46 protein-coding genes and 2 pseudogenes (1 of these 48 only partly in view) are annotated in these 57,311 nt (G+C 65.0%); 27 read left to right on the top strand and 21 right to left on the bottom strand.

Features of this window, described 5'->3' with window-relative positions:
• Positions 1-506, bottom strand: the 5' portion of a protein-coding gene (gene xthA, locus E8F20_RS07295) for an exodeoxyribonuclease III (RefSeq protein WP_280283169.1). The gene continues 307 nt to the left of window position 1, outside the view; only the first 506 of its 813 coding nucleotides appear in the window; its start codon is at positions 504-506; the stop codon falls past the left edge of the window.
• A 133-nt stretch (positions 507-639) separates the two neighbouring features.
• Between xthA and E8F20_RS07300 the strand changes: the two genes are divergently transcribed.
• The 5 genes from E8F20_RS07300 (at position 640) to tpx (ending at position 8,891) form a co-directional block, all read left to right on the top strand.
• Positions 640-1,293 carry a GNAT family N-acetyltransferase gene (locus E8F20_RS07300; RefSeq protein ID WP_280283170.1) on the top strand — a complete coding sequence of 218 codons (654 nt, stop codon included), beginning with the start codon at positions 640-642 and terminating at the stop codon, positions 1,291-1,293.
• Between the two features lie 48 nt (positions 1,294-1,341).
• A complete protein-coding gene (locus E8F20_RS07305) occupies positions 1,342-3,072 on the top strand; it encodes an autotransporter assembly complex family protein (protein ID WP_280283171.1) in 1,731 nt (576 codons plus the stop codon).
• Positions 3,069-6,716, top strand: coding sequence for a translocation/assembly module TamB domain-containing protein (locus E8F20_RS07310; protein ID WP_280283172.1), 3,648 nt, complete (start codon positions 3,069-3,071; stop codon positions 6,714-6,716). Before E8F20_RS07305 ends, E8F20_RS07310 begins: the two co-directional genes overlap by 4 nt.
• 231 nt (positions 6,717-6,947) lie before the next feature.
• On the top strand, positions 6,948-8,312 hold the full coding sequence (locus E8F20_RS07315; protein ID WP_280283173.1) for a sodium:alanine symporter family protein: 1,365 nt from the start codon (positions 6,948-6,950) through the stop codon (positions 8,310-8,312).
• Positions 8,313-8,393: 81 nt separating this feature from the next.
• A complete protein-coding gene (gene tpx / locus E8F20_RS07320; RefSeq protein WP_280283174.1) occupies positions 8,394-8,891 on the top strand; it encodes a thiol peroxidase in 498 nt (165 codons plus the stop codon).
• A gap of 158 nt (positions 8,892-9,049) precedes the next feature.
• Here tpx and E8F20_RS07325 read toward each other — a convergent pair whose 3' ends face one another.
• A complete protein-coding gene (locus tag E8F20_RS07325) occupies positions 9,050-10,378 on the bottom strand; it encodes a TldD/PmbA family protein (protein WP_280283175.1) in 1,329 nt (442 codons plus the stop codon).
• Positions 10,378-11,811 (bottom strand): TldD/PmbA family protein, encoded by a 1,434-nt coding sequence (locus tag E8F20_RS07330; protein ID WP_280283176.1) that lies wholly within the window; start codon positions 11,809-11,811, stop codon positions 10,378-10,380. Before E8F20_RS07330 ends, E8F20_RS07325 begins: the two co-directional genes overlap by 1 nt.
• 171 nt (positions 11,812-11,982) lie before the next feature.
• Between E8F20_RS07330 and E8F20_RS07335 the strand changes: the two genes are divergently transcribed.
• From E8F20_RS07335 to E8F20_RS07400, 14 genes are all read left to right on the top strand, one after another.
• Positions 11,983-13,251: an MdtA/MuxA family multidrug efflux RND transporter periplasmic adaptor subunit gene (locus E8F20_RS07335; RefSeq protein ID WP_280283177.1), complete on the top strand. Its 1,269-nt coding sequence runs from the start codon at positions 11,983-11,985 to the stop codon at positions 13,249-13,251.
• The gene (locus E8F20_RS07340) at positions 13,248-16,340 is read left to right on the top strand and encodes an MdtB/MuxB family multidrug efflux RND transporter permease subunit (RefSeq protein ID WP_280283178.1); all 3,093 of its coding nucleotides are present in this window, start codon (positions 13,248-13,250) and stop codon (positions 16,338-16,340) included. Before E8F20_RS07335 ends, E8F20_RS07340 begins: the two co-directional genes overlap by 4 nt.
• 76 nt (positions 16,341-16,416) lie before the next feature.
• The gene (locus E8F20_RS07345; RefSeq protein WP_280283179.1) at positions 16,417-19,524 is read left to right on the top strand and encodes a multidrug efflux RND transporter permease subunit; all 3,108 of its coding nucleotides are present in this window, start codon (positions 16,417-16,419) and stop codon (positions 19,522-19,524) included.
• Positions 19,521-21,020 (top strand): efflux transporter outer membrane subunit, encoded by a 1,500-nt coding sequence (locus E8F20_RS07350; protein ID WP_280283180.1) that lies wholly within the window; start codon positions 19,521-19,523, stop codon positions 21,018-21,020. Before E8F20_RS07345 ends, E8F20_RS07350 begins: the two co-directional genes overlap by 4 nt.
• A 182-nt stretch (positions 21,021-21,202) precedes the next feature.
• The gene (locus E8F20_RS07355) at positions 21,203-21,946 is read left to right on the top strand and encodes an SDR family oxidoreductase (protein WP_280283181.1); all 744 of its coding nucleotides are present in this window, start codon (positions 21,203-21,205) and stop codon (positions 21,944-21,946) included.
• Between the two features lie 16 nt (positions 21,947-21,962).
• Positions 21,963-22,289 (top strand): DUF190 domain-containing protein, encoded by a 327-nt coding sequence (locus E8F20_RS07360; RefSeq protein WP_280283182.1) that lies wholly within the window; start codon positions 21,963-21,965, stop codon positions 22,287-22,289.
• Between the two features lie 49 nt (positions 22,290-22,338).
• A complete protein-coding gene (locus tag E8F20_RS07365; RefSeq protein WP_280283183.1) occupies positions 22,339-22,554 on the top strand; it encodes a DUF3820 family protein in 216 nt (71 codons plus the stop codon).
• Between the two features lie 418 nt (positions 22,555-22,972).
• The gene (locus E8F20_RS07370; protein ID WP_280283184.1) at positions 22,973-24,322 is read left to right on the top strand and encodes an outer membrane beta-barrel protein; all 1,350 of its coding nucleotides are present in this window, start codon (positions 22,973-22,975) and stop codon (positions 24,320-24,322) included.
• 82 nt (positions 24,323-24,404) lie between these two features.
• Complete coding sequence (locus tag E8F20_RS07375) at positions 24,405-25,715, top strand: ABC transporter substrate-binding protein (protein WP_280283185.1); 1,311 nt, start codon at positions 24,405-24,407, stop codon at positions 25,713-25,715.
• Between the two features lie 145 nt (positions 25,716-25,860).
• Positions 25,861-26,583 (top strand): ABC transporter ATP-binding protein, encoded by a 723-nt coding sequence (locus E8F20_RS07380; protein WP_280283186.1) that lies wholly within the window; start codon positions 25,861-25,863, stop codon positions 26,581-26,583.
• A 4-nt stretch (positions 26,584-26,587) separates the two neighbouring features.
• Positions 26,588-27,292: an ABC transporter ATP-binding protein gene (locus tag E8F20_RS07385; RefSeq protein WP_280283187.1), complete on the top strand. Its 705-nt coding sequence runs from the start codon at positions 26,588-26,590 to the stop codon at positions 27,290-27,292.
• Complete coding sequence (locus E8F20_RS07390) at positions 27,289-28,155, top strand: branched-chain amino acid ABC transporter permease (RefSeq protein WP_280283188.1); 867 nt, start codon at positions 27,289-27,291, stop codon at positions 28,153-28,155. Before E8F20_RS07385 ends, E8F20_RS07390 begins: the two co-directional genes overlap by 4 nt.
• Positions 28,155-29,171, top strand: coding sequence for a branched-chain amino acid ABC transporter permease (locus E8F20_RS07395; protein WP_280283189.1), 1,017 nt, complete (start codon positions 28,155-28,157; stop codon positions 29,169-29,171). Before E8F20_RS07390 ends, E8F20_RS07395 begins: the two co-directional genes overlap by 1 nt.
• 50 nt (positions 29,172-29,221) lie before the next feature.
• The gene (locus E8F20_RS07400) at positions 29,222-30,151 is read left to right on the top strand and encodes a LysR family transcriptional regulator (protein ID WP_280283190.1); all 930 of its coding nucleotides are present in this window, start codon (positions 29,222-29,224) and stop codon (positions 30,149-30,151) included.
• Here E8F20_RS07400 and E8F20_RS07405 read toward each other — a convergent pair.
• The 9 genes and pseudogenes from E8F20_RS07405 to E8F20_RS07440 all read right to left on the bottom strand — a co-directional run bounded on the left by E8F20_RS07405 (position 30,148) and on the right by E8F20_RS07440 (position 40,114).
• The gene (locus tag E8F20_RS07405; protein WP_280283191.1) at positions 30,148-31,089 is read right to left on the bottom strand and encodes a helix-turn-helix domain-containing protein; all 942 of its coding nucleotides are present in this window, start codon (positions 31,087-31,089) and stop codon (positions 30,148-30,150) included. The two genes, E8F20_RS07400 and E8F20_RS07405, sit on opposite strands and share 4 nt — an antisense overlap.
• A 122-nt stretch (positions 31,090-31,211) precedes the next feature.
• Positions 31,212-32,234 carry a phosphotransferase gene (locus E8F20_RS07410; protein ID WP_280283192.1) on the bottom strand — a complete coding sequence of 341 codons (1,023 nt, stop codon included), beginning with the start codon at positions 32,232-32,234 and terminating at the stop codon, positions 31,212-31,214.
• Between the two features lie 10 nt (positions 32,235-32,244).
• The gene (locus tag E8F20_RS07415) at positions 32,245-33,525 is read right to left on the bottom strand and encodes an aminotransferase class III-fold pyridoxal phosphate-dependent enzyme (protein WP_280283193.1); all 1,281 of its coding nucleotides are present in this window, start codon (positions 33,523-33,525) and stop codon (positions 32,245-32,247) included.
• On the bottom strand, positions 33,518-34,840 hold the full coding sequence (locus E8F20_RS07420) for an amino acid permease (protein WP_280283194.1): 1,323 nt from the start codon (positions 34,838-34,840) through the stop codon (positions 33,518-33,520). Before E8F20_RS07420 ends, E8F20_RS07415 begins: the two co-directional genes overlap by 8 nt.
• A gap of 508 nt (positions 34,841-35,348) precedes the next feature.
• Complete coding sequence (locus E8F20_RS07425; RefSeq protein ID WP_280283195.1) at positions 35,349-36,926, bottom strand: malate:quinone oxidoreductase; 1,578 nt, start codon at positions 36,924-36,926, stop codon at positions 35,349-35,351.
• A gap of 179 nt (positions 36,927-37,105) precedes the next feature.
• Complete coding sequence (locus E8F20_RS07430; RefSeq protein ID WP_280283196.1) at positions 37,106-38,533, bottom strand: mechanosensitive ion channel family protein; 1,428 nt, start codon at positions 38,531-38,533, stop codon at positions 37,106-37,108.
• Between the two features lie 222 nt (positions 38,534-38,755).
• Positions 38,756-39,460 carry a glutathione S-transferase N-terminal domain-containing protein gene (locus E8F20_RS07435; RefSeq protein ID WP_280283197.1) on the bottom strand — a complete coding sequence of 235 codons (705 nt, stop codon included), beginning with the start codon at positions 39,458-39,460 and terminating at the stop codon, positions 38,756-38,758.
• Between the two features lie 70 nt (positions 39,461-39,530).
• Positions 39,531-39,629 (bottom strand): annotated as a pseudogene (locus tag E8F20_RS28395) (glutathione S-transferase family protein); the annotation flags it as partial.
• 143 nt (positions 39,630-39,772) lie between these two features.
• Complete coding sequence (locus E8F20_RS07440; RefSeq protein ID WP_028631248.1) at positions 39,773-40,114, bottom strand: FKBP-type peptidyl-prolyl cis-trans isomerase; 342 nt, start codon at positions 40,112-40,114, stop codon at positions 39,773-39,775.
• Positions 40,115-40,412: 298 nt separating this feature from the next.
• On the opposite strand from E8F20_RS07440, the gene E8F20_RS07445 reads away from it, so the two are divergent.
• Positions 40,413-40,775, top strand: a complete 363-nt coding sequence (locus E8F20_RS07445; protein WP_280283198.1) for a DUF3509 domain-containing protein — start codon at positions 40,413-40,415, stop codon at positions 40,773-40,775.
• 50 nt (positions 40,776-40,825) lie between these two features.
• On the opposite strand, the gene E8F20_RS07450 is transcribed toward E8F20_RS07445, so the two are convergent.
• The 5 genes from E8F20_RS07450 to E8F20_RS07470 all read right to left on the bottom strand — a co-directional run bounded on the left by E8F20_RS07450 (position 40,826) and on the right by E8F20_RS07470 (position 48,268).
• A complete protein-coding gene (locus E8F20_RS07450; RefSeq protein WP_120651351.1) occupies positions 40,826-41,017 on the bottom strand; it encodes a hypothetical protein in 192 nt (63 codons plus the stop codon).
• 216 nt (positions 41,018-41,233) lie between these two features.
• Positions 41,234-42,628, bottom strand: a complete 1,395-nt coding sequence (locus E8F20_RS07455; protein ID WP_280283199.1) for a TolC family protein — start codon at positions 42,626-42,628, stop codon at positions 41,234-41,236.
• Entirely contained in the window at positions 42,625-45,813 is a 3,189-nt protein-coding gene (locus tag E8F20_RS07460; RefSeq protein WP_280283200.1) for an efflux RND transporter permease subunit, read from the bottom strand. Before E8F20_RS07460 ends, E8F20_RS07455 begins: the two co-directional genes overlap by 4 nt.
• 11 nt (positions 45,814-45,824) lie before the next feature.
• Positions 45,825-47,066, bottom strand: a complete 1,242-nt coding sequence (gene mexE, locus E8F20_RS07465; RefSeq protein WP_280283201.1) for a multidrug efflux RND transporter periplasmic adaptor subunit MexE — start codon at positions 47,064-47,066, stop codon at positions 45,825-45,827.
• A 284-nt stretch (positions 47,067-47,350) separates the two neighbouring features.
• Entirely contained in the window at positions 47,351-48,268 is a 918-nt protein-coding gene (locus tag E8F20_RS07470) for a LysR substrate-binding domain-containing protein (RefSeq protein WP_028631254.1), read from the bottom strand.
• Positions 48,269-48,429: 161 nt separating this feature from the next.
• Here E8F20_RS07470 and E8F20_RS07475 point away from each other — a divergent pair, with 161 nt between their 5' ends.
• From E8F20_RS07475 to E8F20_RS07490, 4 genes are all read left to right on the top strand, one after another.
• Positions 48,430-49,452 carry a zinc-dependent alcohol dehydrogenase family protein gene (locus E8F20_RS07475; protein ID WP_028631255.1) on the top strand — a complete coding sequence of 341 codons (1,023 nt, stop codon included), beginning with the start codon at positions 48,430-48,432 and terminating at the stop codon, positions 49,450-49,452.
• 197 nt (positions 49,453-49,649) lie between these two features.
• Entirely contained in the window at positions 49,650-50,579 is a 930-nt protein-coding gene (locus E8F20_RS07480) for an AraC family transcriptional regulator (protein ID WP_280283202.1), read from the top strand.
• A 103-nt stretch (positions 50,580-50,682) separates the two neighbouring features.
• Positions 50,683-51,141 (top strand): 2Fe-2S iron-sulfur cluster-binding protein, encoded by a 459-nt coding sequence (locus E8F20_RS07485; RefSeq protein WP_280283203.1) that lies wholly within the window; start codon positions 50,683-50,685, stop codon positions 51,139-51,141.
• Between the two features lie 11 nt (positions 51,142-51,152).
• Positions 51,153-53,396 carry a xanthine dehydrogenase family protein molybdopterin-binding subunit gene (locus E8F20_RS07490; RefSeq protein ID WP_280283204.1) on the top strand — a complete coding sequence of 748 codons (2,244 nt, stop codon included), beginning with the start codon at positions 51,153-51,155 and terminating at the stop codon, positions 53,394-53,396.
• 1 nt (position 53,397) lies between these two features.
• Here the strand turns inward: E8F20_RS07490 and ptrC are convergent, their stop codons facing one another.
• Both ptrC and E8F20_RS07500 read right to left on the bottom strand, forming a co-directional pair.
• Positions 53,398-53,592, bottom strand: coding sequence for a type III secretion system co-regulatory protein PtrC (ptrC, locus tag E8F20_RS07495; protein WP_280283205.1), 195 nt, complete (start codon positions 53,590-53,592; stop codon positions 53,398-53,400).
• A 226-nt stretch (positions 53,593-53,818) separates the two neighbouring features.
• Positions 53,819-54,730, bottom strand: a complete 912-nt coding sequence (locus tag E8F20_RS07500; RefSeq protein ID WP_280283206.1) for a LysR family transcriptional regulator — start codon at positions 54,728-54,730, stop codon at positions 53,819-53,821.
• 126 nt (positions 54,731-54,856) lie between these two features.
• On the opposite strand from E8F20_RS07500, the gene E8F20_RS07505 reads away from it, so the two are divergent.
• Positions 54,857-55,600, top strand: coding sequence for an SDR family oxidoreductase (locus E8F20_RS07505; RefSeq protein ID WP_028631261.1), 744 nt, complete (start codon positions 54,857-54,859; stop codon positions 55,598-55,600).
• A 53-nt stretch (positions 55,601-55,653) separates the two neighbouring features.
• On the opposite strand, the gene E8F20_RS07510 is transcribed toward E8F20_RS07505, so the two are convergent.
• Positions 55,654-55,884 (bottom strand): DUF2789 domain-containing protein, encoded by a 231-nt coding sequence (locus E8F20_RS07510; RefSeq protein WP_280283207.1) that lies wholly within the window; start codon positions 55,882-55,884, stop codon positions 55,654-55,656.
• Positions 55,885-56,124: 240 nt separating this feature from the next.
• On the opposite strand from E8F20_RS07510, the gene E8F20_RS07515 reads away from it, so the two are divergent.
• Entirely contained in the window at positions 56,125-56,397 is a 273-nt protein-coding gene (locus E8F20_RS07515) for a hypothetical protein (protein ID WP_028631263.1), read from the top strand.
• A gap of 85 nt (positions 56,398-56,482) precedes the next feature.
• Positions 56,483-56,773 carry a hypothetical protein gene (locus tag E8F20_RS07520; protein WP_028631264.1) on the top strand — a complete coding sequence of 97 codons (291 nt, stop codon included), beginning with the start codon at positions 56,483-56,485 and terminating at the stop codon, positions 56,771-56,773.
• A 201-nt stretch (positions 56,774-56,974) separates the two neighbouring features.
• Here E8F20_RS07520 and E8F20_RS07525 read toward each other — a convergent pair.
• Positions 56,975-57,311: pseudogene (locus tag E8F20_RS07525) on the bottom strand (hypothetical protein); the annotation flags it as partial.

The raw sequence follows: 57,311 nt of genomic DNA on the forward strand, positions 1-57,311 counted from the left end.
CGGTTTTCTTCGCCGATGCCGATGTCACAGTCTTCCGGCGAGATGTTGATGTCGCCCATCACCACCAGTTGCTGGCTTGGCTGGAACTGCTGCTCCAGCAAAACCTGCAGGTCGGCGTAAAAGCGCTCCTTGGCCGGGAACTTGACCGGGTGATCGCGGCTTTCGCCCTGGGGGAAGTAACCGTTCATCACGGTCACCGGGTTGCCCTGGGCATCGGCGAAGGTGCCATAGATGAAGCGGCGCTGGGCGTCCTCCGCGTCGCCGGGGAAGCCCTTGGACAGGGACAGCGGTTCCTGGCGGGAGAGCAGGGCGACGCCGTAGTGGCCTTTCTGCCCGTGGTAATGCACGTGGTAGCCGAGCTGGCGGATTTCGGCTTCCGGGAACTGCTCGTCGGAGACCTTGGTTTCCTGCAGGCCGATGACGTCGGGCTGGTGCTTGGCGATCAGCGCTTCAAGCTGGTGAGGACGTGCCCGCAGGCCATTGATATTGAAAGAAACGATCTTCATCGCGAAGGCATCCTGGCAAAAAGGCGATGCTAGCCCAAGGCAACGACCCCGGCCAGTCGCATGGCCGGGCTGGGGAACTGGTGCTAATTTCCCTCATGGCCCGATAGAACCCATAACAAATGAGGTGCCGTGAATGCCCGGTTACATTCCTACTGCGCCGGTCCAAGTGCGCATGCTGGACGGTGGCTATGCCCGCGAGGCTCGCTCCCTGCTGTACCACGCTTATCGTCATGAGCCCACCTTCGCCTATCTGTTCGAGGCGGAGCGCCCGGGCTATGAGCAGCGGGTACGCGCCACGGTGCGGGAACTGGTCCAGCAGCATTTCCTGGAAGACCTGCCAGCCATTGGCTTGTTGATCGAAGAGCGCTTGGTGGGGGTCGCCCTGATCGCACCGCCGCAGCGCCGTCTGGATATCACCGAAAGTTGGGGCTGGCGCCTGCGCATGCTGCTCACCACCGGCTTCCGCTGCACGCGCCGCTACCTCGATTACCACGACGCCGTGCTCGCTTGCCTGCCGCCGGGGCCGTACCACGTGCTGCCGCTGCTGGGTATCCACCCGGAGTTCCAGGGGCGTCATCTGGGTGAGCAGTTGCTGGAGGCCCTGCACAACTGGTGCGCCGAGGACGACGGCTCCCAGGGCGTGGTCCTGGATACCGGCAACGTCCGCTACCTGGAGTTCTACAAACGCCAGGGCTACGAAGAGGTGGGGGAGGTGGCCCTTGGGCCGGTGGTCGAGCATGTGTTCTTCCACCCCAATCCACGACCGTTGATGCGCGCCAACGTCTGACAGAGCTTGAGCACGGAAAGGCCGGATTGCCGTGCTAGCATGCCGCGCATGAATTACCGCCAAGGATTGCGCGGGCCGCTGCTGCTAGGCCTGCTTTGCACAAGTAGTCTGGCGCTGGCCAAGGCCACGCTGGACGTGAAGGTCGAACCTGCCAATGCGGCGCTGAAGGCCAATATCGAGGCCTACATCGGCGCCCTTGGCGATCGCAATGAAGAAGCCCTGCGACGTTTTCGGCGTTCCGCCGAGGAGCAGGCGCACCAGGCCGCCCAGGCGCTTGGCTATTACCAGGCCGAGATCGACAGCCGTGTCGACGGTGGCAAGGACCCTTCTCTGCATGTGCTGGTAGTGCCCGGCGAGCCGGTACGCCTGCGCAACGTCGTGGTGAGGATCGATGGCGAGGCCAGCGCCCTGGTGGCCTTTCGCGTCCCCGAAAGCAAGGCGCTGAAGCAGGGCGCCCAGCTCAATCACGGCGCCTATGAGGACGCCAAGAAACTGATCCAGAACCAGGCCCTGCGCTACGGCTTCTTCGACGGACGCTTCACCCGGCAGCGGCTGGACATCGACCCGCGCGCTGGCGTCGCCGATATCGAGCTGGTCTATGAAAGCGGCCCTCGGTACAGCCTGGGCGCGGTCAGTTTCGACGGTGACACGCCTTTCGACCCGGACCTGCTGGCGCGACTGGTGCCGTTTCCGGCCAACACGCCTTACGACTCCGACCAGGTCGCCAAGCTCAGCCAGAACCTCCAGGCCAGCGGCTATTTTGATGAAGTGCGGGTGGATGCCAGCCCGGTGAAGGGCGCCGGCCGGTTGATACCGGTCAAGGTCAAGCTGGCGGCCGTGAAGCCGCGCACCGTGGGGCTGGGGGTCGGCATTTCCACCGACGTGGGACCTCGTGCCCGAGCCAACTGGACTCGCCACTGGATCAACCCCCAAGGCCATCGTCTGGGGGCGGAAACCGAAGTTTCGCCGGTGCGACAGAACGTCGGCACCTGGTACGAGATTCCCCTGGACCCGCCCCTGACCGACACCCTGCGTTTTTCCACCGGTCTGCAGCGGGAGAACCTGGTGGATGTGGATAGCCGTCGCTTCACTCTCGGTGGCCAGTGGCAGTCGAAGTTGCCCAATGACTGGCAGCGGGTGGTGTCCCTGCGCTGGGAGCAGGAGACCTTCGACTTCGGTGATGGCAGCGACGATGGTCGCAGCAGCTTCCTGATCCCCGGCATCAGTTACGGCGTGACCCGCAGCGACAATAAACTCGATCCCAATCGCGGCTATTCGCTGCAATTCGATGTGCGTGGCGCCAAGGAGGGCATCCTCTCCGACACCGATTTCACCTACGCCAGCGCCATGGCCAAGGGACTCTACACCCTGCCTGGCGGCCATCGCGTGCTGGGCCGTGTGCAGGCCGGCGGGATTGCCACGACCGATTTCGATGCCATTCCGCCGTCCCTGCGCTTCTTCGCCGGTGGTGACCAGAGCGTGCGGGGTTACGACTACCAGACCCTCTCGCCGGAAGACAACAATGGCAAGAAGGTGGGCGGCCGCTACCTGCTGGTGGGGAGTGCCGAGTACCAATACCCCCTCACGGAAAAATGGCGTTTGGCAGCCTTCGCCGACCGCGGCAACGCCATGGACTCTCTCAACGCGGCCATGAAGACGGGCGCCGGCCTGGGCGTGCGCTGGGTCTCGCCGGTAGGGCCGATTCGCCTGGACGTGGCGAAGGCGCTGGATGACCCGGGCGGCTATCGCATCCACTTCTCCATGGGGCCGGAACTGTGAGGCGCGCGCTGAGATTTGGCCTCGCAGGGCTGGTCGCCATCCTGGCGGGCATCGTGGCGATTCCGGCCGTGCTGCTGTTCACGGAGGTCGGTGGGCGCTGGTTGCTGGGCCACGTACCCGGGCTCGAGGTGGACGGCTTCAGCGGCACGCTCGGGGGGCGGTGGAGCGCGACGCGCCTGTTCTGGCAGCAAGATGGCACCGTCCTGAAGCTGGATGCGCCACGGCTGGATTGGTCGCCCGCCTGCCTGATGCGTCGCACCCTCTGTATCAACGAACTGGCCAGCGACAGCATCCAGCTCGATCTGCCGCCGTCGCAATCCGACGAAGAGACCGGCCCGATCAGCCTGCCGGAGTTGCGCCTGCCGCTGGCGCTGGAGGTCGCGCAGGTGCGCGTCGGTCGCTTCGTCCTCGATGGCGGCGATCAGTTCCAGCATCTGGACCTGGTGGCGCGCTGGCAGGCTGATGGCCTTCAGTTGGAGCGCCTCAGCGTGCGTCGCGACGAACTCTCGTTGGAACTGCAAGGTTCCCTGCGCCCCGAAGGCGATTGGCCAATGACGGTGCAGGGTAGCCTGCAGTTGCCCGCGCCGGGCGAGGGTCCCTGGAGGCTGGCGCTGAAGGCGAAGGGCGATCTGCAGGGCGTGCTCACGCTCCAGGCCGACAGCAGCGGTTACCTCAATGGGCGCCTGGACGGCGAGCTCCGCCCGCTGGCAGACAACTTGCCGGCCAGCGCTAGGTTGCAGGCCGATGGCTTCAAAGCCAGCGCCGGCTTGCCGAATACCCTGGCCCTCAATCAGGTGGAGCTGACCGCAAAAGGTGACCTCAAGGACGGCTATGCCGTACAGGGTAAGGCCAGCCTGCCGGGTGAAGGCGGCGCGGTGGCACTCGGCCTGGATGGCCGGGTCGATGCCCAGGGTGCCGATATCCGGCAGCTTCTGCTCACGGGCGAACCGGAGCAGACCTTGGCATTGCAAGGGCGGGTCGACTGGCAGCGGGAGCTCGCCATCGACAGCCGCCTGCAATGGCGTGACTTCCCCTGGCAACGTCTGTTCCCCCAGGAGAAGCCGCCACCCGTGGAATTGCACCAGTTGGACGCCGAGGTGCGTTACGCCGGCAGTCGCTATGACGGTAAGTTCGACGCCCGCCTCAAGGGGCCGGCCGGTGACTTCAGCGTCGGCAGCCCGGTGATGGGTGACCTGGCCAGCGTCACCTTGGCCGATCTGCAACTCAAGGCCGGGCAGGGGCGGGCCCAGGGACGGGTGAAAATCGATTTCGCCAGTGGCGTCGGCTGGGACAGCCAGTTGGCCTTGAGCGAGCTCGACCCTTCCTACTGGCTGGCCGAACTGCCGGGCAAGCTGGCCGGCAAACTGCAATCCAGGGGGGCCTGGCGTGACCAACGCCTGGACCTGAATGCCGATCTCGATCTCAAGGGCCAACTGCGGGGCCAGCCTGCACTGCTCCAGGCCAAGGCAGAAGGTGCGGGCGAACGATGGCAGCTCCATGCGCTGCAGGTGCGCCTGGGCGACAACAGGATCGAAGGCCGGGGCCAGTTGGACCAGAAGCTCAGCGGCCGCCTCGACCTGGCCCTGAATCGCCTGGGCCAGCTCTGGCCGAAGCTGTTCGGCCAGGTCCAGGGCCGCCTCGACCTGGCCGGCACGCTGCAGGCACCGCAAGGCAAGCTGGCGCTGACCGGCGAACGCGTGGGGCAGGGCGACAACCGACTCGACAGACTCAAGCTGGATGCCCAGTTGGACGCTGCCCAGCGCGGCCGTGTGCAACTGCGGGCGGACGGGTTGGCCTCTGGCGACAACGAATTCGGGACCCTGACAGCGGAAGGCTCAGGTGATCGTGTTCGTCAGCAACTGGAACTCAACCTCAAGGGGGCCATGCTCGACCTGTTGCTGGCCCTGGACGGCAAGCTGGAGGGCGGCAACTGGCGAGGGCGGCTGGCGCAGGGCGAGGTCCAGGCCAGTGGTCAGGACTGGCGCCTGGAAGCACCGGTGCGGCTGGAACGGCTGGCCGACGGCAAGCTGAACGTCGGCGCACATTGCTGGCGTTCCGGGCCTGCGAGCCTATGCGGCGGCGAGCAGCGCCTGATGCCTGAGCCAAAGCTGGACTACCGCCTGCGCGACTTCCCCCTGGTCAGCCTGGCGCGCTGGCTGCCCGAAGACTTCGCCTGGCAGGGCGAGCTGAATGCCGATCTCAAGCTCGATTTGCCGGCCAGCGGCCCCAGCGGACGCATTACCCTGGATGCCGGCAGCGGGGTGCTGCGACTGAAGGAAGAGGATCGCTGGGTCGACTTCCCCTACCAGCGCCTCCTGCTGGACAGCACCCTGCGCCCGCAACGCATCGACAGTCAGCTGAGCTTCCAGGGCCAGGGCCTCGGTGAATTGCAACTGGACGCACAGATCGATCCGCGGCCGGCGAACAAACCATTGTCCGGTCAGTTTCGCCTGGATGGGCTGGACCTCGCCGTGCTGCGCCCGTTCGTGCCCAAGGTGGAAACGCTGGAGGGCCGTCTGCAAGGTGCCGGCAGCCTGAGCGGAACCCTGCAAGCCCCTTATGTGCTGGGCAATCTGCGTCTAGCCGATGGCCGCATCGGCGGTGGCGACCTGCCCATGAGCTTCGAGTCCCTCGGCCTCGACGCGCGTATCGCAGGCGAAAGCATGGAGCTGAACGGGCAGTGGCGCAGCGGCGAACAGGGGCAGGGCAGCCTGTCGGGCAACCTGGCCTGGGCCCGTGGCCTGGACCTCGACCTGGCGCTACGTGGTTCGCGCCTGCCGCTGGTGGTGGAACCGTACGCGAACCTGGAAGTGGAACCCGACCTTCGCATCGGGCTCGCCAGTGGCCGTCTAGCGCTGACCGGCAAGGTGCTGGTGCCGCGCGGCAAGATCAAGGTGCGCGAGCTGCCGCCCCAGGCAGTCAAGGTCTCACCGGATGCGCGCCTGGTGGACGAGCAAGACGACGAGCAGCAGCCGCTGGAAATGGCCATGAACGTGGACGTGAAAGTCGGCCAGGATCGCCTGCAGTTCTCCGGCTTCGGTCTGACCGCTGACCTCCAGGGCCACCTCAAGGTTGGCGACAATCTCACTGGGAACGGGGAGCTGGTACTGAAGAACGGTCGTTATCGTGCCTATGGCCAACGCCTTGACCTACGCCGTGCGCGCCTTCTGTTCGCCGGTCCGCTGGACCAGCCCTATCTGGACGTTGAAGCCGTCCGCACCGTGGGTGACGTCACCGCCGGCCTGCGCCTGAATGGCCGTGCCGACGAGCCCAGCACCGAAGTCTTCTCCAATCCAGCCATGAGCCAGGAGCAGGCGCTGTCCTACCTGATTCTTGGCCGGCCGTTGAACAGCAGCGAGGGCGACGGTAACGCAGTGGGCCGGGCCGCCCTGGCGATGGGCCTGTCCGGCAGTGCGCCGCTGACCAGCGAACTGGCCCAGCGCCTGGGCCTCAAGGATCTGCAACTCGATGACGACGGCGCCCTGGGACAGATCACCGACCGCCTGAGCATCCGCTACGGCCTCGGCGTGGTGGATTCCACCAGTGTCGTGGCGCTGCGCTACGAACTGACCAAGCGGCTCTACCTGGAAGCCGCCAGTGGTCTGGCCAGCTCGCTTGACCTGTTCTACAAGCGGGATTTCTGAGGTAGGAGATAGCCTTTCTGTCTGGCGGAAATCGCCTGGGATCGTGCTAGCATCCGCGCCGCGGTCTGCCTCAGGCCTTTCCAGTGCCCGTCCCGCAGTCCTTATGTCCTGGTTGGCGACGTCACCCGTTGCCACTGGGTCATGGAATGATCCCGATGCCTACCGGCAATGGGATTCCGAACCTGGAGCCGGCTACAGCCGCTCCTTCGAACAAGAAGAAAGGAGCCCTCTATGGAATCCATCCAAAATCTGGTGAATCAAATCAACGGCCTCGTCTGGGGCCCACCCATGCTGGTGGCCATCCTCGGTACCGGCCTGTTCCTCATGGTTTTCCTGCGTTTCATGCCGTTGTTGCGGATCGGTACCGGTTTCCGCCTGCTGTGGCGAGGACGTGCCAAGAGTGACGACGAAAGCGGTGAGATCAGTCCGTTCCAGGCGCTGATGACCTGCCTGGCCGCCACGGTCGGTACCGGCAACATCGCTGGCGTCGCTACCGCCATCTTCCTTGGCGGGCCGGGTGCGCTGTTCTGGATGTGGTGCACCGCGCTGGTCGGCATGGCCACCAAGTATTCGGAAGTCGTACTGGCGGTGCACTACCGCGAGAAGGACGAGCGCAACGAGCATGTCGGTGGCCCGATGTATGCCATCAAGAATGGCCTGGGCAAGAAGTGGCTCTGGCTGGGCACCGCCTTCGCGATCTTCGGTGGCCTGGCCGGCTTCGGCATCGGCAACATGGTGCAGGTCAACAGCATGGCCCATGCGCTGGAAACCACCTTCGACATCCCGCTCTGGGCTACCGGTGTTGCCACCATGGTGATCACCGGCCTGGTGATCCTGGGCGGCATCCGCCGCATCGGTAAGGTGGCCGAGGCGCTGGTGCCCTTCATGTGCGTCACCTACATCATCGCTTCGCTGGTGGTGCTGGTGATCAATATCGACGCCATTCCCGGCGCCTTCTCGCTGATCTTCACCCATGCCTTCAGCCCGGCCGCAGCCACCGGTGGCTTTGCCGGCGCGGCGGTGATGGCGGCCATTCGTTTCGGTGTCGCCCGGGGCATTTTCTCCAACGAGGCGGGCCTCGGCACCGCCGGTATCGCCCAGGCAGCCGGCACCACCAACAGCCCGGTGCGTTCCGGCCTGATCGGCATGCTCGGTACCTTTATCGACACCCTGATCATCTGCACCATGACCGGCCTGGTGATCATCTGCTCCGGCGTCTGGACCAGTGGGCAGAGCGGTGCGGCCTTGTCCGCGGCGGCCTTCGAATCGGCGCTGCCCGGCTTCGGCGCGATCATTCTGAGCATCGCCCTGGTGATCTTCGCCTATACCACCATCCTGGGCTGGAGTTACTACGGCGAGCGTTGCTGGGAGTTCCTGGTCGGCACCAAGGCGATCCTGCCGTTCCGCATCCTCTGGGTGCTGGCGATTCCCTTCGGCGCTGTGGCGCAGCTGGATTTCGCATGGCTGGTGGCCGATACGCTGAACGGCCTGATGGCCCTGCCGAACCTGCTCTCGCTGCTCCTATTGAGCCCCGTCGTGGTGAAGCTGACCCGTGAGTACTTCGCCAGGGAGCGTCTGGTGGTGAGCGCGTCCTGACTTCAGGGTCAGGACTTTTGCCGCGCGCCGTGCTTAACTTGGCGTCTTCGTACAACCACACCTGAAACAAGGATCCATGCAATGGCTCAAGTAACCCTCAAGGGCAATCCGATCAACGTCGACGGCCAGCTGCCGCAACAAGGCCAGCAAGCCCCGGCCTTCAGCCTGGTCGGCGGCGACCTGTCCGACGTGACCCTGGCCAGCCTGAGCGGCAAGCGCAAGGTGCTGAACATCTTCCCGAGCGTCGACACCCCGACCTGCGCCACTTCCGTGCGCAAGTTCAACGTCGAAGCCAGCAAGCTGGCCAACACCGTGGTGCTGTGCATTTCCGCTGACCTGCCGTTCGCCCAGAAGCGTTTCTGTGGTGCCGAAGGCCTGGACAACGTGATCAACCTGTCCACCATGCGCGGCGCCAACTTCCTCAAGGACTACGGCGTGGCCATCGCAACCGGCCCGCTGGCCGGCATCGCCGCCCGTGCTGTCGTCGTGCTGGATGAGAACGACAAGGTGCTGCACAGCGAACTGGTCGGTGAGATCGCCGATGAGCCGAACTACGCGGCTGCTATCGCTGTCCTGTAAGGCACGATGGAATGAAGAAGGGAGGCCAATGGCCTCCCTTTTTTGTGCCCGGGCACTGGGTTTCTGCAGGTTGCGGCCAAGCGAAGCGCGGCCCAACGTTCGGTGCCATGCCGGCGCGATGTGATGATGGGTTTCGTGCCTCTACCCATCCTAGGGACTTACAAGGTGAGCTTCAGCCGGCTGACCAGCGCCCCCGGGAGCAGCGCCGACCAGGTCTGGCGCTCCCCGTAGGTGCTGCTGGACAGCCTCAGCTGGCGCTCCAGTGTCAGGTCTTCCAGATGCTCGCCGAGCAGGCTGAACAGGCTGTCGTCGAAGCGCATCGTGTCCACCGGGGCCTGGATCTGGCCGTCTTCCACCCAGAAGGTGGCGAAGCGGGTCATACCGGTCATGCGTGCGGCGGGTAGATCCGACCAGTTCAGGTACCAGAGATTGCCGATGTAAAGGCCTGTGCCCAGACGTTCCAGCACGCTGTCCAGAGGCAGGTTGCCGGCGCCCATCACCAGCGACTGGGTGGATTCGTTGGCGTCGGCGCAATTCGCTTCCAGGCCGTATTCGCGGGCGCTGCGGGGGTAGATCAGTTGTCCGGTCATCATCCCGTTGCGGATCAGGGCCACGTCGCTACGTGGCGCCCCTTCCGGGCCGAAAGCCGGGGCAAGGGCGCCGGCTACCTGCTCGTCCAGGTTCAGCAACGGGCTGAAGCGGGCGCTGCCATCCTGCAGGCGTTGCAGGGGGCTTTCCTTGTTGGCCAGGGCGCGGGCGGAGAACCCGGTCCAGGACAGCATGCCCAGTACTTCGTCGAGTGCCGCCGGGGCCAGGTAGGCGCGGTAGTTGCCGGGTTGCAGGTGGCGAACCGGCTTGCCCAGGTGCTCCAGTTGCTGGCGTGCATGGGCGAAGCGGCTGGCGAATTCGGCGCCGTCCCAGTGCGAGCCGGCGTAATCGGCTTTCACGGCCTGGTGGTTGGCGTGGAACAGGCTCCAGTCGAAATTGAAACAGTGCGCAGCGTGCCAGCCGAAGGCGCCAAAACTGTTGGCGAAGCCACGGTACAGCGGGCCGGAGGCGTAGATGCCCACCAGGTCGAGGCCGCTGGCGACGGCGTCGATCTCGGCCAGCACGCTGGCGCAGTCGGGGAGGGCGGTTTCGTCTGTTACACGCCGATGCCAGGCGGAGCGTTCCAGTTGCAGGTAAGGGTCCGGTGGCAACTGTCCGATGACCAGTCGCAGTTGCACCAGCCCCTCGGCCAAGTGTTGGCGGTCGCTTTCCAGGTCACCGCTGAGGGTGACGGCGATCTCCGCGCTGCGGTCGTCACGGATCAGCCGCACGCGCCCGATGGCCTGGGTCACGTGGCCGGCCTGGCGCACCTGGGCCTTGTTGAAACGAATGAACTCGGACTCCTCGGCGCTGTACCAGAGGCTGAAGTCCTCGCCGGCCTGCAGGCTGGCGCCCAGGCTTTCGGCCAGGGCGGTAAAGCGGGATTCTGCGTCGGCCATCACTGGGCTCCTCCAAAGACTTCCACCTGTCTGAAGACGCATGCGGGCGCGGCATGGCCCACGCGCACCACCTGGTTGGGTTCGCCCTTGCCGCAATAGGGCGTGCCATGGACCTCGAAGGTACTGGCGTCACCCACGGCGGCGAGGCTGCGCCAGAAGTGCGCCGACACACCCCGGTAATTGGGATTCTTCACCACACCCTTGAGCTCGCCATTCTCGATCAGGCGGCCCCATTCGCAGCCGAACTGGAACTTGTTGCGGGCATCGTCGATGGACCACGAGCGGTTGGTGCTCATCAGCACGCCGCGTTCGATGCCGCCGATCAGTTGCGCCAGGCTCTGGTCGCCAGGCTCCAGGTTGAGATTCGCCATGCGATCGATAGGGGCACGGTTCCAGTTGCTCGCCCGGCTGTTGGCGACTCCGGGCAGGCCGCTGCGTTGCTGGGAGAGCGCACCGCCCAGGGGGCGTAGCAGGCGTCCGTCCTTGATGAGCATTTCCTTGCAGGCCGGCTGGCCGTCGTCATCGTGGCTGTAGCTGGCCAACTCTTCGGGAATGCCAGGGTCGAAACTGATGTTCAGCAACGCCGAGCCGTACTGGTAGCGACCGAAATCGTCCAGGCCGATGAAGCTGGTGCCGGCATAGTTGCGCTCGTCACCGAGTATGCGGTCCAGCTCCAGCGGGTGGCCGATGGATTCGTGGATCTGCAGCATCATCTGGTCCGGCATCAGCAGCAGGTCGGCGATTGCGCCGGGGGTGTTGGGTGCCAGCAGGAGTTGCAGGGCTTCGTCCGCTACCCGCGCCGCGGCGCCGCCGAAGCCCAGGCGCTGAAGCACTTCGCCACCGCCTTGCTGGCCGCTGCCATAGCCGCCGAAGCTGCGCGTCTGGCTGTCGCTGCCATCGAAGGCGGTAACGCTGATGCCGGGGTAGGTGAAGCGCAGGTCCTGCCATTGTTCGGCGCCGGCGCTGTTGAGGTAGAGCTGCTCGTGCCGCTGGCTGTCCAGGTAGAGGTTCCAGCTGACCAGTCGCGGGTCGTCGGGAATGCGCGCGGACTCCTCGGCCAGCAGCTCGAAACGTTCGGCGAGGCTGGGGAAGGGCTGGTCCAGTCCCGGGGACTGATAGCGGGCACTGGCTTGTGGCGGCTCCAGACGGCTCTGGTCGACCAGGGCGTAGCGGGCAATTTGCCTGGCGAGCGCCTCGGCCTTGTTCAACGCCCGTTGCAGGCCGGCGGGACTGAGGTCGGCGGTGGCCGCATAAGCCTCTACGCCAGCCAGGCGCACGCTGAGCATGGCGCCCAGGTCCTGGCTCAGTGACGGTGGCTCGGCCACGCCACGGCGCAGCATGGCCTGTTCGGCGGTCTGCCGGACGATGCGCAGGGAATGGAACTCGGCGCGGGTGGTAAGGGCGGCGAAATGCCGCCTGAGATTTTCGAACACGGAACACTCCCTGGCCCGGTGAAGTCGATTCTGGCGCTGCCATCGCGTTGCGGTGGCAGGTCAGTAAGCATAGTAAGTGGCGTAAGCACTAGGTAAATAGCCGGTAAATAGACTTTGCCTTCTGCTTTCAACTGCTTATCGTTCACGCTCTCGCAGACTTCGACCTGAATCATGTCCCCGATTACTGACAAGACCCCGAAATCCCGTTCCCTTCGTCACTGGCTGACCATCGCCTTCGCGTTGCTCGCGCTTCTGGTGCTGATCTGGTGGCTCTGGCCGGAAACCGCCGCCAAGCCCAGCGGCGAGGGCGGCCGGGGAGGGCCGGGCCGTCCTGGCTTTGGTGCCTTCTCAGGACCGGTACCGGTGCGCGTGGCAACCATCACCCAGGGCGACTTCCCGGTTTACCTCAGGGCGCTGGGCACGGTGACTGCGCTGAACACGGTGAATGTGCGTGGCCGTGTCGACGGCGAGTTGGTCAAGTTGCAGTTCGAGGAAGGTCAACAGGTCAAGGCCGGCGACCTGCTGGCGGTGATCGACCCGCGTCCTTACCAGGTCGCCTTGCAACAAGCCGAAGGCACCCTGGCGCAGAACCGCGCGCAAATGAAGAACGCCGAGATCGACCTGGCCCGCTACAAGGGCCTCTACGCCGAAGACAGCATCGCCAAGCAGACCCTGGATACACAGGAAGCCCTGGTGGCGCAGTATCGCGGCACCATCAAGACCAACGAGGCCGCGGTGGCCGAGGCCAAGCTCAACCTCGGTTTCACCCAGGTGCGCGCGCCCATCGCTGGCCGCCTTGGCCTGCGCCAGGTGGACCTGGGCAACCTGGTCAGCAGTGGCGACACCACGCCGCTGGTGGTCATTACCCAGACCAAACCCATCAGCGTTGCCTTCACCCTGCCCGAGGGGCAGCTGCCGGCCGTGGTCGGCCCGTTCCGCGCCGGCCGATCCCTGGTGGTCGAAGCCTGGGATCGTGGCGACAAGGTCAAGCAGGCCGAAGGCGTGCTGCAGAGCCTGGACAACCAGATCGACACCACCACCGGCACCCTCAAGCTCAAGGCCCGCTTCGCCAACGAAGATGAAGCCCTCTTCCCCAACCAGTTCGTCAACATTCGCCTGCGTGCCGAGCTGTTGCCGCAGGCGGTGCTCATCCCCTCGGCTGCCGTGCAGTTCGGCAGCCAGGGCACCTTTGCCTACGTGATGGACGGCGAGAAGAAGGTCAAGGTGCGCAAGCTGGAAATCGGCCCGGACGACGGCGAACGCACGGTAGTCAAAAGCGGCCTGCAACCCGGTGAGCGCGTGGTGCTGGAAGGCACCGACCGCCTGCGCGACGGCAGCGACGTGGAAGTGGTACATGACGCGGACGAGGTTCCCGTTCAGCCCTCCGAACAACTCCAGGGCGCCAAGCCTGAAGGCCAGGACGCGAAAGGCGGCGTATGAACCTTTCTCGCCTGTTCATCCTGCGGCCGGTCGCCACCACCCTGAGCATGCTGGCGATCCTCCTCGCCGGCCTGATCGCCTACCGCCTGCTGCCGGTTTCCGCGCTGCCGGAAGTGGACTACCCGACCATCCGTGTCCTCACGCTCTATCCGGGTGCCAGCCCGGACGTGATGACCAGTGCGGTCACCGCACCGCTGGAGCGCCAGTTCGGGCAGATGCCCGGGCTGACCCAGATGTCCTCAACCAGCTCCGGCGGGGCGTCGGTCATCACCCTGCGCTTCAGCCTGGAAGTGAAGCTGGACGTCGCCGAGCAGGAGGTGCAGGCGGCCATCAATGCGGCCACCAACCTGTTGCCCAGCGACCTGCCGGCACCGCCGGTCTACAACAAGGTCAACCCGGCGGATACCCCGGTACTCACCCTGGCCATCAGCTCGAAGACCATGCCGCTGCCCAAGCTGCATACGCTGGTGGACACGCGCATGGCGCAGAAGCTGGCGCAGATCAACGGCGTCGGCATGGTCAGCATCGCCGGGGGCCAGCGCCAGGCCGTGCGAATTCGCGTCAACCCTGAAGCCCTGGCGGCCAATGGCCTGAACCTGTCGGATGTACGCAGCCTGGTTGGTGCCTCCAACGTCAACCAGCCCAAGGGCAACTTCGACGGCCCGACCCGCGTGTCCATGCTGGACGCCAACGACCAACTGAAGTCCGCCGAGGAGTACGCCAATCTCATCCTCGCCTACAACAACGGCGCGGCCCTCCGCTTGAAGGACGTTGCCGAGATAGTCGACGGCGCAGAGAACGAGCGCCTCGCTGCCTGGGCCAACCAGAACGAAGCGGTGCTGCTGAACATCCAGCGCCAGCCGGGCGCCAACGTCATCGACGTGGTGGACCGCATCCAGGCGTTGCTGCCGGCGATCAATGCCAACCTGCCGGCGGGCATCAGTGTCGTGGTGCTTACCGACCGCACCCAGACCATCCGCGCTGCGATCACCGACGTGCAGCACGAACTGTTCCTCGCCATCGCCCTGGTGGTGATGGTGACCTTCCTGTTCTTGCGTCGCATGAGTGCCACCATCATTCCGTCCATCGCCGTGCCGCTGTCCCTGGTGGGCACCTTCGCGGTGATGTACCTGGCCGGCTTCTCCATCAACAACCTGACGCTGATGGCGCTGACCATCGCCACCGGATTCGTGGTGGACGATGCCATCGTCATGCTGGAGAACATCGCCCGTCACCTGGAAGCGGGCGAGACGCCGCTCAATGCCGCGCTCAAGGGCGCCAGGCAGATCGGCTTCACCCTGATTTCCCTGACCTTCTCGCTGATCGCGGTGCTGATCCCGCTGCTGTTCATGGCGGATGTGGTGGGCCGGCTGTTCCGCGAGTTCGCCATCACCCTGGCGGTGGCCATCCTGATCTCGCTGGTGGTCTCCCTGACCCTGACGCCGATGATGTGCGCGCGCCTGCTCAAGCGCGAAAGCAAGGAAGAGGAAGGGGGCTTCTACAAGGCCAGCGGCGACTTCATCGACGGCATGATCAACTACTACGGCAGGGGCCTGACCTGGGTGCTCAAGCACCAGGGCCTGACCCTGCTGGTGGCCGTTGGTACCCTGGCGCTGACCGTGGTGCTCTACCTGGCCGTGCCCAAGGGCTTCTTCCCCGTGCAGGACACTGGCGTGATCCAGGGCATCACCGAAGCGCCGCAGTCGGTCTCGTTCCGCTCCATGAGCGAGCGCCAGCAGAAGGTCGCCGCGCTGATCCTCAAGGACCCGGCCGTGGCCAGCCTGACCTCCTACATTGGCGTCGATGGCGACAACGTCACCCTCAACAGCGGCCGCATGCTGATCAACCTCAAGCCCCACGGCGAGCGTGACGTGACCGCCAGTGAAGTGATCCAGCGGCTGCAGCCGGAACTGGACAAGCAGAGCGACATTCGCCTCTACCTGCAGCCGGTGCAGGACCTGACCATCGAGGACCGGGTCAGCCGCACCCAGTTCCAGTTCAGTATGGAATCCCCCGACGCCGACCTGCTCAACGAGTGGACCGGCAAGCTGGTGGACGCGCTGCGCCAGCAACCGGAACTCTCCGACGTGGCCAGCGACTTGCAGGACAAGGGCCTGCAGGTCTACCTGAACATCGACCGTGACATGGCCGGTCGCCTGGGCGTGGAAATCTCGGCCATCACCGACGCCCTTTACGACGCGTTCGGCCAGCGGCAGATCTCCACCATCTTCACCCAGGCCAGCCAGTACCGCGTGGTGCTGGAGTCCGCCGCAGGCGAGGTCATCGGTCCGCAGGCACTGCAACAGATCCACGTCGCCACCAGCGCCGGCACCCAGGTGCCGCTCTCCGCCCTGGCGAGGGTGGAAGAGCGCCAGGCGCAACTGGCGATCAACCATATTGGCCAGTTCCCGGCGGTGACCCTGTCCTTCAACCTGGCACCGGGCGTTGCCTTGGGCGAGGCGGTGGCGGTGATCGAACGGGTACAGCACGACATCGGCCTGCCCGAAGGCATCCAGACCCGCTTCCAGGGCGCGGCGGCAGCCTTCCAGGCGTCGCTGTCGAGCACGCTGCTGCTGATCCTGGCGGCGGTGGTGACCATGTACATCGTGCTGGGCGTGCTCTACGAGAGCTACATCCACCCGGTGACCATCCTCTCCACGCTGCCGTCGGCGGGCGTCGGCGCCTTGCTGGCACTGTTGCTGACCGGCAATGACCTCGGCCTGATTGCCATCATCGGCATCATCCTGCTGATCGGCATCGTGAAGAAGAACGCCATCATGATGATCGACTTCGCCCTGGAGGCAGAGCGGCACCAGGGCATGTCGCCGGACGCCGCGATCTACCAGGCCGCGCTGCTGCGCTTCCGGCCGATCCTGATGACTACCCTGGCGGCCCTGTTCGGCGCCATCCCACTGATGCTCGCCACCGGTTCCGGCGCCGAACTGCGCCAGCCGCTCGGCCTGGTGATGGTCGGTGGCCTGCTGCTCTCCCAGGTGCTGACCTTGTTCACCACCCCGGTGATCTACCTGGCCTTCGACCGCCTGTCCCGCCGCTTCACCGGCCGCAGCGCGGCGGGGGTGGCGGTATGAGTCGCTTCTGCTCCCTCTCCCGCGTGCGGGAAAGGGCTGGGGTGAGGGCAGCCGCGCTCCGCGCGGAGGTCAGTCGTTGAATCTCTCCGCCCCCTTCATCCACCGCCCGGTGGCCACCATGCTGCTGAGCCTGGCGATCCTGCTGCTGGGCAGCGTCAGCTTCGGCCTGCTGCCGGTATCGCCGTTGCCGCAGATGGATTTCCCGGTGATCACCGTGCAGGCCAGCCTGCCCGGCGCCAGCCCGGAGATCATGGCGTCCAGCGTCACCACGCCGCTGGAACGTTCACTCGGCACCATCGCCGGCATCAACCAGATGACCAGCCGCACCAGCCAGGGCTCGACGCGGATCATCGTGCAGTTCGACCTGGACCGAGACATCAACGGCGCCGCCCGCGATGTGCAGGCGGCCATCAACGCCTCGCGCAACCTGCTGCCCAGCGGCATGCGCAGCATGCCCACCTACAAGAAGGTCAACCCGTCCCAGGCGCCGATCATGGTGCTGTCGCTGACGTCCGACGTACTGGAAAAGGGCCAGCTCTATGACCTGGCGTCCACCATTCTGGCCCAGAGCCTGTCCCAGGTTAAGGGCGTGGGAGAAGTACAGATCGGCGGCAGCTCCCTGCCCGCCGTGCGGGTGGAGCTGGAACCGCAACTGCTGAACCAGTACGGCCTCGCCCTGGACGACGTGCGCAGCACCATCTCTGCCGCCAACCAGCGTCGTCCCAAGGGCGCGGTGGAAGACGCCGGCCGCCACTGGCAGGTGGGCGCCAACGACCAGTTGGAGAAGGCCGCCGACTACGCGCCGCTGATCCTCCGCTACCAGGACGGCGCCGCGCTGCGCCTGGGCGACGTGGCCACGGTCCGCGACGCGGTGGAAGACCGCTACAACAGTGGCTTCTTCAATGACGACTCCGCCGTGCTGCTGGTGATCAACCGCCAGGCCGGCGCCAACATCATCGAGACCATCGAAAGCATCAAGCAGCAGTTGCCGGCGCTACAGGCCGTGCTGCCGGCCAGCGTCAAGCTGGACCTGGCCATGGACCGCTCGCCGGTGATTCGCGCCACCCTGCACGAAGCTGAACGCACCCTGCTGATCGCCGTGGCCCTGGTGATCCTCGTCGTCTACCTGTTCCTGGGTAACCTGCGCGCCTCGTTGATTCCGGCGCTGGCGGTGCCGGTCTCGCTGGTGGGCACCTTCGCCGTGATGTACCTGATGGGCTTCTCGCTCAACGTACTGTCGCTGATGGCGCTGATCCTCGCCGCCGGGCTGGTGGTGGACGACGCCATCGTGGTGCTGGAGAACATTTCGCGGCACATCAATAACGGCATGGCACCCTTCAAGGCCGCGCTGCAGGGCACCCGTGAAGTGGGCTTCACCCTGCTGTCGATGAACCTCTCGCTGGTGGCGGTGTTCGTCTCCATCCTCTTCATGGGCGGGATCATCGACCGGTTGTTCCGCGAGTTCTCCCTGACCTTGGCGGTGGCCATCCTGGTCTCGCTGCTGGTGTCCCTGACGCTGACACCGATGCTTTGCGCGCGCTGGCTGAAGCCCCACGTGCCGGACCAGGACAGCCGTCTGCAGCGCTGGAGCGAGGCGCTGCACACACGCATGGTCGGCACCTATGACCGTACCCTGGGTATCGCCCTGCGTCACCCGCGCCTGACCCTGGCCAGCCTGCTGCTGACCATTGCCTGCAACATCGCCCTTTATGTGCTGGTGCCCAAGACCTTCCTGCCGCAGCAGGACACCGGCCAGTTGATCGGCTTCATCCGTGGCGACGACGGACTGTCCTTCACTGTGATGCAGCCGAAGATGGAAATCTTCCGTCGCGCCGTGCTGCAAGACCCGGCCGTGGAGAGTGTCGCCGGCTTCATCGGCGGTGGCGGCGGAATCAATAACGCCTTCATGATCGTGCGCCTCAAGCCCATTGCCGAACGCAAGGTGTCGGCGCAGAAAGTCATCGAACGGTTGCGCGCCAACCTGCCCAAGGTGCCCGGCGGTCGGCTGATGCTGATGGCCGACCAGGACCTGCAGTTCGGTGGTGGTCGCGAGCAGCGCAGCTCGCAGTACGAGTACGTGCTGCAGACCGGCGAGCTGTCGGACCTGCGTACCTGGCTGCCAAAGGTCACCGCCGCGCTCAAGTCGCTGCCTGAACTCACCGCCATCGACGCCAACGAAGGGGAGGGCGCCCAGCAGATCACCCTGCAGGTGGATCGCGACACGGCCAAGCGCCTTGGCATCGACATGGCCATGGTCAGCTCGGCGCTGAACAACGCCTACAGCCAGCGGCAGATCTCCACCATCTACGACAGCCTCAACCAGTACCAGGTGGTGATGGAGGTCAACCCGAAATATGCCCAGGACCCGGAAACCCTCAAGCAGGTCCAATTGATCACCGCCGACGGCCAGCGCGTGCCGCTGTCCAGCTTCGCCCGCTACGAACGCAGCCTGGAAGAAGACCGGGTCAACCACGAGGGCCAGTTCGCCTCGGAGAGCATTGCCTTCGACCTGGCACCTGGCATCAGCCTCGACCAGGCCACCGTGGCGATCGAGAAAGCGGTGGCCGCCATCGGCCTGCCCAGCTCGGTGATCGCGCGCATGGGCGGCAGTGCCGACGCCTTCCAGAGCACCCAGCAAAACCAGCCGTGGATGATCCTCGCGGCCCTGGTGCTGGTGTACCTGGTACTCGGCATCCTCTACGAGAGCTACATCCATCCGCTGACCATTCTCTCCACGCTGCCGTCGGCCGGTGTCGGCGCGCTGCTGGCGATCCTGCTCACGGGCGGGGAGTTCAGCCTGATCTCGTTGCTGGGGCTGTTCCTGCTGATCGGCGTGGTGAAGAAGAACGCCATCATGATGATCGACCTCGCCCTGCAACTGGAGCGCCAGGAGGGCATGTCCCCGGACGAGTCCATCCGCCAGGCCTGCTTGCTGCGCCTGCGGCCGATCCTGATGACCACCATTGCCGCTATCCTCGGCGCCGTCCCGCTGCTGATCGGCGGCACCGAGGGCGCGGAGATGCGCCAGCCACTGGGCGTGGCCATCATCGGCGGCCTGGTGCTGAGCCAGTTGCTGACCCTCTATACGACCCCCGTGGTCTACCTCTACCTCGACCGTCTGCGCCATCGCTTCAACCGCTGGCGTGGCGTGCGCACCGACGCCGCTCTGGAAACACCCCTATGAACACCGCCGCCACTTCTCTGAAACCCCTGCGTCGCGCCCTGGCCCTGGCCCTTGCCGGCCTGCTGCTCGGCGGTTGCGCCATCGGCCCGGACTACAAGCGTCCGGAGCAGAGCGTGCCCGTGCAGTTCAAACATGCCGAAGGTTGGTCCCTGGCCAGCCCGGCTGACCTGGAGCACCGTGGCCGCTGGTGGGAGCTGTACGGCGATGCCACCCTCAACGACCTGCAGCAGCGCCTGGAAACCTCCAACCAGACCCTGGCGCAGTCCGTCGCCCAGTACCGGCAGGCCCAGGCGCTGGCTCGTGGCGCCCGTGCCTCGTTCTTCCCTTCGGTGACCGGTAACGCCGGCAAGACCCGCTCGGGCCAGGGTGGAGGCGACAGCACGGTGCGCCTGTCCGACGGCTCCACGGTCACCAGCTCCGGTGGCGGCGGCGTTTCCAAGAGCTATGACGCCAGTCTTGGCGTGAATTGGGAAATCGACCTCTGGGGCAAGCTGCGCCGCCAGTTGGAGTCCGACACCGCGAGCATGCAGGCCAGTGCCGCCGACCTCGCCGCCGCACGTCTCAGCCTGCAATCGGAGCTGGCGCAGAACTACCTGCAACTGCGCGTGCTGGACGCCCAGAAGCGCCTGCTGGATGCCACCGTCGCCGGCTACCAGCGTGCCCTGACCCTGACTCAGAACCAGTACAAGGCCGGCATCGTCACCCGTGCCGACGTGGCTCAGGCCACCACCCAACTGAAAAGCACCCAGGCCCAGGCCATCGACCTCAAGTACCAGCGCGCGCAACTGGAAAACGCCATTGCCGTATTGGTGGGCCTGACGCCCGCCGAATTCAGCCTGGCCGAAGTGGACAGCGTGCCGGCGCTGCCGACCGTGCCGACGCTGTTGCCCTCGCAGTTGCTGGAACGCCGCCCGGACGTGGCCTCGGCCGAGCGTAACGTGATGTCCGCGAACGCCCAGATCGGCGTGGCCAAGTCGGCCTACTTCCCCAGCCTCAGCCTGAGCGCAGCTGGCGGTTATCGCAGCGGCAGCCTGCACGACTGGATCACCACCCCGAACCGTTTCTGGTCCATTGGCCCGGAGTTCGCCATGACCCTGTTCGACGGCGGCCTGATCCGCTCCCAGGTGGCCCAGGCCGAAGCCAGCTACGACCAGACCGTGGCCGTCTATCGGCAGACCGTGCTCGACAGCTTCCGCGAAACCGAGGACTACATGGTCCAGCTCGACGTGCTGGAAGAGGAGAGTGGCGTGCAGCAAGAAGCCCTCGACGCCGCCCGCGAAGCCCTGCGCCTGATCACCAACCAGTACAAGGCTGGCACCGTGGACTACAACAGCGTGGTCACCAGCCAGGCCACGGCGCTGAGCAACGAACGCACGGTGCTGACCCTGATGGGCACCCGCCTGACCACCAGCGTCCAGCTCATCGCCGCCCTGGGCGGTGGCTGGGAGCAAGGGCGGCTGGAACAGGTGGACTCGGACTCCGAAGCGACGCCCTGACCGCTGCATCTCCCAAGGTGAAGGATTCCTGTAGGGGCGAATGAGTTCGCCCCTACAGGGGACAGACTTTCGTACCTCGCTGATAGCCGGTTCCGCACGCGGCTCCAACTCCGGCTATACCACTGGAAAGGCCCTGCACGCGGCACCAGCCGCGGCCTCGAGAGCCTGGCGAGGAGAACTACATGCCTCAACCTGCCAGAACCGCCATTGTCACTGGGGCTTCTCGGGGCATCGGTGCCGCCATAGCGCGGCGCCTTGCCGCCGAAGGCATCCAGGTAGTGGTCAATTACGCCTCACGGCCGGAAGCTGCGGAGCAAGTGGTGCAAGACATCAGACTGGCCGGTGGCCAGGCCTACCCGATACTGGCCGACATCAGCGACCCGGTGGCGGTGGCAGTGCTCTTCGACCAGACGGAGATGGAATTCGGCGGGATCGACATCCTGATCAACAATGCCGGTGTCATCCAGCCGGGGCTGGTATCCCTGGCCGATACCGACATGGCGCTCTACGACCGTCTGTTCGCCATCAATACCCGCGGCACGTTCAACACCCTCAAGCTGGCGGCGACGCGCCTGAACAGTGGCGGGCGAATCGTCAACCTGTCCAGCAGCGTAGTGAGCCTGAGCCTGCCGGGCTACGCCATCTACGCTGCTTCAAAGGCCGCGGTGGAAACCATGAGCACGATCTTCGCCCGTGAGCTGCGCGGACGAAACATTTCGGTCAACTGCGTGGCACCGGGGCCGACGGCGACCAACCTGTTCCTTGACGGCAAGCCCCCTGAATTGGTGGAGCGCCTGACCAAGCAGGCCCCGTTGGAGCGCCTTGGCAACCCGGAGGACATCGCCAACCTGGTGGCCTTCCTGGTCGGACCGGAAGGCGCCTGGGTCAATGGCCAGACGCTCAGGGTCAATGGCGGCATCGTGTGATCGGATGGAGGTTGAAATGAAGGGTTACCAGCTCACGCTCTACACCCAGCAGAACCGTCGTCACCAAGGCAAGATGCTGGCCGACTGGGTCGTTGGCCTGGCCATGGACATGGGCCTGCGCGGTGCGACCCTGGTCTCCGGAATCGAAGGGTTCGGCCATACCAAACACCTCCATTCCCAACACTTCTTCGAGATGGCCGACCAGCCGATGCTGATCGTCATGGCACTCAGCGATGCCGAGTGCGACGCCTTGCTGCAGCGGTTGGAGGAGGAGGGCGTGACGCTGTTCTACGTCAAGGTGCCGGCCGAGTTCGGCCTGCTGGGCGCGCCGGTGGATGCCTGAGCCCGGGCTCTGCGACAATCGCCGTTTTCTCCCCCCGCAAGGCCGCCCGATGAAGCCCGAAGACCTGTTGCTCCTGGTCACCCGCGAAATGCCCTATGGCAAGTACAAGGGCCGCCTGATTGCCGACCTGCCCGGGCACTACCTCAACTGGTTTGCCCGCGAGGGCTTCCCCAAGGGCGAGATCGGACGGCTGCTGATGCTGATGCAGGAGATCGACCACAACGGCTTGAAGCCGTTGCTGGAGCCGCTGCGCAGGACGCGTTGAACGCTTTCCCTGTGGGGCCTGCTCGGCGAATGAATTGGCCATGTCTGCGTTATGTGTTGCAGGCTGCTGCATTGCCCGTAGGAGCTGGCTCCTGGCCCGTTGGTATATCTCTCGCAACCGCTAACGCAGACACAGCCAATGAATTCCCTCCACAAGGAAAGGGGGATGCCGCCGCTCAACGATACCCCGCCAATTCCGTCCGATAACCGCCCACCCCGCGTCACCCCTTTTCCTCCCCGGCCGCTCTAGCTCAGGAGCGCGCGTCATTGTTCTCGATTCGCAAACACTCAAATCGCCGAAACCGGAATTGTTGGTGAGGAGGGCCGCTTGTAGCTTGCGACCCAACCGGACAGCCAGGCCCGCACTGCCAGCGGGGCGTGTCCGCATCAGGCTGACTAATAACAACAAGGTAGCTGCCATGATTCCTCGCAAGCATCTTTCCGCGTCCTCCCTGTTCGCTCCGGTCCTGGCGGCCGCAGCGCTGTTCCCCGCTCACATCCAGGCTGCCGAGCCGGGCCCGTCCGGTTCGCTGTTCCGCAGCGCCTTCGGCGACGGGCTGGAAAAGGACTACGGCATCAAGGTCCATGGCTGGGGCCAGGCCGGCTGGATCTACAACGACAACGGCAGTGACGACGTGAGCAAACAGGCCTTCTTCAACAACGATGAAGGCTTCAACCTCAACCAGTTCGCCCTGGCCATCGAGAAAACCCCCAAGGGCAATGTGGTCGGTCGTGTCGGCCCGTTCCCTGGCCCGATGCCGCAGGAAGCCGACTGGGGCTTCAATGTCACCGCGCTGTACGGCAAGGATGCGCGCTTCTTCAAGACCTACGGTTTCGACGAAGACCTCGGCGTCAACCGTTCGGCCGACGCCAATGACGAGAACTTCAACATCGCCCAGGCCTACCTGGACTTTTACATCCCGGTTCTCGGCGGCTCCAACCTGATGCTCGGTGTGTTCCACACCCCACTGGAGAACGAGATCGGCTTCGCTCTGCCGAGCCCGGCGCCGACGGACTTCTACAGCCACACCTATTCCTTCATGCATGGCCCGGCCAAGCACACGGGCGCGCTCTACTCCTTCAAGCTGCCGCAGGAAGAGGGCGGCAGCATGCTCGGCTTCGAGCTGGGTGTGGTGCAGGGCTGGAACAACATGCAGGACCCCAACGGCGACCCGGATGTCATCGCCAACCTGCGCTGGCGCTCGGCGGACTTCCGCACCTGGGTCGACTGGGAAAACATCTACGGTAATGGCGCTGGCGACAGCTTCGCCGAGTGTGCCTGCGGTTCGCCGATTCCTGCCGGGACCGATGACCAGGATCTGACCCGTTACGCCTCCTACCTGACCGTTTCCCATGTGCTCGACGAGCGCAACCGGGTGGCGGTGGAGTTCAACTACGGGCAACAGGAAGACGCCGCCTTCGCCGCATTCGCCAACAAGGGCAACGCCCATTGGTACGGCACCGACGTCAACTGGTACCACCGCCTGGGTGACAACCTGATGTGGAACAGCCGCGCCGAGTGGTTCTACACCGACGCGCCGGTGCATGTGGTGATGGCCAACATCGATCCGCAAACCGGCATCCCCGATCCGAGCTGGGGCAGTTTCTACGGCTTCACCACCAACCTGGCCTGGACGCCGGTGCCCAACGTCCGCCTGCGCCCCGAGCTGCGCTACGACATCCATAGCGGCAGCGGTCGCGATGCCTTTGGCGGCGGCCGCGAAGATAGCCAGCTGGTGGGCTCCTTCGACGTCACCGTCTTCTTCTGATTCGGCGCCAACGTACTGCCATCCCGGCCGGGCCCCTTTGCGCGCCCGCGCCGGGCCTTCTCTTCCTGTCGAGGTCTCTGTCATGGATAACAACAAGAAACTCCTCGGTGCCGGGCTGTCCCGGCGTGATTTCCTGCGGGCCAGCGGCGTCGTGGCTGGCGGCTCGCTGCTCGCAGGCTTTTCTTCCGGCCCCTTGTTCGCGGCCGAGAAGGTCATCCGAATCGGCTATGTCAGCCCCCAGACCGGGCCGCTGGCGCCGTTCGCCGCAGCGGATGCCTACATCATCGAAAACCTCGCTTCGGTGTTGAAGAACAGCATCACCGTGGGCGGCCAGCGCTGCCGCCTGGAGGTGATCGTCAAAGACAGCCAGTCCAACCCTAACCGCGCCGCCGAAGTGGCCAACGAGCTTATCCTTTCCGACGGCGTCGACCTGATGCTGGTGTCGTCCACGCCGGAGACCACCAACCCGGTGTCGGATCAGTGCGAGATCAACGAAATCCCCTGCATTTCCACCGTCGCGCCCTGGCAACCCTGGTTCTTCACCCGCGGCGGCAAGCCGGACGAAGGCTTTGAGTGGACCTACCACTTCTTTTGGGGCCTGGAAGACGTGATCGCCACCTACACCGCCATGTGGGGCGGCATGGGCAGTAACAAGGTGATCGGCGGGCTGTTCCCCAACGACGGCGACGGCAATGCCTGGGGCGACAGCAAGCTGGGCTTCCCCCCGGTGCTCGCGCAGAAGGGCTTCCAACTGGTGGACCCAGGCCGCTTCCAGAGCCTGACAGACGACTTCTCCGCGCAGATTTCCGCGTTCAAGAAGGCCGAGGCGGAGATCGTCACAGGCGTGGTCATCCCGCCGGACCTCACCACTTTCTGGACCCAGGCGCGCCAGCAGGGCTTCCAGCCCAAGGCCATGTCGGTGGGCAAGGCGCTGCTGTTCCCCTCGGCGGTGGAAACCCTGGGCAAGGCTGGACACAACCTCTCCACGGAGATCTGGTGGAGCCCGAGCCACCCGTTCAGTTCCTCCCTCAACGGACTGACTGCCGGGCAACTGGCCGAGCGCTACACCAAGGCCACCGGCAAGCAGTGGACCCAGCCGCTGGGCTTCGTGCATGCGTTGTTCGAGTTGGCGGTGGACATCCTCCAGCGCACCGAGGAAGTGGGTAACCCCGAGGCGACCCGTGATGCGTTGCGCAAGACCGAGCTGAACACCGTGGTCGGCCCGGTGAGCTGGAAAAACGGTCCGGTGAAGAACGTCGCCAAGACCCCGCTGGTGTCCGGCCAGTGGCGCCTGGGTGGGCCCTTCACCTACGACTTGGTGATCACCAGCAACCTGACCGCGCCGCAGATTCCCCTGGGCGGGGAGATGCAGGCGATCACGTACGGCGGTTGAGTCCGAGCGCGGGCAGGTTCCCTCTCCCAGAGGGAGAGGGGCTCGTCCGCACGGCCCGCCAGTTCGTAGCCCGGATGAAATCCGGGAGTCCCCCACGGTTCCCCCGGATTGCATCCGGGCTACAGCTTCAAACAGGTAACGACACATGCAACAACTCCTCGTACTGGAGCAGGTGCACAAGCACTACGGCTCGGTGAAGGTGACCGACGACTTCAGCCTGGCCCTGGCGCCGGGCGAGGCGCTGGGCATCATCGGGCCCAACGGCGCCGGCAAGAGCACGCTGTTCAACCTGATCGCCGGGGGCGTGGCGCCTGACAGCGGGCGCATCCATTTCCAGGGGGATGACGTCACCCGCGAGCCGGTGTTCAAACGTTGCCAGCGCGGCATCGGCCGCTCCCACCAGATCCCGCACCCGTTTGTGAAGATGACGGTGTTCGAGAACCTGCTGGTGGGCGCCACCTTCGGCGCCGGCCAGACGGAGAAGGACAGCTACGCCTGGTGCGCGCACATCCTCGAACTCACCGGCCTGATGAAGAAGGCCAACGCCCTGGCCGGGTCCCTGACCCTGCTGGAGCGCAAGCGCCTGGAAATGGCCCGCGCCCTGGCCACCCGGCCGCAACTGCTGCTGCTCGACGAGATCGCCGGCGGCCTCACCGAACCGGAGTGCCTGGAGCTGGTCGGCACCATCCAGGGCATCCACCGTTCCGGCACCGCCATCATCTGGATCGAGCACATCGTCCATGCGCTGCTGGCGGTGGTCGGTCGCCTGGCGGTGATCAACTTCGGCCGCAAGCTGGACGAGGGCGAGCCCACGGCGGTGATGGCCAACCCCAAGGTGCAGGAAATCTACATGGGCATCGGGAGCTGAAGTCATGCTGACGATCCGCAAATTGCGCGCCGGCTACGGCGACTTCCAGGCGTTGTTCGGCATCGACCTGGACCTGGCCGAAGGGGAAACCCTGGCCATCATCGGCTCCAATGGCGCCGGCAAATCCACCTTCATGCGTTCGCTCGCCGGGCTGATCCGCAACGACCCCGGCGCCATTCGTTTCAAGGGCGAGTACATCGGCAGCCTGCCGGCCAACCAGGTGCTGGAGCGTGGCATCGCCCTGGTGCCGGAAGGCCGCAAGCTGTTCCCGTCGCTCAGCGTCGAGGAGAACCTGCTGATCGGTGGTTACAGCAAGCGCCAGGGCGCCTGGAACCTGGAGCGCATCTACAGCCTCTTCCCGGTGCTGGCCAACCTGCGCAAGCGCCCCGGCACCGCGCTCTCCGGTGGCCAGCAGCAGATGGTCGCCATCGGCCGCGCGCTGATGTCCAGCCCGGGCCTGCTGCTTTGCGACGAGATCAGCCTCGGTCTCGCGCCGACCACCATCAAGGACATCTACGCCGCGCTGCCGTCGATCAAGGCCGATGGCACAGCGGTGATCCTGGTGGAGCAGGACATCAACCAGGCCCTTAGCGTCGCTGACCGCTTCTACTGCTTCCAGGAAGGGCGTATCTCCCTTTCCGGCAAACCGGGCGAGGTGAGCAAGGATCAGATCAAGGCGGCCTATTTCGGCCTGGCGGAGACACGATGATGGAATGGCTCAATACCCTGGTGCAGGGCGTGCTGCTGGGCGGCCTCTACGCCATGTTCGCGGTTGGCCTGTCGCTGATGTTCGGCATCATGCGCCTGGTCAACATCGCCCATGGCGACTTCATCGTGTTGGCCTCCTACCTGGCCCTGGTGGTGGTCGAGGCGCTCGGCCTGTCGCCGCTGGCGAGCCTGGTGCTGGTGGTGCCGGTGATGTTCGTGGTCGGTTACGGCCTGCAACGGCAACTGCTCAATCGCACCCTCGGCAACGACATCCTGCCGCCACTGCTGGTGACCTTCGGCTTGTCGATCATCTTGCAGAACGTGCTGCTGGAGTTCTTCAGCGCCGACAGCCAGAAACTCTCCCAGGGCGATCTGGAAGTGGCCAGCGTGGCCCTGGGCGGCCTCAGCCTCGGCGTGATGCCGCTGATGGTGTTCGGCAGCGCCCTGCTGGTGATCGGCGGATTGCAGCTGCTGTTCTACAAGACCAGCCTGGGTCGCGCCTTCCGCGCCACCTCGGATGACCAGCACACGGCCCAGCTGATGGGCATCGACAACCGCCACATCTTCGGCCTGGCCATGGCGTTGGCGATGGCGGTGGTGTCCATCGCCGGCGTGTTCCTCGCGGTACGTACCAGCTTCGACCCCAGCGTCGGTCCGGCGCGCCTGCTCTACGGCTTCGAGGCGGTGATCATCGGCGGCCTCGGCAGCCTCTGGGGCACCTTGGCCGGTGGCGTGATCCTCGGCGTTGCCCAGGCGGTGGGCGCGCGTATCGATCCGGGCTGGCAAATTCTCGCCGGCCACCTGGTGTTCCTGCTGATCCTGGTTTTCCGCCCGCGTGGCCTGTTTCCCCGGAGTGTCGACTGATGAATGCGATGAACAATGCCTACCTCGTCCAGCGCGCCACCCGCAGCAGCCAGGTGGGCCTGGCGCTGCTGGGCGTGCTGGTGCTGGTGCTGGCGTCCCTGCCGTTTTGGGCCGACCGGGCGGTGCTGCGGCTGGTGGTGGAGTTCGCTTACTACCTGGCCCTGGCGCAGATGTGGAACCTGTTGGCGGGCTACGCCGGCATGGTTTCGGTGGGCCAGCAGGCCTTCGTCGGCCTCGGCGGCTACCTGCTGTTCGTGCTGGCGTCGCAGCTGGGCGTACCGCCGCTGGCCGCGGTGTTTCTCTCCGGCCTGGTGGTGGCGCTGCTGGCAGTGCCCACGGCGCTGGTGCTGTTCCGCCTGCGCGGTGCCTATTTCGCCATTGGCACCTGGGTGGTGGCCGAGGTGTTCCGGCTCGGCCTGGCCCAGGTGGGCAGCCTGGGCGGTGGCTCCGGGCAGAGCCTGCCGGCGTCCATCGTGCGGCAGATCGGCAGCAGCCGTGACAGCCGCGAGATGCTGCTGTACTTCAGTGCCCTGGGCATTGCCGTGGCGGCGGTGCTGGTGGTCTACCTGCTGCTGCGCTCGCGCCAGGGCCTGGCGCTGACGGCCATCCGCGACTCCGAGCCGGCATCCGGGAGCCTGGGCATCAACGTGTTCCGCACCAAGCTGCTGGTCTACGTGCTGGCTGCCGGTTGCACGGGCGTCGTCGGCGCGCTGATCTTCCTGCAGAAGCTGCGCATCTCCCCGGACGCCGCCTTCAGCGTGCAGGACTGGACCGCGGCGGTGATCTTCATCGTCATCATCGGCGGCATCGGCACCCTGGAAGGGCCGCTGATCGGCACCCTGATCTACTTCGCACTGCGCAGTTGCTTCGCCGAATTCGGCGCGCTGTACATGATCATCCTCGGCTGCGTGGCGGTGGTGATGATGCTGAAGGCACCGCAAGGCGTCTGGGGGCTGTTGAGCGAACGCTTCGGCTGGCAGCTGTTCCCGATGCAGCGCAAGTTGATCGCGGGCTGACGGCTGATTGTGTCCCTACATTTAGATCATCGCTGGAACTGGAAAACACCATGGACCGCCTGCTCAGCATCGAAGCCTTCGTCCGCGTCGCGGAAACCGGCAACTTCGCCAAGGCCGCCCAGCAACTGGGCGTGACCCGCTCGGTCATCAGCCATCGCATCCAGCAGTTGGAGGAGTACATCAGCGCGCCGCTGTTCCACCGCAGCACCCGCCATGTGCGTTTGTCGGAGGTCGGGGAGACCTACTACAAGGAATGCGCCGACATGGTGGCGACCTTCAACAGCCTGACCGAGCAGATGCGCGACCTGCGTGCCAAACCCACCGGCAAGCTGCGTATCCAGATGCTGCCGGGTTTCGCCATCGGCCATTTCGGCAGACTGCTGGCGGAATTCACCGAGCTCTACCCGGACATCGAGGTCGACGTGATCGTCAACGACCGGGTGGTGGATCCGATCGAGGAAGGCTTCGACGTGGCCTTCCAGATGTTCCCGCCGTTGGCCGAGAGCCTGATCGAGCGCAAGCTGTTCTCCGTCCGCCGGCTATTCTGCGCCTCCCCCAACTACCTGGAGCGCCACGGCGCGCCTGCCGTGCCCGCAGACCTCCAGGCACACAAGGTGGCGCTCTACGAGGGCTACCCGTCGCGCAACAAATGGGTGTTCAACGGCGATGAACAAGTGGAACTCAACCTCACCGGCCAGGTGCGCTCCAACTCCGTCCACCTGCTGCGCGACTATGCCATCACCGGTACCTGCGTGGTCTGCCTGCCGACCCTGGTGGCCAGCGACGACCTGCTGGCCGGACGGCTGGTGCCCGTGCTCACCGACTATTCGCTGACGGCCTTCAACTTTTCCGCCGTCTACCCGGCCACCCAACGCCGGGCGCTGAAGGTGCGCACCCTGATCGAGTTCCTGGTGGAACGAATCAGCGATGAACCGGCGTGGGATGTACCGCTTTTGCAGCGCGGTTGGGTTCAACCCTAGGTGCGGCGTCCGGTCAGCGAAGGCTGCTCGCCGTAGAGCCGCTTGTAGAGCGAGGAAAAGTGGCTGGAGCTGGCGAAGCCCAGGTCCAGCGCGAGGGTGGTGATGCTCTGTTGCGGGTCCTGTTTGAGACGGCGGCGGGCTTCGGTCAGGCGCAGGGAAAGGAAGAATTGCCGAGGCGTTGCCTGGCTTGTCTGCTGGAAGCAGTACTGCAGGGTGCGATGGCTGGTGTTCAGCGCCTGGCATAGCTCGAGGATGGAGAGCGGCTGGTCGAGGCTGGCCTGCATGATCTCGATGGCTGCCAGCACCAGACGGCGGCGCTGCTCCAGTGAGCGGGGGCGTTGGGTCGGGCAGTGCAGGGCTTCCTCTACCCCCTGCACGACGCAGCCCAGGGCCGACATCACCGCCAGGCTGCTGTGCTCGGCCGATAGCGGGTTGCGCTCGGCGCGCTCGAACGCGCCGATGGAGCTGCAGAGGTCCTGGCGCAGGCTCTGGGCGGCGGCGACCGGAATGTCCAGCCGTCGCCTGGCCAGGGCCTGCTCCAGGCACTCCTGTTCTTCACCGCCCAGCACACGCGCCAGCAGTTCTCGGTCGACGGCCATCCCGAGCATGCCGATCTCGCCAGGGGCGCAGATCTCCATTTCCTCGCCGCCCTTCAGTACCAGCAGGGTGTCGAGGGACAGGGCACTGCCGTTGAACAGCGAGTCGCCGGAGACCTTCAGCGGAATTCCAATCACCACCTGGTGCTCGGGGGGCGTCATGTTCTCGTGCAGGTGCAGGTTGGAATGCTCGTAGATGAACGAGGCTTCGGCCAACTGGATATGCAGGAGCTCGCCGTGCAGCCGGCCACGGCCGAGCTGGGTGTAGTCCTGGTTCCAGCCGGCGAGGGCGCCGGCGAGTTCATCCGAGTCGAATGCCTGGTGGCGGGCTATGGCTGTCATGTCGTGTCACCTGTCGATCGCGGGCGGCGGACGCTGCGGCCATGATGGTCGAGCGCCGCGCCGCCGGCATTGCCGTGCGCGCCATGCACTTGTGCATCCCTGCCAGGCACCGCCACGGCTGATCAGCGGCGCTGTTCGAGGTAGGTCCGCGCCAGCTGGCAGGCGCGCCCGATCAAGAGCGGCGCCAGTTCCTCGGCTGTGCGGCTTTCCCGGCGGGTGTGGATCCAGCCGAGGTAGGTGAGCCCACGCAGGGCGAGGAACAGCGGCAGGGTAGCGCGATCAGCCTGGCTGAGCGTCTTGACCGAGTCGTAGCCGTCCAGCAGCGCCGTTTCGATCTCGGCGTAGCGTGGATCGTCCAGGCAGAAGTACAGCGCCGTGGCCAGCTCGAACATGTGCCAGCCGAAGCCGGCATCGTCGAAGTCGATCAGGTGCAGTTGAGCGTCGTCCAGCAGCAGGTTTTCCGGCACCAGGTCGGCGTGGATCATGCCGAAATTATCCAGGTTGCGACCGTAGCGGCGCAGGTCCGTGCGCGCCGCCTGGCGGGTGGCCTGCAGCAGCTCGCGCTGCGCCCCGTCGAGCAGGTCGAGTTCCCAGTACGGGCCCCAGAATGGCTGTGGGCCGATCAGGCCTTCCTCGTCCCAGGCGTGGCGGCTGAAGGCATTGGGCTGTTGCCAGCGGGAGGAACTCTGGTGAATGCGCGCGGCCACGGCGCCGGTTTCGAAGAACAGTGTGGCGAGGTCGGCGTCTACCTCCAGGCCCTTTTCCGCCGAGCCGATGCGGGTGCCACCCAGCCAGCCGAGCATGTCGATGTAGCGCGATTCACCCAGTTCCTCACTGTGCACCTGGGCCAGGTGTTCGCCGTCACGGGTTCGGATGATCCGTGGCACATGTATGCCATCGGCGGCCAAGGCTTCCATCCAGGCGAGCTCCGAACGCAGGGCTTCTTCGGAGTGGTAACCGTCGCGGTGGACACGCAGTGCGCTGCGCTGGCCGTCGCTGCGGGTGGCGCAGAATACGGCGTTCTCGCGGTACTTGATCAGCTCCAGGCGGACGAAGTCGCCATCCCATTGGCTCAGGGCGGCAAGTGCCAGGCGATGCAGGCTGGCGACCTCTTGTTCGTGGTCGAGTTTGAGGGATTGACTCATGGCACTGACCTCAGAGTTCGCCCAGGACGGTGTCGAGGGTGTCGATGAAAAAGTCCGCGTCGTCACGGGAGAACACCAGCGGCGGGCGAATCTTCAGCAGGTTGTCGTCGGGGCCGATCTTGCTGATCAGCACGCCGCGCTCGCGCATCTGGTTGACCACCCGCCGTGCCTCGGCACCCGCGGGTGTCTTCTGCTGGCGGTCGCGCACCAGCTCGGCGGCGAAGAACAGGCCCTTGCCACGCACGTCGCCGATGATCGAGTGGCGGCCCGCCAGGCGCTCCAGCCCGTTGGCCAGGTGGGCACCGACTTCGCGGGCATTGCGCAGCAGCTGCTCGTCCTCGACCACGTCCAGCACCGCGCTGCCCACTGCGGCAGCCACCGGCGAGCCGCCGAAGGTGTTGAAGTAGAGGTTGCGCGCGCCGAAGGCCTCGACACGCTCGCGGCTGGCCACCAACCCGGCCAGGGGGAAGCCGTTGCCCATGGGTTTGCCCAGGGTGACGATGTCCGGTACGGCGCCGTGGGCCTGGTGGCCCCACATGTGCTCACCCGTGCGACCGAAGCCGGCCTGGACTTCGTCGACGATCAGCAGCCCGCCGGCGTCGTGGACCAATGCGGCAATGCGCTCGACGTAGCCGGCGGGAATGCGCGGCAGGCCTTCGTTGGCGAACAGGGTGTCGATCAGCATTGCCGCGAGCTGCACACCCTGGGCCTTGAGCGAGGCGATGGCCTCGGCTACGCGGGCCACATACTGGTCGGCCAGTTCAGCGGCACTGATGCCGGCCGGCGCCCGGTACAGGCACGGGACCGGCACTGCGCGGGCGAAGGGCGAGAAGGGTTCGGAGCTTGGCAGGGCGGTGGTCACCTCGGCCAGGCAAGTGGTGTTGCCGTGATAGTTGTAGCTGCTGACGATCACCCCCTTGCCGCCGGTACAGAAGCGCGCCAGGCGGAGGGCCAGCTCGTTGGCCTCGCTGCCCGTGCAGGTGAACATGGCGCAATCCAGCGAAGCGTCGAAGGTAGCGGTCAGGCGCTCGGCATAGGTGACGATGCGCTCGTTCAGGTAGCGCGTATGGATGTTCAGGGTGGCCGCCTGGCTGGCCATGGCCGCCACCACCCGAGGGTGGCAATGGCCGACGCAGGGCACGTTGTTGTAGACGTCCAGGTAACGCTTGCCCCGCTCGTCGTAGAGCCAGACGCCCTGGCCACTCACCAGGTGCAACGGTTGGTCGTAGAACAACGGCGACTGGTCGCCCATGGACTTGTAGCGGCGTTGCAGGAGGTCCTGTTCAGACATGGTCGGGGTTCTCCGAGACGAGGGGTTTGCCGATGCGCGCGGCACGCACCAGGTAGTTGAGAATCAGGGCGACGGCCACGGCGGCGAGGGCGCTGAGCATTTCCACTTCCATCTGGAAGCAGGCGGAGATCACCACCAGGGTGAGCAGCATGCCCAGGCCTGCGATCAGCGGGCCGCCCGGGAGCCGGAAGGGGCGGGGCAGGTGGGCGTGGGTACGACGCATGCGGATGTAGGCGGCGAACAGGAACAGGTGGCAGCTGCAGAGCAGCAGCACCACACAGAGCAGCAGCTTTTCCGGGCTGACCAGGGTCAGCGGCAGGCCGATGACAGCCAGCACCAGCAGTGCGACAAAGGGTGATCCCCGGCGGTTGGTGCGGGCGAGCGATGCGGGCAGGTAGCCGTCGCGGGCGAGGGCGAAGAGCTGGCGCGAGGCGGAGTAAACCACCGAGAAGAAGGTCGCCAGCAGGCCGCAGATGGCCCCGGCGCCCACCAGCCGCGCGAGCCAACTGGAGGCGTCATAACTTCCGCTGTGGGTCATGGCGGCGAACAGCGGGTCCGCCGCGGCGCCCACGGTTTGCACCCCGGCGGCGCCCGGTGCGCAGACCAGCACCGTCACAGCCGTCAGCAGCAGGGTGGCGACGGCGGCGAGGATGCCGCGCGACATGGCGTGCCCCGGATTGGCCGCTTCCTCGGCGGCGGAGCTGACTTGCTCGATGCAAATGAACATCCAGATGGCGAAGGGCACGCAGGCGAAGATGCCGTGTAGGCTGAGGGCCGCGGTGAAACCGCCGGTTTCGCCGAGCAGGTTGGCGGTTTCGAGCTCCGGCAGCATGGCCGCACCGAACACCAACAGGGTTACGGCAGCGATGGCGCCGGCCAACAGTGTCAGGCCCAGGGCCTCGCCCACGCCGCGGATATGCACGCCAATGATCAGGGCGAACAGCCCGACCTTCACCGGCCAGCCGCCAAAGCCGATCACGGACTCCATGTAGGAGGCGACGAAAGTTGCGGCCGCTCCGGTGCCGATAATCAGCGCCAGGGCGCAGGCGGCGCCGACCAGGTAGCCGACGAAGGGACCGAAGGCACTCTGCGCATAGGCAAACACGCCACCGGCATGGGGCATGGCGGTGGACAGCTCGCTGATGCACAGCGCCAGCCCGCAGCTCAGCACTGCCATCAACAGGGTGGCCAGGAGCATGTTGGCCCAGCCGTTGTCGGCCAGGCCGAAGTTCCATCCGGAAAACTGGCCGGCAATCACCAGCGAAATGCCGAGCCCGGCGATTTGGGGCCAACGGAGTACAGCTTGTCTGAGCATGGCGGCGCGTCCTTCTTGTTGTTGTGAACGACGCGACGTTAAGGCGGCGGGGCAAGGGGGCGATATCAGGAATGCGCAAAGTGAAGCGGAGGCGGACTTGCGGCTCGCTTGGGAGGCGTAACCCGATTCAATCGTGGAACGTACAGCCCCACTCCCCTTGGGAGAGGATTGGGGTGAGGGAGGGGGCGTCGTGTACGCAGCCGGGCTACTGGCGTGTAGGAGCAAGCTTGCTCGCGAAAGATTGTGCTCGGGCTGTTCGCGAGCTCGCTCCTACAGAAAGTCCGACTTCATCCTGCTAATCGGTGCGTTTCAATTGTCACAGGCAGAGCCGATGACTCAGGATCACGCCCCATGGATGTGGTTTCCCACGTTCAAATGAACGTGTCCGGACAGCCATGCTGAGGGGCAAACCTCGTAGGTGGGTGCTGAGCCTGCGAAGCCCAACATTTCCCGGCGCTGTGGCCAGTCCTGTCGGGCTTCGTCGCACGCGTTCCAACCTACGATTCGTTTACTGCGCAGCCACCTCGGGCAGCACCGGCACGTAGTTCAGCTGCAGGCGCTCGCTGCTCCAGGCGCGGACCTGGTTGGTCAGCTCCAGGTCGTTGTTCAGCTTGCGGCCGTAAGAGGGGATGATTTCCTTCAGGCGAGCCTGCCATTCCGGCGTCTGCACTTTGTCCTTGAAGGTCTTCTCCAGCACGGTGAGCATGATCGGCGCAGCGGTGGAGGCACCCGGCGAGGCGCCCAGCAGGGCGGCGATGCTGCCGTCGGCGGAGCTGACGACTTCGGTACCGAACTGCAGGACACCGCCTTTCTCGGCGTCCTTCTTGATCACCTGCACGCGCTGGCCGGCGGTCAGCAGTTCCCAGTCTTCGTCCTTCGCTTGCGGGAAGTATTCACGCAGCTCGTGCATGCGGTCGGCCTGACTGAGCATCAGCTGGCCCATGAGGTAGGTGCTGAGCGGTAGGTTGTCCAGGCCGGCATTGGTCATCGGACCGATGTTGTCGGTGGTCAGGGCGCTGAACATGTCCAGCAGCGAGCCGTTCTTCAGGAACTTGGTGGAGAAGGTGGCGAAGGGCCCGAACAGCAGCACTTTCTGGCCATCGATCACGCGGGTGTCCAGGTGCGGCACGGACATCGGCGGGGAGCCGACCGAGGCTTTGCCATAGAGCTTGGCCTGATGCTGGGCGACGACCTCGGGGTTGCGGGTGACCAGGAACTGACCGCCCACCGGGAAGCCGGCATAGCCTTCGGCTTCCGGGATGCCGGACTTCTGCAGCAGCTTGAGGGCGCCACCGCCGGCGCCGATGAAGACGAATCTGGCCTTGACGCTGGTTTGCGCCTCGTTGTTGCCGAGGTCGGCCACGGTAACGGTCCAGGTGCCGTCATCGTTGCGCTTGATGTCGCGTACTTCGTGCTTGAGGTTCAGCTTGACCTTGTCGCTTTGGGTCAGGGAGTCGATCAACTGGCGGGTGATCTCGCCGAAGTTCACGTCGGTGCCGATAGCCATGCGGGTGGCGGCGACCTTCTGGTCGGCCGGGCGGCCTTCCATCGCCAGCGGCACCCACTGTTTGATCTGATCGAAGTCCTCGGAGTACTCCATGCCACGGAACAGCGAGCTGTGCTGCAGGGCGGCGTGGCGCTTCTTGAGGAAGGCGATGTTGTCATCACCCCAGACGAAGCTCATGTGCGGCACGCTATTGATGAAGGACTTCGGGTTGCTCAGCACGTTGCGTTCGACCTGGTAGGCCCAGAACTGCTTGGAGATTTCGAAAGATTCGTTGATCGCCACGGCCTTGCTGATGTCGATGCCGCCGTCTGCGGTTTCCGGCGTGTAGTTCAACTCGCAGAAGGCGGAGTGGCCGGTGCCCGCGTTGTTCCAGGGGTTGGAGCTTTCCGCCGCGACCTGGTCCAGGCGCTCGTAAATGTCGATGGTCCAGCCCGGCTCCAGTTCGTGGAGATAGGTGCCGAGGCTGGCACTCATGATGCCGGCGCCGATCAGCAGCACGTCGACGGACTTCTCCGGCTCGGGTTGCTTGGCACAGCCGAGCACCGTGAGGCATAGGAGTCCTAGGAGGAGTTTTTTCATGGGACTGTCCCTTTCTGTTTCTCGAAAGGGGCGGTGCGCAGGCAAGTGTCGTGCCGGAATCAGGGGATGGCCCTGAATCGTTTCACGGGGCGGGGTTCAAGGGCCTGGAAGCATGTGAGTGTGGCGGGAATCCGCCCTTTCCGGGGTGATGAGGGTGCCGAGCGGGCGGTTTTCCGCCCTCAGCCCTTCTTGTGCAGCCAACTGAGAAAGCCACCTTTCCTGATTGCCTGGGGCTTCTGCAACAACAGGTTGCGACTGGCCTGCTCGCGGAAGGCGCGCAGGCGGGTGAGGGCGGCGCGGACTTCGATGCGTTCCTCCAGGCAGCTACGGATTGCGTCCCGCTCGACGCGGTAGAGCACGCAGGAGGTGAGCGCGGTGAATCGCGCCTGGGACGGTGCATCGTTGGCGATGCCTTCTTCGCCGAGGATTTCGCCCGGCCCCATGCGACCGGCCTCGATCATACCGGCCCCGTCCGGCACCGCCGCCGAGATGACGCCGGTGCCTATCACCAGCAGGCCATCGGAAACCTCGCCGACATCCAGCACCACCTGGCCGGCGGAGAAGGCCAGGGGCGCCATGACCTGGCTGAGTTCGTCTTTCTCCTCGCTACTCAAGGCGCGGAAAATCTTCACGTCTTCCAGCAGAAGGCGCGGCCGCGACCAGGGCTGGGGCACGCTATCGCTGCTGAAGGCTATGCCGGCGGCTTCGAGATGGCGGTGCGCCAGGTCGTACATCAGGTTGCGGACTTCGGTCTTGTTCTCGCCGGTGCGGATGAAACCGCTGGCTTCGTACTCCACGGACTCCAGGTCCGAGCCCTTGATCGCGACCTTTGGCTTGGGGTTGGTGAGCAGCACGCTGATGCCCTGCACCGTCTTTTCCAGGGCATCCAGCACCCGGCGCGGTCGCACCTGGGTGGGGACCCTGAGGCTTATGGACACGCCCGTCAGCTCATAGGGGCGGCTGAAGTTGTGGACCTTGGTCTTGGCCGCAACCGAGTTCGGAATCACCACCGTGCTGCCCTGGCTGGTGAGCAGGTGGGTGGCGCGCCAGTCGATTTCCACCACCTTGCCTTCGGTGCCGTCGATGGAAATCCAGTCATCCAGTTGGTAGGGCTTGGTGGTGTTCAGGACGATGCCGGAGAACACGTCGCTAAGGGTGCTCTGTAGGGCCAGGCCGATGACGATGGCCATGACCCCGGAGGTGGCCAGCAGGCCTTTCACCGGCAACTGCATCACATAGGCTGCCGCCGCCACCACCGCCACCAGGAAGATCACCGCGCCCAGCAGGTCCTGCAGCAGGCGCCCGGCATGGCCGATGCGCGGCATCAGCAGGCCCAGCACCACGGTCAGGGTGCGGGCGCCGTAGAGCCACCAGACGATTTCCAGGGCAGTGGCCACCAGGTTGAGTGTGGTGTCGGTCCAGGGTGGCGGCTGCAGTGGGTTCAACCCGGCATCGATGATCAGGGCGCTGAACAGCAGGAAGAGCACGGCGCGGCAGAGCACTCGCCAGGTGCGTTGCTCGACGGGAATGCTGCGCCAGACCAGCAGGTCGAGCAGTAACAGGGCGACGCCGAAAACCAGTGGGTGGTTCTGAATGAATGCGAGCATGAAATCCCTTCCGCGAGTGAGTGCGCATCACGTTAGCAGAGCTCGCCATCAGGCTGAATTGTCCTGTGGGGACGATTGAATTCATTCCGTGCTGTAGGCAGCTGCTTTGCCCGTAGGAGCTGGCTTGCCAGCGAATGGCGGCGTTTCGCTGGCAAGCCAGCTCCTACAAGTCGGTAGCCTGGCTTGCAAGGGAGAGTTCCTTCGCGAAAGCAATGTATCCGATCAATCCCGCTTCGGAATGCCCAAGCCGCGCACAACCGCCGGACGCGCGAGGAAGGCCTCGAGTACGCGCTTGACGTTGGCGAACCGCTCGAACTGCACCAGCTCGCCTGCCTCGTAGAAGCCGATCAGGTTGCGCACCCAGGGGAAGGTGGCGATATCCGCAATGCTGTACTGATCGCCCATGATCCAGTCCCGGCCTTCGAGACGCTGGTCGAGCACCGCCAGCAGCCGCGCCGACTCTTGCACGTAGCGGTCGAGGGGGCGCTTGTCCTCGTAGTCCTTGCCGGCGAACTTGTTGAAGAAACCCACCTGGCCAAACATCGGGCCGATGCCACCCATCTGGAACATCAGCCATTGGATGCATTCATAGCGGCCGCCGGCGTCTTCTGGGATCAACTGGCCGGTCTTCTCTGCCAGGTAAATGAGGATGGCGCCAGACTCGAACAGTGGCAGCGGACGACCATCCGGGCCGTTGGGGTCGATGATCGCGGGAATCTTGTTGTTCGGATTGAGGGAGAGGAACTCCGGCGACATCTGGTCGTTACGCTCGAAGCTCACCAGGTGCGGCTCATAGGCCAGGCCGGTCTCCTCCAGCATGATGGAGACCTTGACGCCATTGGGCGTCGGCAGGGAGTAAAGCTGCAGCCGGTCTGGCTGGGTCGCGGGCCACTTGCGAGCGATGGGGAAAGCCGACAGTTCACGCATGGGGACTTCCTGTTCGAGATTGAAGGGCGAATGGGCAACCTTACCTGTCGACTGCCAAAAAGTGGAAGGCTCAGTCGCGATCCGGCGCCCCCAGCGGGAACTGCGGTCGATACATGCGCGCTTGGTCCACCGCCCGGGCGAATGGCGGGCGGGCCAGCAAGCGTTGCCGACAGCCTGCTGAAAGAATCGCCCGATATCCTGCCTGTCGCCGGTGACACGATTGCCAGGGTGTTATCTCTTCAGTATTGCGCGGTTCCAGCGGCGGCTCAGGCCACAAGTCTGCGGCCTGTCGCTGCGCAGTACCGGGGTGAATCAATCGTCTCGCGTCAGCACTTCCAGCAATTCGATCTCGAACAGCAGGTTGGAGTTGGGCTTGATATGAGCGCCGACCTGGCGTTCACCGTAGGCCAGGTGCGCCGGGACGAAGAGCTTGCGCTTGCCGCCCACTTTCATGCCCATCAGGCCGATGTCCCAGCCCTTGATGACACGCCCGGTGCCGATCACGCACTGGAAGGGCTTGCCACGGCTGTAGGACGAATCGAACTCTGTGCCGTCTTCCAGGGTGCCGCGGTATTGGGTGGTGATCAGGGCGCCCTTGACCACTTCCTTGCCGTTGCCCAGCTGGATATCGGTTATCTGCAGTTCGTCACTCATGGGATGTGCTCCTTGGTTCGTCGGTCGGGTCCGGCCATTTGCGCGCAGCCTTTTCGCAGGATCGGGCGCGCCGGTCAAGCCACGACGCGATTCGTCGACGATAGGAAAGCCCGGCTTCATCGGGGCTTCGTGCAACTTGCATGAGAGTTGGGCGGGGAATCGTGCAAGTCACCCGCAGGCGGTTGGGCGCTTGCGTTCCATATGCCTGATTCGCAAGGTAATTCCCTGAAGCGGCAAACGGGCACGACGACTGCAGGGATCAAGGTCCGAAAACCCAAGATCCGACAGGAGTTTCCGAATGAAGCTGCCATTCACTGCCTTCTATGATGCCTTTGCGCAGTACCAGGTAGTCGTGAAGCCCCGACCCGACGGGTCATTGTTGCTCACGCTGACCGGGCAGGACGGCGAATCGTTCTGCAAGGCCATCGACAACGAAGCCTTGTACAGCGACGCGCGCGTGCGCCAGGTGATCCGGGAATTGCAGCGGGACATGAAGCTGGACGCGGGCGAAGTGCACTGGCACGACACGGGTATCGACTGGGTATCGCGCGATTTGCCTACCTATCAGGGCGGGCCCATTCACATGACGGCGGCCAAGACGCTGGTGGCGCGGCGCAAGCTGGGGCCCAGGCAGCAGGTTCGTCGGCCGCCCGTAGCCTGAACAACGCAGGTGGATCAAAGGAGCGGGGCGACCCGCTCCTTTTTTGTGGCTTAGCCACGCTTCGCTTTTTCGGCGAGTTCCTTCTGGGCAACAGCTTCGTTTGCCTCGCGTTGCTGCTTCTCGATCTGCGCAAGGCGCTTCTCGTAGCGGGAGATGGTGCGGTCGCCGCCGCCGGATGCCATGGCCGAACCAGCGGAAAGGGCGACGGCCAGCAAGGTTGCGGAAGTGATGAGCTTTTTCATGGAGTGTCTCCTGTTGAGATCAAGGGTTGGGGTATCCAGAGCTTTCTCCGAACGCGGTACTGCCATCCTTGACGCGGTCAGCAGGCTTCCTGGTCGTCGGTTCTTGCCAAACGTCCATGGAGCCCTGCGGACCTGAATAAAAGGCCCCGCGGCGAGGAGCTCGTACCCGCGGGGTGAAAATGCCGGCCGGGACAGGCCGGGCAAGGGAAAAGAGGGTCACGCCTGGGGCTGCCAGCCGCCGCCAAGGGCCTTGTAGATGGCGACGATGCCCCGATAGACCTCGACTTCGGCCTGGGCCTGGGCGTCTTCGGCGGCCAGGCGCTCGCGTTCGGCGTCCAGCAACACGAGGAAGTCCACAGTGCCTTCGCGATATCGGGTTGCGGCCTGTTCGGCGGCGGCGCGGGTGGCTTCCGACTGGCGTACCAGGGAAACCAGGCGCTGCTGGCGCTTGCCGTAGTCGCTGAAGGCGTTCTCGGACTCTTCCAGGGCCAGCAGCACCTGTTGCTCGTAGCTTGCCAGGGCACCTTCGGCGTCCGCTTCGGCACCTCGCAGGCGAGCGCGGACGCTGCCCAGGTCGAAGGCCGCCCAGGAGATGGTCGGGGCCACGGCCCAGGCTCGTGCAGCAGAGGAACCGATCTGCGAACCGCGCCCAGCCGTGAAACCGAGGAAGCCGGAAAGGCTCACACGGGGGAACAGATCGGCAGTGGCCACGCCCACGCCGGCGGTGGCGGCGGCCAGTTGGCGTTCGGCGGATCGCACGTCCGGGCGGCGGCGCAGCAGTTCGGCGGGATCGCCAATGGGCAGGGCCTTGGCGATCACCGGCAACGGCTTGGGCGACAGGTCCACGGTCAGCTGTTCCGGGCGCTGGCCGAGCAGCGTGGCGATGCGGTTGCGGGCACGCGCTTCTTCGGCCTGCAGTTGCGGCAGGCTGGCTTCGGTGGCGGCCAGACGACCGTCAGCGCGCAGCACATCCAGCTCGCTGCCGACGCCCGCGTCACGCAGTTGTTCTGTCAGGCCGCGTGACTCCTGCTGGTTCTCCAGGTTTTCGCGTGCAATCCGCTCCCTGAGCTGCGCGCCACGCAGGTTGCCGTAGGCGTCCACCAGTTCGGCGATCAGGCTGACCTGCAACTGCTGCAGGTCGGCCTGGGCCGCGTCGGTTTCCGCTTCGCTGGCCTCGATCTGCCGCTGGATGCGGCCGAACAGGTCCAGCTCCCAGGCCATGTTCAGGCCGAGGTCGTAACGCTCGCTGTTGACGCGCTCTTCCGTGACGCCGGGTTGCTGGCCCTTGCCGATTTCAGCGCTGGCGCCAGCGGTGACCACCGGCAACTGGTCGTTGCCGACATCGTCGCGGAAGGCACGGGCCGCCTTGAGACGGGCGAAGGCGATGCGCAACTCACGGTTTTCCTGCAACGACTGCTGCACCAGCTGGTTCAGGGTCGGGTCGTCGAACTGTTGCCACCAGACGCTCTCGAAACGGCCGCGATCGACCTTCACGGCGTCCGCCGAGGCGAGCCGCGCGGGCTCGGTGTCGGGAGCCTTGTAGTCCGGGCCCACGGCACAGGCGGAAAGGGCCAGTGCCAGCAGGGCGGGGGCGAAAGCCTTGTGCATCATGCGTGTGCTTCCTTCAGTTGCGGGGCGCGGGCGGCCTTGCGCGCTTCGCGCTTTTCGACGAATCCGCGGATCAGGACGTAGAACACCGGGGTCAGCAGCAGGCCGAAAAAGGTCACGCCGATCATCCCGCTGAACACCGCGACACCCATGGCGTGGCGCATTTCGGCGCCGGCACCGGAGGACAGCACCAGGGGCACCACGCCCATGATGAAGGCGATGGAGGTCATCAGGATCGGGCGCAGACGCAGGCGGCAGGCTTCCAGGACGGCGGCGACGCGGTCCAGGCCTTCTTCCTGTTTCTCCTTGGCGAACTCGACGATTAGGATGGCGTTCTTGCACGCCAGGCCCACCAGCACGATCAAGCCGATCTGAGTGAAGATGTTGTTGTCGCTACCAGCCAGGATCACCCCGGTGATGGCGGAGAACAGCACGGTCGGCACGATCAGGATCACCGCCAGCGGCAGGCTCCAGCTCTCGTACTGGGCGGCCAGCACCAGGAAGGCCAGGAGCACGCAGAGCGGGAAGATGAAGATCGCGGTATTGCCGGCGAGGATCTGCTGGTAGGTCAGGTCCGTCCATTCGTAGGTCATGCCGTTGGGCAGCTCTGCGTCCAGCAACTTGGCGATGGCCGCCTCGGCCTGGCCGGAGCTGAAGCCGGGCGCGGCTGCGCCGTTGATCTCGGCGGTGATGAAGCCGTTGTAGTGCATGACGCGATCGGGGCCAGCGCTGTTTTCCACCTTGACGAAGGTGGACAGCGGGATCATCTCGCCACGGTTATTTCGCACCTTCAGCTGGCCGATCTGCTCGGGCTCCAGGCGGAATTGCTGGTCGGCCTGGACGTTGACCTGATAGGTGCGGCCGAAGCGGTTGAAGTCGTTGGCGTACAGCGAACCCAGGTACACCTGCATGGTGTCGAAGATGTCGCTGATGGCAACGCCATGGGTCTTGGCCTTTTCGCGGTCGATGGCGGCATCCACCTGCGGCACGTTGACCTGGTAGCTGGTGAACACCGACATGGGGTTCAGCTCTGGCAGCTGGCGCGCCTTGGCGATGATGTTCTGGGTCTGCTTGTACAGTTCCTCGTAGCCCAGGTTGCCGCGGTCCTCGACCTGCAGACGGAAGCCGCCGATGGTGCCGAGGCCCTGAACCGGGGGCGGCGGGAAGATCGCGATGTAGGCGTCCTGGATATCCGCGAACTGCTTGTTCAGCTCGGCGGCGATGGCACCAGCGGACATGGACGGGTCCTTGCGCTCATCGAAGGGCTTGAGCGGGGTGAACACGATGCCGCTGTTCGGGCTGTTGGTGAAACCGTTGATGGACAGGCCCGGGAAGGCCACGGTGTTTTCCACGCCCGGGTGCTTGGAGGCGATCTCGGACATGCGCTTGATCACCGCTTCGGTGCGATCCAGGGTGGCGGCATCCGGCAGTTGCGCGAAGGCGACCAGGTACTGCTTGTCCTGTTGCGGCACGAAGCCAGCCGGGGTACTGGAGAAGCCCAGGTAGCCGAGTCCCAGCAGGCCGGCATAGATGAACATGGCGATGCTGCTGCCCCGCAGGACGCGGCGCACGGTACGGACGTAGCCGCCGCCAGCGCGTTCGAACATGCGGTTGAACGGGGTGAACAACCAGCGGCCGAACAGCGAATCCAGCACGCGGGAGAAGCGGTCCTTCGGTGCGTGGTGGTCCCTCAGCAGCACAGCGGCCAGAGCCGGCGACAGGGTCAGCGAGTTGAAGGCCGAGATCACCGTGGAAATGGCGATGGTCAGGGCGAACTGCTGGTAGAACTGCCCGGTGAGGCCGGAGATGAAGGCGGTGGGCACGAACACGGCGCACAGCACGAGCGCGGTGGCGATGATCGGGCCGGTCACTTCCTTCATGGCCTGGCGGGTGGCCTCCACCGGCGACTTGCCGAGCCCGATGTTCCGTTCGACGTTTTCCACGACGACGATCGCGTCGTCCACCACGATGCCGATGGCCAGTACCAGGCCGAACAGCGACAGGGCGTTGAGCGAGAAGCCGAACAGGTGCATCACCGCAAAGGTGCCGATCAGCGACACCGGCACGGCGGCCAGCGGGATAATCGAGGCGCGCCAGGTTTGCAGGAACAGGATCACCACCAGGACCACGAGCACGATGGCTTCGAGCAGGGTGTGAACCACCGCCTCGATGGAGCCGCGCACGAAGATGGTCGGGTCATAGACGATTTCGTAGTCCATGCCCTGGGGGAAGCTCTGCTTCAGTTCGGCCATGCGCTCACGAACCGCGTCGGAGATTTCGATGGCGTTGGAGCCGGGACGCTGGAACACCGGAATCGCCACGGCCGGCTGATTGTTCAGCAGCGAGCGCAGGGCGTACTGGTTGGAGCCCAGCTCGACGCGGGCGATGTCCTTCAGGCGAGTGATCTCGCCGTCGTCACCGGCCCGGATGATGATGTTCTCGAACTCTTCCTCGGTGACCAGGCGGCCCTGGGTGTTGATCGACAGCTGGAAGCTGTTGCCGGCATCGGACGGCGGCGCGCCGAGGGCACCTGCGGCGACCTGGCGGTTCTGCTCGCGAATGGCGTTGACCACATCGGTGGCAGTCAGGTTGCGCGAAGCCACCTTGTTCGGGTCGAGCCAGACACGCAGGGAGTAGTTGCCCATGCCGAACAGTTGCACGTCGCCCACGCCATCCAGCCGCGCCAGCTCGTCCTTGACGTTGAGCGCCGCGTAGTTGGACAGGTAGAGCATGTCGTAGCGGTTATCCGGTGAGGTCAGGTGTACCACCATGGTCAGGTCTGGAGAGGCCTTGTCCACGGTAACGCCCAGCCTCTGCACCTCGGTGGGCAGGGTGGGCATCGTGCGGGTCACGCGGTTTTGCACCTGCACCTGGGCGTTATCCAGGTCGGTGCCCAGGGCAAAGGTGATGGTCAGGGTCAGCTTGCCGTCGTTGGTCGCCTGGGAGGACATGTAGAGCATGCCTTCCACGCCGACGATGGCTTGCTCGAGCGGCGAGGCGACGGTTTCACCGATCACCTTGGGGTTGGCGCCGGGGAAGTTGGCGCGCACCACCACCGTCGGCGGAACCACTTCCGGGTATTCGCTGATGGGTAGCTGGAACAGCGAGATGGCGCCGCCGATCAGGATCAGCAGCGACAGCACGGCGGCGAAGATCGGCCGCAGGATGAAGAACTGGGAAAAATTCATGGCGTGCTACCTCAGCCGCGCGGGCCGACGGACGTTTTGGCGTTCTGCTCGGCCACGCGGGGAGCGTTGCTGCTATCCACGGATTGGCGCAAGCGAGCCAGTTGGGCGAGGGTGGATTCGTCGGCCATGGGCACGGCTTGCGGTTCCACAGGCGCGCCGGGCATGGCGCGCTGCAGGCCATTGACCACGATGGTCTCGCCCTTGACCAGGCCGTTGCGCACGATGCGCAGGCCTTGCAGCTTGGGCCCCAGTTCGATGGAGCGGTAATTCACTTTGTTGTCTTCACCCAGCACCAGGACGAACTTCTTGCCCAGGTCAGTGCCGATGGCCTCGTCCTTGATCAGCGCGGCCGGGTAGGTCTCGCTGCCCACCAGCTTGATGCGGGCGTAAAGACCGGGGGTGAAGCGGCCGTCCTTGTTGTCGAACACGGCGCGGCCCCGGATGGTGCCGGTACGCGGATTGACCTGGTTGTCGAGGAAGTCCAACTGACCCAGGTGCGGGTTGCCGGTTTCGCTGGACAGGCCCATGTACACGGGGCTGGCGGCGCGGGTGTCGGAGCCGGTCTTGCGGGCCAGTTCCACGTACTTGAGGAAGGCGCGCTCGTCGGCGTCGAAATAGGCGTAGACCTTGTCGGTGGAGACCACCGAGGTCAGCAGCGACTGGCTGGCGTTGACCAGGTTGCCTTCGGTGATCTCGGCACGGCTTACGCGACCGTCGATGGGCGCGGTCACGCGGGTGAAGCTGAGGTTGAGCTTGGCGTTGTCCAGTTCAGCCTGGGTGGCGGCAACCGCGGCCTGGGCTTCGGTGGCAGCGCTGGCGCGAGCGTCGGCCAGTTCGGCGGAGATGGCATTGCTCTGGCGCAGGCGCTCACCACGGCGGGCTTCGTTGGCGGCACGGTTCTGGTTGGCGCGGGCTTGCTGCAGCTGGGCTTCCAGGCGCTTGACCTCGGCCTCGAAGGGACGCGGGTCGATCTGGAACAGCAGGTCGCCTTTCTTCACCAGGCTGCCTTCATCGAAAGCCACGCGGTCGATGTAGCCGGAGACGCGCGGGCGGATTTCCACGGACTCCGGAGCTTCCAGGCGACCGGTGAATTCGTCCCATTCGTTGAGGGGCTGTTCGATCACTTCGGCGACGCTGACTTTGGGGGCCGCTTGGTTGAGCGTGGCTTCCGGTGCCTTGCCGCAGGCTACCAGTACCACCGCCGCCGCGAGGGTAAGAGGGTAACGCCAGAGATTCTTCTGTATTGCTTCCATGGGACAGCTCCGCCAATTGGTTTTATGAATGGGCGGAGTCTGCGTGCGGCGTTTCGACCAGACGAATCGAACACCCTGAAGATGACTATTACTGGAAGTGATTGATCAGGGCGGGGTTATGGATTTGTTGATCAGCGGGGAGGTAGAGGTGGAAACATTGCGGGGGGGCGAATTCATTCGCTATGCAGTCCGCAGGAGTGCCCTGCCTGGCCAGAGGGGCTGCTGCGCAGCCCTTAGCGAATGAATTCGCCCCCACAGGAAAAGCAGAGGTGTGCAGGCAGGGGCTATTCCAGGCTGTCCGGGTCCCCGCAATACATTTGAATGCGCGAGCGCAGCCAGCGCTCGGCGGGGTCATTGTCCTGGGCGCCGCGCCAGGCCATGGACAGCTCGAACGACTGGACCGGCAGGGGTGGGTCTTCGGCACGCAGGCCGCCGGCGGCGGTGAGGGCGGCGGCAGTGTAGTCCGGCACCATGGCCACCAGGTCGGTGCCCGCGAGCAGGGTGCCGAGGCCATTGAACTGCGGCACCGCCAGCACGACTTTGCGCGTTTTGCCGACCTTGGCCAGCTCCTCATCTACGAAGCCGCCCAGGTCGCCGGCGAAGGACACCAGGGCATGCGGCCTGGCGGAGTAATCATCCAGGCTCAGCGCACCGGGCACCGAGTCAGCGCGCAGGAGCTTGGGCCTTGAGCGCCGCAGGGTCTTGCGCTTGGCGTTGGCCGGCAGTTCCTCGGTGTAGGCGACGCCCACGGAGATCTCGCCGGAGGCCAGCAGGTTGGGCATCAATAGATAGTTGGTGCGTCGCACCACCAGCACCACGCCGGGGGCTTCGGCGCGCAGGCGGCGGAGCAGCGCGGGGAGCAGGGCGAACTCCACGTCGTCCGACAGACCGATGCGGAACACGGCGCTGCTGGTGGCCGGATCGAAGTCGGCGGCACGGCTGACAGCCGTGGAGATGGAGTCCAGTGCCGGGGAGAGCAGGGCGAAGATCTCCATGGCCCGTGCCGAGGGTTCCATGCTGCGGCCAGTACGCACGAACAGCGGATCATCGAAGAGGGTCCGCAGGCGGGCCAGTGCCGCACTGATGGCCGGCTGACCGAGAAACAGCTTTTCTGCCGCGCGCGTCACGCTACGCTCGTGCATGAGCGTCTCGAACACGATAAGAAGGTTGAGGTCAACTCTTCGCAGGTCGTTCCGGTTCATGGAATCATCCGTAATTAATGTGTGAAAGGTGCAGTTCCCGCGACCGGTCGTCAAGGCTCACATCATCGCCGTTTATGACAACTATCAATGGCCGCGGGTGGTTTTGTAGATAAAGCCCGGATAGAGTCCGTGGCTATGAAGAGTCACAGGCGAGGTATGTGATGTCCCGCATGATCCGTTTTCACCAGTTCGGGGGCCCCGAGGTCCTCACACTCGAAGAGTTGCCGACTCCCGTTCCGGGCCCGGGCGAAGTCCTGGTGCGCACCCAGGCTCTGGGTGTGGGCTGGAGGGACGTGCTCTGGCGGCAGAATCTGGCGGCCGAGCAACCGGCCCAGCTACCTTCCGGTCTCGGCTCCGAAATGGCCGGCATCGTGGAGGCCGTGGGCGAAGGTGTCGATGACCTGAAGCCCGGCACCCCCGTGGCCAGCTTCCCGGCCAGTACGCCGAGCCAACATCCGGCCTGGGGTGACCTGGTGCTGATGCCGCGCAATGGCCTGGTGGCCTATCCCGACGTCCTGACGCCGGAGGAAGCCTGCATCCATTACACGCCGCTGCTGATGGCCTATTTCGCCCTGGTTGACCTGGGCGGCCTGAAGCCGGGGCAGCATGTGCTGGTCACCGAGGCCGGGCATTGCCTGGCGCCGCAGACGGTGCAGTTGGCCAAGGCGCTGGGTGCCAAGGTGATCGCATCGACCAGCTACCCGGAAAGCCGTGCCTTTATCAAAGGGCTGGGTGCCGACAAGATCATCGTCACCGAAGAGCAGGACCTGGTCCTGGAGGCCGAGCGCTTCACCCAGGGCAAGGGCGTCGAGGTGGTTCTGGATCAGTGCGCCGGACAGCAGATGAAGCTCCTGGGCGATGTCGCCGCGCAGCGCGGCAAGCTGGTTGTCTATGGCTGCAACGGCGGCAACGACACTGCGTTCCCGGCTTGCGCCGCGTTCAAGAAGCATCTGCAGTTCTATCGGCATTGTGTACTCGACTTCACCGGTTCTCCGGAGCTGGGCATCGAGGCCAATGAGGCTTCGGTTCAGCGTGCGCTGGACCATATCAACCAGATGACCCGTGATCATCTGCTGAAGCCTCCGGTTGATCGCGTCTTCGCGTTCGAGGACTTCGTCGAGGCCAACCGTCACATGGAAACCTGCCCGGCAGGTGGGCGTGTCGTGATCAAGGTTGCCGACTGAGGAAGGCGGGGCGGGCCGTTGGGTCCGCCCCGAATCTGTCTTGTTGTGGAATGTTGGGCAGTGTGCCGCGCGAGGCGGCAGGGCTGATAGCCGAATCCTGCTGGATTGTTGCCTGATCCTCCTGAACCGCTTCCGGGTGCGAGACTAGCCTGCACGCCATGGGTAGAGTTGACCCATCTTCTCCGAGGGTCCAAACCATGAATGCACGCACGTTCCTTGCCGCGCAGGAATCCGGGGCGGCTGCGCGCCAGCAGCAGGAGCTGGTGCAGTTCATTGAACGATTCACCGAACAGGATGGTGCGCGAGTTACGGCCGTTCCCGGCCTGACCCTGTTCCGCACTGCGCAGCCCAGCGAACCCCTGCACTGCCTCTATGAGCCGGCTCTCGGCCTGGTGGTGCAAGGGCGCAAGAAGGTATTGCTGGGCGAGGAAACCTACTACTACGGGCCGTCGCAGTTCCTGGTGGTGTCGGTGGACCTGCCGGTGATCGGCCAAGTCATCGATGCCAGTCCTGAAGTGCCCTTTCTCAGTCTGCGCCTGGACCTCGATCCCAAGGAAATCAGTGCCCTGCTGATGGAGCTGCCATCTCCCGCTCCCGTTCCCCAAGCCTGTCCCCGCTGCCTGTCGGTGAGCGGCCTGGGTGATTCGCTGCAGGATGCGGTGCTGCGCCTGCTGCGTCTGCTGGATACTCCCGAAGACATTCCCGTGCTGGCGCCTCTGGTGCGCCGGGAAATCCTCTATCGCCTGCTGCGCGGCGAGCAGTGCGCTCAACTGCGCCAGATTGCCAGCAGCGGCACCCAGGGCCATCGCATCGGCCGCGCCGTGAACTGGCTGCGGCAGAACTTCCATCAGCCATTGCAGATCGAACGCCTGGCCAGCGAGGTGAACATGAGCACCTCGGCCCTGCATCATCACTTCAAGGCGATGACGGCCATGAGCCCGCTGCAGTTCCAGAAGCAACTGCGCCTCCAGGAAGCCCGCCGGCTGATGCTGGTGGAGGCCCTGGACGCCGCCAGTGCCGGAGGCCGGGTGGGCTACGAGAGCCCGTCGCAGTTCAGCCGCGAATACAGTCGGCTGTTCGGCGCTCCGCCATTGCGGGACATCGCGCGCCTGCGCCAGTCGGCGTGAAGGTGCCCCGGAAGGGGCCCCCTGCACCATCATTACCCTGAATGCCCGTTCGGCGTTGCCGATCGGTTTTTCCCGAACCATCCAGACAGAGGTGGTAAGCCTGATGATTACCCTGAACCTGAACGGCAACGACGTTGAGCTCGACGTGCCTGCGGACATGCCCTTGCTCTGGGCATTGCGGGACGTTGTAAACCTGACTGGCACCAAGTACGGCTGCGGCATGGCCCTGTGTGGTGCCTGTACCGTGCATATCGATGGCCAGGCGACCCGGTCCTGCGTCACCCCGGTTTCCGCGGTGGTGGGCAAGAAGGTCACCACCGTCGAAGCGATCGCCGAAGACCCGGTAGGCAAGGCTGTGCAGACGGCCTGGCGCAAGCTCGACGTGGTGCAGTGCGGCTACTGCCAGTCCGGCCAGATCATGTCCGCCACAGCGCTGCTGCGCAGCAACCCGAAACCGAGCGATGCCGATATCGATGCGGCCATGAGCGGCAACATCTGCCGCTGCGCCACCTACGTGCGCATTCGCGCCGCCATCCATGAAGCGGCCGGCACCCTGGCCTGAGGAGAGTCGACATGGGCACGTTCGAAACCAATACCCGGGCCTCCAGCGGCATCCTCAATGTCAGCCGGCGTACCTTCCTCAAGGGCTGTGGCGGTCTCGCGCTGGGCATCGCCTTCGCGCCGCTGCTGGGAAGTGGCGAAGCCCTGGCCGCTGCAGCCGGGCCTTTCATGCCCAATGCCTTCGTCCGAATCGCGGATGACGGCAGCGTGACCGTCCTGGCCAAGCACGTGGAAATGGGACAGGGCAGCTATACCGGCCTGGCGACCTTGCTGGCCGAGGAACTGGATGCCGACTGGAGCCAGGTGAGAGTGGAGGGCGCACCGGCCAACGCCACGCTCTACAACAACCTGGCGTTTGGTCCGATGCAGGGCACCGGTGGCAGCTCCGCCATCGCCAACTCCTACGAGCAGATGCGCAAGGCCGGTGCCAGCGCCCGCGCCATGCTGGTGGCGGCCGCCGCCGAGCAGTGGAAGGTACCGGCGGCGGAAATTACCGTGAGCAAGGGGGTGGTCAGCCACGCCGCTTCGGGCAAGCAGACGGGCTTCGGCGAACTGGCCGAGGCAGCGGCGCGCCAGCCAGTGCCGGCCGAGGTGCAGCTCAAGTCGCCGAAGGATTTCACCCTGATCGGTCAGGAGCGTCTTTCCCGCAAGGACAGCGCCGACAAGACCGACGGCAGCGCTACGTTCACCCAAGACTTCAAACTGCCCGGCATGTTGGTGGCGGTAGTCGCCTACCCGCCGCGCTTTGGCGGTGTGCCGAAGTCGGTGGATGCGAGTAAGGCCAAGGCTGTGCCCGGTGTGGTGGAGGTGGTGGAGTTTACCGACACGCCCCATGGTCGCGCCGGCGTAGCGGTTCTGGCGAAGAACACCTGGGCCGCGCGCCAGGGCCGTGACGCTCTGGTGGTGGAATGGGACGAAAGCAAGGCATTCAAACTCGGCAGCGAGGCGATCTTCGCCCGCTACCGTGAGGCCGCTGGCAAGGAAGGCCGGATCGCCGGCAAGCAGGGCGATATCGCCACGGCCATGGCCCAGCCCGCCAGGCTGATCGAGGCCGACTTCGAGTTCCCCTATCTGGCCCATGCCGCCATGGAGCCGATGAACTGCCTGGTGAAGATATCCGCCGGCCAGTGCGATGTCTGGAACGGTGAGCAATTCCAGACGGTGGACCAGTTGGCCATCGCCAAGTACCTGGGCATCCCGGTGGAGAAGGTCAGCCTGACCCAGCTCTACGCGGGCGGCAGTTTCGGTCGTCGTGCCAACCCGCAGTCGGACTACCTGCTGGAGGCGGTGGCCATCGCCAAGGCGGCCCGGGCCAAAGGCCAGGACGTGCCGGTGAAACTGGTCTGGACCCGCGAGGATGATACCCACGGCGGCTACTTCCGCCCGGCCTACCTGCATCGCGCGCGCCTGGCGCTGGATGACGAGGGCAAGCTGCAGGGCTGGCACCAGCGCGTGGTGGGGCAGTCCATCCTCAAGGGCACGGCCTTCGAGGAGGCGATGGTGAAGGAAGGCATTGATCACACTTCGGTGGAGGGCGCGTCCAACCTGGCTTACGCGGTGCCCAACATGCAGGTGGAATTGCATACGCCGGACGACATTGGCGTGCCGGTGCAGTGGTGGCGCTCGGTGGGGCACACCCATACCGCCTATGCGGTGGAATCCCTGATCGACCAGGCCGCCACCGTTGCCGGCAAGGACCCTTATGCATATCGCCACGAATTGCTCGGCAAGAAACCACGCCACCAGGGGGCGCTGGAGCTAGTCGCGCAGAAAGCAGGCTGGAACCAGCCAATAAAGCCGGGCGCGGAAGGCGAGAAGCGCGGGCGTGGCATTGCCGTGCATGAGTCCTTCGGCTCCTTCGTCGCCCAGGTGGCGGAAGTGACGGTAAAGGCCGATGGCAGCTTCAAGGTGGATCGTGTGGTCTGCGCGGTGGATTGCGGCGTGGCGATCAATCCAGACGTGATCAGGGCGCAGATGGAAGGGGGCATCGGCTACGGCCTAGCCGCCTCGCTGCATGGTGCGATCACCCTGAAAGACGGGGTGGTGGAGCAGTCGAACTTCCACGACTTTCAGGTATTGCGAATCAACGAGATGCCGGTGGTGGAGGTGCACATCGTGCCGTCGGCGCAAGCGCCTACCGGTGTCGGCGAGCCCGGCGTTCCACCTATTGCCCCGGCCGTGGCCAATGCGCTTTATGCGGCAGTGGGGCAGCGCTTCTACACGCTGCCGTTGCCAAGGCAGGTGAAGCCGGCCTGATTCAGGCTGCCTGGGCGGCGCAGATCAGCTCACGCAGGGCCTTGCGCTCGGCCAACGGAGTGGGGGCCTTGCGCACGGCCAGGCTGCCGTCTTCCAGGCTCACCACTACTTCGGTCTCGAAGTGCAGGCGCAGTTCATCAAGGGTCACGTGGGTGACTTGATAGAGGTTGTCGCTGATACGAGGGTCGGCTGACATGGCATTGGTCTCGTTCCGGTTGGCCGCAGGGCCGATGGAGCGATAGTGACGCCAGGGCATCCAGCGCGGAATTGAAAGGGGGTGATGGTGAACATCATTCCTGTCGATGGCATGGCGTGGACCCTACAGGGGGCACCTTGAGTCAGGCTTGAAAATCGTAGCCCGGATTTCATCCGGGCTACGTGGCTGCAGAGCCCGCAGGAGGCGTCGACGTGGCCCTGCCCAGTCAGCCCTGCGGAACGAAGGTGGGGTCGGAAAGGTGCTTGACCAGCAAATCGTGGACCAGCCTTACCCGCGGTGATACGGGGCCTTGCTGGGGGCGGTAGATGAACATTTCCCAGGGCGCTGGCGCCTGGTCCTGAAGCACTGCTATCAAGCGGCCGGCACGGATGTGCGAATCGACCAGGTAACTGGGTAGCTGGCCGACGCCGATCCCGGCCAATACAGCGTCCAGTTCGTTCTCCGGGTCGTCGGTGCAGAACGCTGCATTTGCCGGCTGGATCTGCCGACCCTCGGCGAATGTCCAGGGCCAGACGCGTCCGGTGTTGTTGTCGATCAGTGCCGTGGTTGGGGTCTGGTGCAGGGCGTCCACCGTCCCGGGTGTGCCCTGGCGTTGCAGCAGCTCCGGGGTCCCGACCACCCGCATCGGGATCTGCGCCACGGCCCGGGCGATATAGCGGCGGTCACGAATGAAGCCGATGCGCACGCCGAGGTCGATCTGTTGCTCCACCGAGTCGGTGAGCTGGTCGGAGAGGCGCATGTCGAAGTGGATACCAGGGTGTTCCCGGGCGATTTCCGCGAGTACGGGAAGCAGAAAACGTCGCCCGACCGAGCGCGGTGCGGCAATGCCTACGCGCCCGGCCAACGCCTCTTCGCGCTTGCCACCATGCGCCTGGAACAACTGGTCCAGTCCGGCCAGGGCCTCGCGGGCCTGGCTGGCTAGGCGCTCGCCGAAGGCGGTGATCTGCACGTGACGGGTGCTGCGGTGGAACAGCGGTTCACCGAACTGATCTTCCAGGTCCTTGATGGCGCGGGTCACGGTTTGCGGCGAAGCACCCAGGCGGGCGGCGGCTTCGCGGAAGCTTGGGGTTTCGGCGGCGACACAGAGGATGCGTAGCAGTTCGATGCGATTGAACATGGTCAGTGTTCCGTTAATTGGAATTGCTAAATCCTAACTATTCCATTCATTGGCGGTAAAACCTTTCCGATACTGGCGCTCAGTCACCGGATTCATCCTGATTCCGGGCTTCCTGGGAGTGCCTTCATGAGCAACAACATTTCCAACAAGGTTGTAGTCATTACCGGTGCCAGCAGCGGGCTGGGCGAAGCTACCGCCCGGCACCTGGCGTCCCTGGGCGCCAAGGTGGTGCTCGGCGCGCGCCGGGTCGAGCGCCTGCAGAGCCTGGTCGCGGAGATCGAGGCGGCTGGCGGTGAGGCCTTGGCCATTGCCACCGATGTCACCTCTGCCAGCCAGGTGGCCGCCCTGATCGACGGCGCGGTGCAGCGTTTCGGTCGTGTCGATGTGCTGCTGAACAACGCCGGGCTGATGGCCATCGCGCCCATGGATGAAGTCAAGGTGGACGAGTGGTCACGCATGTTCGACATCAATGTCATGGGTGTCCTCCACGGCGTAGCAGCCGCGCTGCCGCTGTTCCGCAAGCAGGGCAGCGGGCATTTCATCAATGTCGCGTCCGTCGCCGGCATCAAGGTGTTCAGCCCGGGTGGCACCGTCTATAGCGCCACCAAATTCGCGGTGCGTGCCATCAGCGAGGGCCTGCGCCATGAGGTCGGTGGCGCCATTCGCACCACGGTGATTTCCCCCGGCGCAGTCGATTCCGAGCTGAAGCACGGGAGCTCCCACCAGGAAAGCACCCAGACCCTGGGCGAGTTCTACAAGATGGCCATACCCGCCGACTCGGTGGCGCGGGCCATTGCCTACGCCATCGAACAACCGGCTGATGTGGACATCAGCGAAGTGGTGCTGCGTCCTACGGTGCAGGACTTCTGAATCCTGACGTAATGCAAGGCGGCCCTGGTGGCCGCCTTTTTCGTTCTGGCGATCTACTTGCTCAGTAGCACCGCCAGTTCGTCGGCTTCCTCGCACCAGTCGGAATCCTCCGTCAAGGCGTCACGCAGGAAGGCGGACTGGGCCTGGTTCCAGAATGGTGCATCAGGCAGGGCCTGGCCTACCGCGAGTCGATTGCCGGAGACGAAGCGTTCTATTCCGGCCTTGTCGGAGGGCAGGCCGAGCTGGTCGAAGAGGGCGCTGAGGGAGTGATGGCTGGTGTCCATGTGCGAGGCCTCCGGTGGGGTGAGCGACGGGGAAATGACCTCCATCGACTATAGACCCTGCGCCGGCCAGGACCGCTGGACGACAGCATGTCGGCCAAGGCTGGTGCCGGCTTGCGCTGCGGGCAGGCTTGGCTAGCCTCACAAAAAGCGCGGTTATCCAATCGCGAGCCACCTGCATAGGGGGGCGAAATGGGCATCCAGTGCGAGCAAAAATACTCATTGCGGGACCCGGTGGAGGCCATGCTGCTGGTCGCGCCTGTCTGGACGCCGGTGCTCTTCATCTTCCTTGCCCAGTTGCTGCATGAGTTCTTCCAGATCTACTGGCTGTTCAATTCCAGCCTGAGCACCTTCGGCATGTTCCTGGTGCCGGCGGTTTCAGCGCTCCCCCTGATCCACGATTCGCCTCGTCCGCTGGTCATCAGGCTATTGATGGCGGGCGGCTACTACCTGGTCGGGTTAGCGGCGATCTTCCTGATGTCCTGGGGGATGCTGCTCTATACCGGCTATACCTGATCCGTCCGCGGAACCTGGCGCGGGGCCGCGGATCAAAGGTCCCGGGTCCGCACATTCGGCGGATCGTCCCACTACGGAGCCTTTCATGTCGCCCTTGAAGAAACTCGCACTTATCGGACTCGTGGCCCTGCCGCTGGCTGGTTGCCTGAAAGAGGAACCCATCGACCAGGCGGTGCTCTGCACCTACAGCACCGATGCCGAGGCCAAGTTGTGCAAGCCCGGGCAGATGTCCTGGTTCAAGGCGGGCAAGGCGATCAATCAGTCCCTGCCGTTGAGCGTGGCGGCGGCGTACTGCGACTTCAACTATCAGGTGATGTACAACGAGGCGGGAGTGATCTGCGTGTTCACCGACAAGCGCTTGAGTCTGGTGAAGTAGGGAGCGGCGCGGGGTCTGTGGGGCCGGAAGGGCAGCTACGCTGCCTTGGCGAATGAACTCGCCCCTACACGGACAGAGCACCGCCGGGCGGTCTGCCCGTATTTTTCAGCCGCAAATAGAAAGAAGGCGCCACATTTGGCGCCTTCTGCCTTTCGAGGATTTGCATACATCGTGATTGCCTGCCTCTGAACGGCTCCGGGATCAGCTGATGCGGTTGGCACCCGTGCGGTCAGCGCCGCCTTCAGCGACATCGAAGGCTTTGGTGCGGTCGGAACCGCCTTCGGCGACATCGAAGGCCTTGGTGCGGTCGGAACCGCCTTCAGCGACATCGAAAGCCTTGGTGCGGTCGGAACCGCCTTCGGCGACATCGAAAGCCTTGGTGCGGTCGGAGCCGCCTTCAGCTACCCGCAGGGACTGGGAGCGGTCGGAACCGTTTTCAGCGATACGGTTAGCGCCGGTGCGATCAGCACCACCTTCGGCTACGCGGTGGATGCTGGTGCGGTCGGAACCCCCTTCAGCGACAACGGAACCCTGGGGC

The sequence above is a fragment of the Pseudomonas sp. BN415 genome (assembly GCF_029871195.1).
Lineage (GTDB): Bacteria > Pseudomonadota > Gammaproteobacteria > Pseudomonadales > Pseudomonadaceae > Metapseudomonas > Metapseudomonas resinovorans.

Coding starts and splice junctions, on each gene's coding strand:
- E8F20_RS07300 (WP_280283170.1), top strand. CDS start 640: ATGCCCGGTTACATTCCTACTGCGCCGGTCCAAGTGCGCATGCTGGAC.
- E8F20_RS07305 (WP_280283171.1), top strand. CDS start 1,342: ATGAATTACCGCCAAGGATTGCGCGGGCCGCTGCTGCTAGGCCTGCTT.
- E8F20_RS07315 (WP_280283173.1), top strand. CDS start 6,948: ATGGAATCCATCCAAAATCTGGTGAATCAAATCAACGGCCTCGTCTGG.
- tpx (WP_280283174.1), top strand. CDS start 8,394: ATGGCTCAAGTAACCCTCAAGGGCAATCCGATCAACGTCGACGGCCAG.
- E8F20_RS07325 (WP_280283175.1), bottom strand. CDS start 10,378: ATGGCCGACGCAGAATCCCGCTTTACCGCCCTGGCCGAAAGCCTGGGC.
- E8F20_RS07335 (WP_280283177.1), top strand. CDS start 11,983: ATGTCCCCGATTACTGACAAGACCCCGAAATCCCGTTCCCTTCGTCAC.
- E8F20_RS07340 (WP_280283178.1), top strand. CDS start 13,248: ATGAACCTTTCTCGCCTGTTCATCCTGCGGCCGGTCGCCACCACCCTG.
- E8F20_RS07350 (WP_280283180.1), top strand. CDS start 19,521: ATGAACACCGCCGCCACTTCTCTGAAACCCCTGCGTCGCGCCCTGGCC.
- E8F20_RS07355 (WP_280283181.1), top strand. CDS start 21,203: ATGCCTCAACCTGCCAGAACCGCCATTGTCACTGGGGCTTCTCGGGGC.
- E8F20_RS07360 (WP_280283182.1), top strand. CDS start 21,963: ATGAAGGGTTACCAGCTCACGCTCTACACCCAGCAGAACCGTCGTCAC.
- E8F20_RS07365 (WP_280283183.1), top strand. CDS start 22,339: ATGAAGCCCGAAGACCTGTTGCTCCTGGTCACCCGCGAAATGCCCTAT.
- E8F20_RS07370 (WP_280283184.1), top strand. CDS start 22,973: ATGATTCCTCGCAAGCATCTTTCCGCGTCCTCCCTGTTCGCTCCGGTC.
- E8F20_RS07375 (WP_280283185.1), top strand. CDS start 24,405: ATGGATAACAACAAGAAACTCCTCGGTGCCGGGCTGTCCCGGCGTGAT.
- E8F20_RS07380 (WP_280283186.1), top strand. CDS start 25,861: ATGCAACAACTCCTCGTACTGGAGCAGGTGCACAAGCACTACGGCTCG.
- E8F20_RS07385 (WP_280283187.1), top strand. CDS start 26,588: ATGCTGACGATCCGCAAATTGCGCGCCGGCTACGGCGACTTCCAGGCG.
- E8F20_RS07390 (WP_280283188.1), top strand. CDS start 27,289: ATGATGGAATGGCTCAATACCCTGGTGCAGGGCGTGCTGCTGGGCGGC.
- E8F20_RS07395 (WP_280283189.1), top strand. CDS start 28,155: ATGAATGCGATGAACAATGCCTACCTCGTCCAGCGCGCCACCCGCAGC.
- E8F20_RS07400 (WP_280283190.1), top strand. CDS start 29,222: ATGGACCGCCTGCTCAGCATCGAAGCCTTCGTCCGCGTCGCGGAAACC.
- E8F20_RS07405 (WP_280283191.1), bottom strand. CDS start 31,089: ATGACAGCCATAGCCCGCCACCAGGCATTCGACTCGGATGAACTCGCC.
- E8F20_RS07410 (WP_280283192.1), bottom strand. CDS start 32,234: ATGAGTCAATCCCTCAAACTCGACCACGAACAAGAGGTCGCCAGCCTG.
- E8F20_RS07415 (WP_280283193.1), bottom strand. CDS start 33,525: ATGTCTGAACAGGACCTCCTGCAACGCCGCTACAAGTCCATGGGCGAC.
- E8F20_RS07420 (WP_280283194.1), bottom strand. CDS start 34,840: ATGCTCAGACAAGCTGTACTCCGTTGGCCCCAAATCGCCGGGCTCGGC.
- E8F20_RS07425 (WP_280283195.1), bottom strand. CDS start 36,926: ATGAAAAAACTCCTCCTAGGACTCCTATGCCTCACGGTGCTCGGCTGT.
- E8F20_RS07430 (WP_280283196.1), bottom strand. CDS start 38,533: ATGCTCGCATTCATTCAGAACCACCCACTGGTTTTCGGCGTCGCCCTG.
- E8F20_RS07435 (WP_280283197.1), bottom strand. CDS start 39,460: ATGCGTGAACTGTCGGCTTTCCCCATCGCTCGCAAGTGGCCCGCGACC.
- E8F20_RS07440 (WP_028631248.1), bottom strand. CDS start 40,114: ATGAGTGACGAACTGCAGATAACCGATATCCAGCTGGGCAACGGCAAG.
- E8F20_RS07445 (WP_280283198.1), top strand. CDS start 40,413: ATGAAGCTGCCATTCACTGCCTTCTATGATGCCTTTGCGCAGTACCAG.
- E8F20_RS07450 (WP_120651351.1), bottom strand. CDS start 41,017: ATGAAAAAGCTCATCACTTCCGCAACCTTGCTGGCCGTCGCCCTTTCC.
- E8F20_RS07455 (WP_280283199.1), bottom strand. CDS start 42,628: ATGATGCACAAGGCTTTCGCCCCCGCCCTGCTGGCACTGGCCCTTTCC.
- E8F20_RS07460 (WP_280283200.1), bottom strand. CDS start 45,813: ATGAATTTTTCCCAGTTCTTCATCCTGCGGCCGATCTTCGCCGCCGTG.
- mexE (WP_280283201.1), bottom strand. CDS start 47,066: ATGGAAGCAATACAGAAGAATCTCTGGCGTTACCCTCTTACCCTCGCG.
- E8F20_RS07470 (WP_028631254.1), bottom strand. CDS start 48,268: ATGAACCGGAACGACCTGCGAAGAGTTGACCTCAACCTTCTTATCGTG.
- E8F20_RS07475 (WP_028631255.1), top strand. CDS start 48,430: ATGTCCCGCATGATCCGTTTTCACCAGTTCGGGGGCCCCGAGGTCCTC.
- E8F20_RS07480 (WP_280283202.1), top strand. CDS start 49,650: ATGAATGCACGCACGTTCCTTGCCGCGCAGGAATCCGGGGCGGCTGCG.
- E8F20_RS07485 (WP_280283203.1), top strand. CDS start 50,683: ATGATTACCCTGAACCTGAACGGCAACGACGTTGAGCTCGACGTGCCT.
- E8F20_RS07490 (WP_280283204.1), top strand. CDS start 51,153: ATGGGCACGTTCGAAACCAATACCCGGGCCTCCAGCGGCATCCTCAAT.
- ptrC (WP_280283205.1), bottom strand. CDS start 53,592: ATGTCAGCCGACCCTCGTATCAGCGACAACCTCTATCAAGTCACCCAC.
- E8F20_RS07500 (WP_280283206.1), bottom strand. CDS start 54,730: ATGTTCAATCGCATCGAACTGCTACGCATCCTCTGTGTCGCCGCCGAA.
- E8F20_RS07505 (WP_028631261.1), top strand. CDS start 54,857: ATGAGCAACAACATTTCCAACAAGGTTGTAGTCATTACCGGTGCCAGC.
- E8F20_RS07510 (WP_280283207.1), bottom strand. CDS start 55,884: ATGGACACCAGCCATCACTCCCTCAGCGCCCTCTTCGACCAGCTCGGC.
- E8F20_RS07515 (WP_028631263.1), top strand. CDS start 56,125: ATGCTGCTGGTCGCGCCTGTCTGGACGCCGGTGCTCTTCATCTTCCTT.
- E8F20_RS07520 (WP_028631264.1), top strand. CDS start 56,483: ATGTCGCCCTTGAAGAAACTCGCACTTATCGGACTCGTGGCCCTGCCG.